Consider the following 54,472-nt stretch of genomic DNA (forward strand, 5'->3'; position numbering starts at 1 on the left):
CTGGCGGGACTGGCGCCGGTCGCGCGCGACTCCGGGATGCGCAGCCCGCCCCGCAGGATCGCCGGCGGCCGACCGGTGATCCGCTCGCTGCTCTACCTCGCCGGCCTGCAGGCCTCGCGCCGGGACCCTGCCTTCGCCGCCTTCCGCGCCCGCCTCGAGGCCGCCGGAAAGCGTCCCAAGCAGGCCATCATCGCCGTCGCACGCAAGCTCCTCACCGTCCTCAACGCCATGCTCCGCGACGCCAAGGACTACGCGACAGCCAACCCCTGAGGTTACAGTTGCCGGCTCAAGGCCGAGGCGGGCCTTCCGGGCGGGCCCGAACTCCCGCACCTTCAACTCACCCCGCCCGGTATCGGCCGCTTCAGCGCCCGGGCAGCGTCTGGCCGCCCCCCGGCCAGACGCTTCCTCACCCCCTGCGAGCCCCGTCGGTGCGTCTGCCCGCGGCCAGCCGCCGCCCTCCCGTCGCACTTACCCCGCCCCGGGCCTGACCCGGGGCCCCGCGCCACTGGAGCGCGACCACCCGAAAGCTCGGATTTTACAGAACTTTCCGCCGCCTTTGTCGCGAAGCCGGTCCGACTTGACCGAATGTTAGGCCTTTTGCCCGATCCCGATTTCCGCACCGCAACCGACGAAGCAGGGGCCGCAAGATGAGCCTGCACGCGCAGATCGACCGCACCGAGATGTCCGCCTCCGCACGGGGCTTCATGCTCTCGTACCTCGAGACGCTGACGCTGGTGGAACGCCTCCACCGCCTCCTCCTCGACGTCATCAAGGACGAGTTCGAACGCCTCGGCATCCTGGAGCTGAACGCCGTGCAGGCGCTGCTGCTGTTCAACATCGGCGACAACGAAGTCACGGCGGGGGAACTGAAGAGTCGCGGCTACTACCAGGGCTCCAACGTCAGCTACAACCTCAAGAAGCTGGTCGAGATGGGCTACATGCACCACCAGCGGTGCGAGATCGACCGCCGCTCCGTCCGCGTCCGCCTGACCGAGAACGGCCGCCGCATCCGCGACGTGGTCGCCCGCCTGTTCGCCAGCCACGCCGAGGGGCTGATGGAGCGGGGGGTGCTCGACCACGACGGGATCGACCTGATCTGCGGCTCGCTGAAACGGGTGGAGCGGTACTGGACCGACCAGATCCGGTACATCTATTGAGGGCGGTACGGGCGGGCGCCGGATCGCGTCGGCGGGTTTCACCAACCCTAGGGGGGGCCAGGGCTGCCGGCCCAGGCTCACAAGGACCGCATCAGCGGAGGTGCCCCTCCCAAACGGGCCGTCCGCCCGCGCATCGGCGGGATCCGCCCCGCCCGAGTGCCGGACCCCGCGGTCGCCTCGTCGCACGCCGACCCTGCCATCGTCCCGCAGGCGCCGAAGCAGCGTCGCCCGACCGAACCCGACTCCCGCCGTCGCCTACCCCCCGCCGTCTTCCGCCACGTCGGCCCGGCCGATCACCATCGACGCGATCTCGCGCAGCAGCTTGCGGCGCATGGCGGCCTCGTAATCATCATAGCCCAGCGCCATCTCGACGAAGGCGCCCGGTCCGCCGGTGACGTTGGCCTCGAAGTACCCCGCGAGCCGCCTTATGTCGTCCGACCGGTCGTCGCCGCCGCCGGGGATCGCGCCGACGACGAGGCCGTTCACCGTCACCCCTTCGGGCAGGAAACGCTCGCGGATGACCGACGGCCGGGTGCCGGTGTTCGACTCGCCATCCCCGGACAGGTCCAGCGTCCGCCTCAGACAGTCTCCCTGGTCGCCGAGCAGCCGGAACCCCGCGGCCATCGCCGCGCCGATCGCGGTCGACAGCTGCGCCGGTTGTCGCTCCGCCCCGCGGATGCGCGCGATGGCGGCGTCGAGCGCGCCGGCGTCGCCGATCTCGGCCCAAGGCAAGATCAGCGACTGGCTCTGCGGCCCTGACCATTCGAACACGGCCAGTCGCACCGGCTGCCCCGGCACGCTCAGCAAGGCCTCGCGCACCTCCTCGGCGCCGAGCGCGTTCGCCAGCCCCTCCACCTGCAGCCGGTATTCGCGCTCGTCGACCGAGCCCGACACGTCGAGGCCGAGGACCAGCGCCTGCCGGCACTCCGCCGCCGCCGGTCCCGCCAGCAGGACGAACAGCCAGGCCAGCGCCGCCCGGGCCAGGGCGACCCTCCTCCCGACCGACCTGATCCCGGCGCACTTCATCCCGGCCCGCCGCCCCGGCCGGCCGCGGGTCCGGCGTCGCCGATGGCGATCGCCGCCAACTCGCGCTCCAGCTTGCGGCGCATCGCGCGCTCGTAATCCCCGTAGCCGCGGGCGACCTGGATGAACGCGCCGGGCCCGCGGATGACCTCGCGCTGGAAGTAGGGGGCGACCGCCGCCTCGGCGCCGAACTCGGCGCCGATCACGACGAGGCCGTTCACCGTCACGCCCTCGAAGTCGAAGGCGTTGTAGGCATCGAGCGGCCCGAACCCCTCGTTGTTGATGCCGTCCCCGGCGACGTCGAGCGTGCGGAACAGGCAGCCCGGCGCCTGGTCCAGCATCACCGCCGCATGGCCCAGCGCCGCGCCGAGGGCCGTCGGCATGTCCGACCGCGACCGCGGCGAGGCGGCGATGATCTCCGCCACCGCCAGCAGGTCCTCCCGCGTCTCGATCAGCTGCCACCCGTCGGTCAGCGGCACCTGGTCCCACCGCCCGGACCATTCGAAGACGTAGAGGGCGACCGGATCGGCCGAGGCGAAGAACGCCGCCTCGATCTCGGGCGCGAGCAGGGCGGAGGCGAGGCCCCGCCGCTGCAGGCCATCCTCCTCGGCATCCACCGAGGAGGACACGTCGAGCGCCAGCGCCAGCGCCAGACGGCACGCCGCGGCCGGATCGGCCGCGACCATTCCGCTGGCGAAGGCGAGGGCGCGCAGGCTCACCAGTGTCCCGTGTTCTCCATCGACGCCCACGGCTCGGCCGGCGCCTTGGCGTCGCCTTCCTGCAGCAGCTCGATCGAGATGTTGTCGGGCGACCGGACGAAGGCCATGTGGCCGTCGCGCGGCGGGCGGTTGATCGTCACGCCGTTGTCCATCAGGTGCTGGCAGGTGGCATAGATGTCGTCCACCCGGTAGGCGAGGTGGCCGAAGTGCCGGCTGTCCGAGGGCAGCCCCTCGTCGCCGTCCCAGTTCCAGGTCAGTTCCACCGGGCATTCCTCCTGCCCCGGAGGCGCCATGAAGACGAGGGTGAAGCGCCCCTTGTCGTTGTCGATGCGGCGCTTCTCCTGCAGGCCGAGCAGCTCGTAGAACTTCATCGAGGCGTCGAGGTCCTTCACCCGGACCATGGTGTGCAGATAGCGCAGGGGCATGGGGTCGTCTCCTTCGTGCGTCAGGTCGGGCGGAAGCCTAGCACGCCGGCCCGCCGCGGCCACTCAGAAGGCGGAGCGCACCTCGACGCCGAGGCCGACGCTGCTGGTCTCGAACCGGCTGACGTTGCTGTCGGTCGCCGCGCCGTCCAGCGAGACGACGGGCACGAAGCCGGCCCAGGACCAGTCGACCAGCGCCGCCTCGATCCGGCCCGACAGCCGCCGGTCGTCCCGGCCGACGCGCACGAAGCCGACGACGCGCGGGTCGAAGATCGTGTAGTCGGGATAGTCGGTGACGGCGTAGGTCGCCGACAGCGTCACCAGCGCCGGCCCCACCTGCTGCGGCAGCCGGTGTCCGAGCCCGAAGCTCAGCGTGGTGGCTCGGGCGTTGGCGTTCTCCGACTCCAGCTGCTCGGCCCCCAGGGTGACCGAGGTCACGCCGCCGCTCCAGCCCTGCTGCCAGGTCGCCGTCAGGGCATCGAGGCGCTCGCGCGTGTCCAGTTCGGGCCGGTCGCGCCATTCGGTCCCCACCGACAGCCGCAGGATGCGCTCCTCGCCCAGCGGCCGCGCCCAGTCGGCGTCGAGGGCGAGGAAGTCGTAGCCGACGTCGCCGGCCGTCCAGGACCGTCCCAGCGTCGCCGAGAGGCCAAGCGCGCCGCCCCCGAGGGCGCGGTCGTGCGACAGGCCGATGGCGGCCCGGGCGGAGCCGAAGTCCTCGGCGTCCAGCGGCTCTTCCCACGGCAGCGCGCCGTCCTGAAGCGCCCGCTCGGACTCCTCGGACAGCCAGACGCGGCGGGTGGAGAGGTCCAGCCGCAGGAGGGTGCGCTGCGTCGGCGACTCCGACAGCCGGTAGGCGAGGGCGACCGATCCCGTGCCGACCCAGCCGGACAGCGCCTGCGCCCCCGCACTCAGCCCGCCCAGCACCTCGCCATCGACGACGTAGTCGGGCGTGGTGGATCCGTTGTTCACGTTGTCGGACGGCGCGACGCCGAACCGCAGCTCCACCGACAGGGGCGATTGCCGCCGCACGGAGGCGGCGTCCCGGATCGTCTGCGCCTCGGCTGCGGCATCCGGCGCGACCGTCAGCGCGCGCCGCAGCCAGATCTGCGACAGCAGGAACCGCTCCTCCCGCGCCGCGGCGAAGGCGGCGAGCCGGGCCGCCCGGTAGCGTGCCGCGCGCGGGAGGCGGCCGTCCCGGTAGAGCGCCGCCGCAGCCTGCCGCGCCGCCGCCTCGTCGCCGGAGGACAGCGCCGCCTCGGCGACGATGGTGAGGGCGTCCGGATCCGACGGATCCCGGGCGAGCAGGCCCTCGGCATAGCGCCGCGCGTCGCCCGCCGCGCCCGCCTCCAGCGCCGCGCGCGCGAGCCCGAGCAACTGCGCCGGGGTCACCTCCACCTGCGCGGCTGCGGTCCCGCCACAGAGGGCGAGACCGACAGCCGCGGCGCCGATCAGGCAGCCGGGGCGGGGCACCGCGCTCAGTTCGTCGCGCCGCGGTACAGGATGAAGCCGCCGGTCTCCTGTGCCGTCACGCCGTCGTACCGGGGATCGTCGGACTCCAGCACGACGATACCGACCAGCTCGCCCCCGTCGCCCGCCGTCGTGTCGCCGGCGAGGATGCCGTAGTAGGTGCCTTCCTCGTAGGTCTCGAGCGCGCCTGTCTCGCTCAATACGTTGCTCGACAGGGTGCCGCTGATCTCGCCCGCCTCGGTCAGTCCGCCGCCGCCGCCCGCCTCGATGTTGAACAGGACGTCCGGCAGGACCAGCTGGTCCTCGCCGCCGAGGGGGACCGTCCCGCCCACCTCGTCGAAGGCCACCCGGTTGAAGATCCGTCCCTGCACGGCGTCGTTCGTGTTGAAATCGTCGAAGTCGATGGCGACCTGCATGTCCGCCCGGGTGAACTCCAGCCCGCCGCGGGCGTCGAACACCCGCATCCCCGCGTAGTCGCCCGAGAACACCGCCTGGCCGCTGTCGGGCAGCACGACCGCGCCGTTGCGTTCGTACACGAAGCCACCGAAGCCGTAGTTGACGTAGCCGCCCGTCCGCACGATGGCGAAGGCGGTCCGCGCCTCGCCGTCGACCTGGTTGTCGCTGACGCCGTAGAGGGCGCGGTAGGGGACGATCTGGCCGATCGGCTCGCCGGTCAGCGTGTCCTCGGCCTGCACGTCCGCCTCGAAGACGGCGTAGCCGCCGAGCGAGCCGACCTCGGTGCCCCGCTGGTAGACGTTCGCCCCGTCGAAGCCGAGGCCGTCCACGACGAACGTGTCGCTGCCGGGCTGGTAGGCCACGGAATCGACGTAGCCACCGCCGGTGTCGCCCCCGGCCTCGCTTCGCGTCAGTCCGCCGTCGGGCTCGGGCTCGGTCGCCCCGGGCGGCAGCACCGTGCCGGTATCGAGGATGTCGTTCGGGGTCTCGGGATCGGTCGGGTCCGTCGGCTCGGTCGGCTCGGCGGGCTCCTCGTCGTCGAAGAACGGCTGCCCGTCGCCGCAGCCGGACAGGATCGCCAGGACCGACGCCGCGAGGAGAAATCTGTGCATGGGGTGCTGCCTCGATTTGTGCTTGGGCGCACCCTACCGGCCGCCGGGTCCGTCCTGTCAACGTCCCGGGCGCGCTCCCCCTTGGTTGCACCTCGGCCCTGTCGCGCACGCGCCACGGACCGTAGGCGTTTCCGCGCCGGATGCCGCAAGATATGGTAGGCTCCGACTCACGCGCCCCAAGGAGAGCCGCCATGCCCCTCAGCCCCGACCAGCAGGCCGAGATCGACTCCCTCCGCGCCCAGCCGCGCCAGACGCTGCGGGCAGTCAGCGAGGGGATGGAGGCGCATCTCTACAAGGCCGTCCCCGTCCTCGACCACGGCTTCGTCCGGGTGATCGACTACATGGGCGACGACGCCGCGATCTGCCAGGCGGCGCGTGTCAGCTACGGCCGCGGCACCAAGAGCGTGCAGAACGACGAGGGGCTGATCCGCTACCTCATGCGGCACTGGCACTCGACCCCGTTCGAGATGTGCGAGGTCAAGCTGCACGTGAAGCTGCCGGTCTTCGTCGCCCGCCAGTGGATCCGCCACCGCACCGCCAACGTGAACGAGTATTCCGCCCGCTACTCCATCCTCGACCGCGAGTTCTACATCCCCCAGCCGGACGCGCTGGCCGCCCAGTCCGTCATCAACAACCAGGGGAGGGGCGAGGCGCTGTCGGGGGAGGAGGCCGCGCGGGTGCTGGAGTGGCTGAAAGCCGACGCCGGCCGCGCCTACGACCACTACGAGGCGATGATCGGCGACACCGCCCCCGACGGCTCCGCCCAGGCCGGCCTCGCGCGGGAGCTCGCCCGGATGAACCTGCCGGCGAACATCTATACGCAATGGTACTGGAAGGTGGACCTGCACAACCTGTTCCATTTCCTCAGGCTGCGCGCCGACGCCCACGCCCAGTACGAGATCCGCGTCTACGCCGACGCCATCTGCGAGATGGTGAAGGACTGGGTGCCGGCGGCCTATGCGGCGTTCGAGGACTACCGGATGGGCGGGGTGACCCTGTCGGCGACGGGGGTGGCGTGTTTGCGGCGCATGCTGGCGGGGGAAGCGGTGACGCAGGAGACCAGCGGCATGAGCAAGGGGGAATGGCGGGAGTTCGAGGGGGTCTGGGGGTGAGCCGGCTAGGCGATCTTGTTGGTTCGCCTTTATTTCGGATGCCTTTTGCCAGGGGGCGATCTAGGTAGGGTGGGTGAAACCCACCGCCGCGCCCCGGTGGGTTTCACCCACCCTACAGGCCCGCGTAGGCGTCCCGCGCCACCTCCAGCTCCCACGCCTTCTGCTGGGTCATCAAGAACTCCGTCGTCGTTAGCCGGGCGGCCGCGAGGCGCAGGGCGGTGTCGCCGGTGATGCCACGGCGGCCGCGGACGATCCCGCTCACGCGCTTCGGCGGCACGCCAATGCGGCGGGCGGGGCCGGCTGGCATGACACATGAACCCCGCCCAGCGCGCCCCGTCCGGACCCCCTCGCGCCATCCCGATTGACCGCCGACATTGACACGCCCCGTCTGCGGCGTGTAGTGACATCGGTGTCATGACATCGGTGTCTCCCCTGCGGGCGGCGCGGTGGCAGGGCGGGGAGGAGGACCGATGGCGACGATCTACGATGTCGCGAAGGCCGCCGGCGTCTCGCCGAAGACGGTGTCCCGCGTGCTCAACGACGACGCGCCGGTGGGTCGCGACACCCGCAAGGCCGTCCAGGACGCGATGTCCCGCCTCGGCTACGTGCCCTCGAACGCCGCCCGGGTCATGCGGTCCAACAAGTCCGGCCTGATCGGTCTGATCACCGGCGCGATCTCGAACACGCCCGACCACGGCGACCCCAGGGGCCTGCCCGAACTCTACATCGTGCAGGGGGTGCAGGACGTCTTCGGCCGGGAGGCCAAGACGCTGATGATCTCGGACACCGGCGGACATTCCGACCGCGTGCCCTCGCTCGTCTCGACGTTCCGGCAGCACCGGGTCGAGGGGCTGATCTACGTCGCGGACTATCACCGGCAGACCCGCTTCGAGGTGCGTCCGGGCGATCCGCCCGTGGTGCTGGCCAACTGCTACGACACCGTCGGCACGCCCAGCATCCTGCCGGACGACCGCATCTGCCAGCACCGGCTCGTCGCGCGCCTGATCGCGGCGGGACACCGCCGCATCGGCTACCTGACGCTCGGCGCGTCCATGGACGCGACCCGCCTGCGGACCGAAGGCTACCGCGACGCGCACGCCGAGGCGGGCCTGCCGCTCGATCCGGCGATGATCCAGGAGGCCTACCGGGACGACCACGCGCCGATGACCGCCGCGCTCGGCCGGCTGCTGGCGCTGCCGGAGCCGCCCACCGTCATCTGCTGCGGCAACGACGAGATGGCCATGCGCCTCTACGGCCTGCTCCGGACCCGCGGGATCGAGGTGCCGCAGCGCATCTCGATCGCCGGTTTCGACAATTACCGCGCCATCGCGGAGACCCTGTTCCCGCCGCTGACGACGGTCGAGCTGCCCTATCGCGAGATGGGCCGCCAGGCCGCCCGGCGACTTCTGGACATCATCGCCGGGACCGCCCCGGCCGCCACCGACCCCGTCCGCGTGCCCGGGCCGGTCGTCTGGCGGTCCTCGGTGACCGGCGTGGCCGGGGCGGCCGGAACATGAACGACCCGATTCTTAACCCCAGGGAGGATTCCATGAAGACGATCAACAGGATCACGGCCGGAGCGTTCGTCGCCTACGCCGCCACGACAGGCGCCGCGATGGCGCAGACCGACGTCAGCATGTGGTACCACGGCGCCGGCAACGAGGTGGAAAGCAACATCCTCAACGGCATCATCGACGACTTCAACGCCTCGCAGGGCGACTGGAGCGTGACCGTCGAGAGCTTCCCCCAGCAGAGCTACAACGACAGCGTCGTCGCCGCGGCGCTCGCCGGCAACCTGCCGTGCATCCTCGACGTCGACGGGCCGATCATGCCGAACTGGGCCTGGTCGGGCTACATGCAGCCGCTCGACATCGACGAGAGCCTGGTCGAGGACTTCCTGCCCGGCACGCTCGGCATGTGGGACGACGAGCTCTACTCCGTGGGCCTATGGGACGCCGCCGTGGCGCTCTACACCCGCGAGTCCACGCTGGAGGATCTGGGCCTGCGCCGCCCGACCCTCGAGGAGCCGTGGACCGGCGAGGAGTTCATGGCCGCGCTCGAGGCGGCCAAGGCCAGCGGCGACTACGACTACGCCCTCGATCTGGGGATGAACGACCAGGGCGAGTGGTATCCCTACGCCTTCCTGCCGTTCCTGTGGTCCCACGGGGGCAGCCTCGTCGACCGCGACAGCTATACCACGGCCGAGGGCGCGCTGAACGGCGACGCGGCGCTCGCGTTCGGCGAATGGTGGGCCTCGCTCTTCGAGGAGGGCTACGCGCCCGGCACCTCGGAGGATCCGGCGGACCAGCAGACCGGCTTCATCGACGGCAGCTTCGCGTTCCAGTGGAACGGCAACTGGCGCGCGGTGGCGACGATGGCCGAGGTCGACGACGTGGTCTTCCTTCCGGCGCCCGACTTCGGGGCCGGCAACTACATCGGCGGCGGCTCCTGGCAGTTCGGCATCTCGGCCAGCTGCGAGCATCCCGAGGGCGCGAACGCCTTCATCGAGTTCGCGATCCAGGACGAGTATCTCGCGGCCTTCTCCGACGGCATCGGCCTGATCCCCTCCACGCCCTCCGCGGCGCAGATGACCGAGAACTACGCCGAGGGCGGTCCCCTCGCGAGCTTCTTCGACCTGTCCGCCGATCAGGCCCGGCTGCGTCCGGTGACCCCGGGCTACGTGGTGCAGTCCAAGGTCTTCACCAGCGCGCTGGCGGACATCGCCAACGGCGCCGACCCGGCCGACACGCTCGACGCCGCGGTCGACGAGATCGACAGCGACATCGAAGCCAACCAGGGCTACGGCCACGAGTGACGCCGGTCGCGGGTCCCCGGCCGCGCGCCGGGGACCCGCCCTCTCCGCGTCCGCGACGGACGCCTCACTGCTTCGGGACGGGCAAGACATGGCCACCAGGCTGACCCAATCCAACCGGGCCGGATGGCTCTTCGCGCTGCCGGGCTTCGGCCTGATCGCGGTGTTCATCATCCTGCCGTTCTTCTTCGCCTTCTGGCTGTCCCTGACGAACCAGCGGCTGATCTCGCCCAACCCGACCGAATTCGTGGGCCTGCAGAACTACGCCGACATGCTGAGCCTCGCCGTCGTCACCCTGGAGCCGGAGCGCGACGCGGACGGCGCCGTGATCCGGGACGAGACCGGCGCCCCCGAATATCCCCGCGTCCGGTCGATCACCCGGTCCGACGCGTTCCCGCAGTACGACGGCATGCGCGAGTGGTTCCGCTGGCAGTCCGGCGAGACGGCGCGGGTGGTCATCGCGTCCGACGTCGTGTTCTGGAAGGCGCTGACCAACACGCTGCTCTTCGTCCTCATCGTGGCCCCGACCCAGGCGGCGCTGGCCCTGGGGCTGGCCCTGCTGATCAACCAGCGGCTGAGGGGAATCAACGTCTTCCGCGCGATCTACTTCATGCCCGTGGTCGTCTCGATCGTCATCGTCTCGCTGCTGTGGCGGTTCATCTACGACGGGCAGGACGGTCTGCTGAACACGGTCCTCGGCTTCCTCACCTTCGGCGCGTTCGAGGGGCACGACTGGCTGGGTGATCCCGACACCGCGCTCGGATCCATCATGGCGATGTCGATCTGGCAGGCGGTCGGGTTCCACATGGTGATCTGGCTGGCCGGACTGCAGACCATCTCGCCCACGCTGTACGAGGCCGCCGCGATCGAGGGCTCGTCCAAGTGGCAGACCTTCCGGTACGTGACGTGGCCCGGCCTGCGCAACACCGCCGTCCTGATCCTGATCGTCATCACGATGCAGTCCTTCGCGCTGTTCGCCCAGATCGACGTGATGACGAACGGCGGCCCGCTGGATTCGACCCAGACCATGGTGTTCCAGGCGGTCGAGCGCGGCTACGGCAAGCAGGACATCTCGGGCGGGTCCACGATCTCGGTCGTCCTGTTCCTCCTGGTGCTGACGATCTCGCTCGTTCAGCGCTACCTGACGCGGGAGCGCTGAGATGGCCGCCATTTCCCCCGACAATCGCGGCCTGCGGCTCGCCGTGCGGTACCTCGTCCTCGTTCTCGTCGCGCTGATCTTCGTGCTGCCGCTGCTCTTCATGGTGATGTCGAGCTTCAAGCCCGACCAGCAGCTGCTGGCCGACACATCCTCGATCCGGGCGTTCCTGCCGGTCGGCGACGTCAGCCTCGGCAATTACGCCGAGGCGTTCCAGCGGGCCCCGGTCCGGCTGTTCGTCTTCAACTCGGTCCTCGTCACCGGTGTCACGGTCGTGCTGAGCCTGGCGATCTGCTCGCTCGCCGCGTTCTCGTTCGTGTTCCTGCAGTGGCGCGGGCGGGGGCTGGTCCTGTCGATCATCCTGGCCACGCTCATCGTGCCGTTCGAGACGATCGCCATTCCCCTGCTGCTGATCGTGAGCAAGCTGCCCTGGATCGGCCTCGACGGCGTGGAATGGACCTGGCTGAACACCTACCGGGTGCAGATCATCCCCTGGATCGCCGACGGACTGACGGTTTTTCTCTTCGTGCAGTATTTCAAGGATCTTCCCGGCGAGCTCGTCGAGGCGAGCCGGGTCGAGGGGGCGTCCTGGTTCCAGATCTACTGGCGCGTGATCCTGCCGCTCTCGGGGCCGGTGGTCGCCACGGCGGCGATCCTGAAGTTCCTCGTGATGTACAACCAGTACCTCTGGCCGCTCATCGTGGTCCAGCAGGAGCAGTACCGGCCGGTGATGGTGGGGCTGCAGTACTTCTTCCAGCTGAACGTCGCCTGGGGCGAGGTCATGGCGTACCTGACGATGATCACGGTCCCGGTGCTGGCCTTCTACCTCGTCCTGCAACGCGCATTCATCGCCTCCATCGCCTCGACCGGCGTGAAAGGATAAGCCGACATGACACTCGCTCTCGAACGGGACTGGATCTGGGATTCGTGGTACGCCCGCGACGGCGACCTGTGGCACTGCTATTTCCTCAAGGCCCCGAAGTCGCTCATCAATCCCGACCTGCGGCACTTCAACGTCACGCAGGGACATGCCACGTCCGGCGACCTCGTGACGTGGGACCACCACGGCACCTGCTTCGCGCCGTCGGGCGGGCCCGCCTGGGACGACTTCACGACCTGGACCGGCTCGGTCGTGCGGGGGGACGATGACCGCTGGCACCTGTTCTATACCGGCACCCGGAAGCAGGAGGAGGGGCTGTACCAGCGCATCGGTCACGCGGTCTCGGACGATCTCCACGAATGGACCCGCGTCGGCGACGGCCTCTGCCTCGATCTGGTCGGACCCAACGCCGGCGCGTACGAGGCCGACCTCATGCGCGGGTTCTGGCACGACCGGGCCATGCGCGACCCCTGGGTCATGCGCGACCCGGAGGGCGACGGCTGGCTGATGTACTTCACGGCGCGGGCGCCGGGCATCCCCGAGGCCAACGCCGGCGGCGCCATCGGTTTCGCGACCTCGCCCGACCTGATGACATGGAATCTGCAGCCGCCGGTCTTCGTCGGGGGCTTCGGGCAGCTCGAGGTGCCCCAGGTCCTGCAGATCGACGGACGCTGGTACTGCCTCTTCTGCACCTCGGCCGAGCACTTCTCCAGGGACGCCGCCGAGTCCCTGCAGACCGGGCCCCTGACGGGGACGCACTACCTGATCGGCGAGGGTCCGCGCGGGCCGTGGCGGGTTGCGCCCGGCTTCCTCGACGGCGCGCTTCCCTGCCGGCGGTACGCGGCGCGCCTGCTGCAGACGGACGACGGCCTGCGGATCATGGGGTTCGCCGACCATCCGGACGGCACCCACTTCGTCGGCGAGATCATGGACCCCGAACCGGTGACCGTCACCGCGGACGGCCTGCTTCAGGTCGTCGGCCAGCGCCACGCAGCGGAGTAGGCATCATGGCGAACGTGAACCTGAGCAACGTCACCAAGCGCTTCGGCGCCGTCGACGTGATCAAGGGCGTCGACATCGACATCGACGACGGGGAGTTCACCGTCTTCGTCGGCCCGTCGGGCTGCGGCAAGTCCACCCTCCTGCGGATGGTCGCGGGGCTCGAGGACATCACGTCGGGAGAGCTGCGGATCGGCGGCAGGGTGGTGAACGACCTGCAACCCAAGGAGCGGGGCGTCGGAATGGTCTTCCAGTCCTACGCGATCTTCCCGCACATGACGGTCCGCGAGAACATCGGGTTCGGCCTGACGATCGCCCGGGCGGGCAAGGCGGAGAAGAATGCCAAGGTCGAGGAGGCGGCGCGGATCCTGCAGATGGAAAACCTGCTCGACCGCCGTCCCTCGCAGCTGTCCGGCGGCCAGCGCCAGCGCGTCGCCATCGGTCGGGCCATCGTGCGCAATCCGTCGGTCTTCCTCTTCGACGAGCCGCTGTCGAACCTCGACGCGGCGCTGCGGATGGATATGCGGATGGAGATCGGCAAGCTGCACAAGCAGCTCGGCGCGACGATGATCTACGTGACCCACGACCAGGTCGAGGCGATGACCCTCGCCGACAAGATCGTGGTGCTGAAGGAAGGGCGCGTGATGCAGGTCGGCGCGCCGATGGATCTGTACCACAGGCCCGCGAACCTGTTCGTGGCCGGGTTCCTGGGCGCGCCGTCGATGAACTTTCTCGACGTCGAGGTGATCGACGTGAACGGCGACGAGGCGCGCGTGGGCAACGCCGCGCTGGACCCGATCGTGGTCCGGACCGCGGGACGCGCCATCGCCAAGGGCTCGAAGGCGGTCCTCGGCGTGCGGCCGCAGTACCTCGCCCCGGTGGAGCCGGGTGCGGGGATGCTGCACGGAAAGGTGCGCATCGCGGAGCGGCTGGGGTCCGAGACGGTCGTGGACCTCGCCCTGCGCGACGGCACGCCGCTGATCGCGGCGTTCGGCGAGGACAAGGTGTTCGAGGACGGCCAGCCCGTCGACCTGCGGTTCGACGGCGCGTCGGCGCATCTCTTCCCGCGGGAGGCCTGATCCGGTAGCCCGGGTCCGGTTCGCCGCTGGCGACCGCGGAGGCGAGCGCGACTCCATCGCGGGACGATGCGTCCCGCGCCGCGCCTGCCTGCGCGGGAGCGCCATGCGCCAGCGTTGCCGGCCGGGCCATCTTCCGGGAAAATGGTGCTGCGAGAGAGGATTGAACTCTCGACCTCTCCCTTACCAAGGGAGTGCTCTACCACTGAGCTACCGCAGCGCCGATGCCGGGCCTTTTACAATCTCCGCCCCCGAGCGCAAGCCGTTTTCGGCGTCGTCCCGCGGGCCTCCGGGTCGGGTCGCTGGACGCTGCGGGCGCCGCGGGATAAGACCCCGGAGAGATGAGCGGACGCGACGGAGAGACGCCGAAGGCGCAGGGGCGCGAGGCGCGGCTGAAGGCCGCGCTCAAGGCCAACATCGCGCGCCGCAAGGCGCAGGCGCGGGCCCGCGAGGGCGCGGACGACGACGACGCCGACGGCGGGCAGGCGCCGGAGACGGGCAGGAAGGACTAGGGCATGGATTCCATCGTGGTCACGGGCGGTGCGCCGCTGAAGGGAGAGATCCCGATCGCCGGGGCCAAGAACGCCTGCCTCACGCTGATGCCGGCGACGCTGCTGTCGGACGAACCGCTGACGCTGACCAACGCGCCGCGCCTGAGCGACATCGCGACGATGTCGACCCTGCTGCGCTCGCTCGGCGCCGAGGTGTCGGCGCTCGCCGGTGGCAAGGTCATCGCGATGTCCAGCCACGCGCTGACCTCGACCCGCGCCGACTACGACATCGTGCGCAAGATGCGCGCCTCGAACCTCGTCCTCGGCCCGCTGCTGGCGCGCGCCGGCGAGGCGGTGGTCTCGCTGCCCGGCGGCTGCGCCATCGGGGCGCGGCCGATGGACATCCATGTCAGCGCGCTCGAGGCGCTGGGCGCCGAGATCGAGCTGCGCGACGGCTACCTGCACGCCAGGGCGAAAGGCGGGCTCAAGGGGGGGCGGGTCGCGCTGAAGTTCCCCTCGGTCGGCGCGACCGAGAACGTGCTGATGGCGGCGACGCTGGCGAAGGGCACGACGCTGATCGAGAACGCGGCGCGCGAGCCCGAGATCGTGGATCTTGCCACCTGCCTGCGCAGCATGGGCGCGCAGATCGACGGCGACGGCACCAGCCGGATCGAGGTGCAGGGCGTGGACCGCCTGCACGGCGCGACGCACCCGGTCGTCACCGACCGGATCGAGCTCGGCACCTACATGCTCGCCCCCGTGATCGCGGGCGGCGAGGTGGAGTGCCTTGGCGGCCGGCTCGACCTCGTCGCCGCCTTCGCCGAGAAGCTGGACGCCGCCGGCGTGAGCGTCGAGGAGACGGGCCGCGGCCTCAGGGTCGCGCGCCGCAACGGCCGTCCTGCGGCGGTGGACGTGACGACCGAGCCTTTCCCCGGCTTTCCCACCGACCTGCAGGCGCAGATGATGGCGATGCTCTGCACCGCCGAGGGGACCAGCGTGCTGGAGGAGCGGATATTCGAGAACCGCTTCATGCACGCGCCGGAACTGACGCGCATGGGCGCGAACATCGAGGTGCAGGGCGGACATGCGACGGTGCGGGGCGTCACCCGGCTGAAGGGGGCGCCGGTGATGGCGACGGATCTGCGCGCCAGCGTGTCGCTGATCCTCGCGGGGCTCGCCGCCGAGGGCGAGACGGTGGTAAACCGGGTCTACCACCTCGACCGCGGCTACGAGCATGTCGAGGACAAGCTGTCGGCCGTGGGCGCGCGGATCGAGCGGGTGGCCGGCCGATGACCGAGGATGCCCGCTTCGAGGATGCCGGCGACCGGCCGCTGCGGCTGAAGGCGCTCGACGCCGAGGATCTCACGGTGATCGCGGCGCTGGTGCAGGACGCGGTGCTGGTCGCGTCCGACATGGTCTGGCAGCCGGGCAAACGGCGCTTCGCGGTGCTGCTCAACCGCTTCCGCTGGGAGGATGCCGAGCGCGCGTCCCGCCGCGGCGGCGGGTGGGAGCGGGTGCGTTCGGTCCTGGCGGTCGAGGACGTGACCGCGGTCCGCTCGACCGGCGTGCCGCGGGGCGACGCGGACACCGTCCTTTCGGTCCTGTCGATCGGCTTCGCGCCGGGCGAGGACGGGCAGGGGACGCTGACCCTGGCGCTCGCCGGGGACGGCGAGGTGGCGATGGACGTCGAGGCGCTGGAGGTGGTGCTGCGCGACGTGACGCGCCCCTACCGCGCCCCGTCGGGCCGGGCACCCAGCCACGACGATGCCTGACATCGCCCGCCTCGGGCCGGAGGACGTGGACGCCTACCGGGCGCTGTTCCTGCGCGGGCTGGACCTGTTTCCCGACGCCTTCCTGCTGACCCGCGGCGAGGCCGAGGCATGGCCCGTCGAGGCGACGCGCGAGCGGCTGGCGGCGGGCTGGATGTTCGGCGCGCGGGACGGCGGCGCGCTGACCGGCGTGATCGGCGGACGGCGGCTGACGCCGGGGCGGCGGGCGCACCGGATGGAGGTGGGGCCGATGCTGGTGATGCCCGAGGCGCAGGGCACCGGCACTGCCGCCGCGCTGGTCGACGCCCTGACGGCGGAGGCGCGGGCGGTGGACGTCCTGCAGCTGGAGCTGGAGGTCGCTTCGGACAATTCGCGCGCCATCGCCTTCTACCGCAAGGTCGGGTTCGAGGAGACGGGCCGCATCGTCCGGTCGGTCCGGACCGAGAGCGGCGGATTCCTCGACGACCTGTCGATGATGCGGAGGCTGGGGTGAAGGTCCGCCCGCTCACCCCCGCCGACGCCGTCGCCTTCCGCTATGTCCGCCTCGAGGCGCTGGAGCGGCACCCGGGCGCCTACGGCTCCACCCTCGCCGACTGGCAGGGGCTGCCGCTGTCGGCCTATGTCCGGCGCATCGAGGACGGGGTGATCTTCGGCCTCTGGACCGACCGGGGGCTGGAGGGGCTGCTGGCCTACGACCGGGACAAGGGCGGCAACGCCCGTCACCGGGCGAGCCTGCACGCGGTCTATGTCCGTGACACGTTGCGCGGGCAGGGCGCGGGCGAGGCGCTGCTCGACGCCGCGGTGGAACGGGCCACCGCCGACGGCGTCCGGCAGCTGGAGCTGACGGTGGCCGAGGACAACGACGGCGCGATCGCCTTCTACGCCCGGCACGGGTTCGAGGAATATGCGCGGCTGCCGCGGGCGCTGTACGTGGACGGCGCGTTCGTGGACGAGATCGCGATGGTGCGGCGGCTGGACTGACGGGCCAGGACGCCGGACGACGCTCGCGCTGCGCGCATCGCCCCGCCCGCCGTCCCGGGGCGGGCGCTCCGGCCGGGAGCGGGGGCGGCGGTGGGAGGTCGGGATCGCTGCCGGGGAAGCGGTTCAGGGGCAGGTGTGCCCTGAACGCGCCTCGACCAGCGTGGTGCGATTCGCCGGAGCGTCAAGGATTCCCGGCTGCGCCGGCGCCTGCGGCGTCCTTGACCCTCCGCCGAATCGCGGCAGACGGCGTGGCGCGGGCGGGGCGCATTGCCGGGGGCCGGGGGGGCGGTTATCTCTGCCGGCCGAAGGAGCGCCGCCATGCCGACATTTCTCGACACGTCCGATCCCGGGTTCGAGGCCGCCTTCGCGCGCCTCCTGACGATGAAGCGTGAGGACAGCCCGGACGTGGACGCGGCGGTGGCGGAGATCATCGCCGACGTGCGCGCCCGGGGCGACGCGGCGCTGGTCGAGCTGACGGCGCGGTTCGACCGGATGGAGCTGACGCCGGACCGGCTGCGGATTGGCGAGGCCGAGATCGACGCGGCCGCGGCCGCCGTGCCGGCGGAGGAGCGTGCGGCGCTGGAGCTCGCCGCGGAGCGGATCCGCGACTATCACGCGCGGCAGATGCCGCAGGACGCGCGCTGGACCGACGCGGCCGGGGCCGAGCTCGGCTGGCGCTGGACGGCGGTCGCGGCGGCGGGGCTCTACGTGCCGGGCGGGCTCGCCTCGTACCCGTCCTCGGTGCTGATGAACGCGGTGCCGGCCAAGGTGGCGGGGGTGGAGCGGCTCGCCGTCGCGGTGCCGACGCCGGGGGGCGCGGTCAATCCGCTGGTGCTGCTGGCCTGTCGGCTGGCGGGCGTGGACGAGGTCTGGCGGGTCGGTGGGGCGCAGGCGATCGCGGCGCTGGCCTGGGGGACGGAGACGATCCCGCCGGTGGACAAGATCACCGGTCCCGGCAACGCCTACGTCGCGGCGGCCAAGCGGCGGGTCTTCGGCAAGGTCGGGATCGACATGATCGCGGGACCGTCGGAGATCCTCGTCATCGCCGACGACAGAGCCGATCCGGACTGGATCGCGCTCGACCTGCTCAGCCAGGCCGAGCACGACGAGAGCGCGCAGGCGATCGTGATCGCGACCGACCCTGCGACGGCGCGGGCGGTGGCGGAGGCGGTGGAGCGGCACCTGCCGGGCCTCGACCGGACCGCGATTGCCGGCGCCTCGTGGCGGGACTTCGGGGCGGTGATCGTGGCGCGCGACCTCGCCGAGGCGGCGGCCCTGTCGGACCGGATCGCGCCGGAGCATCTGGAACTCTGCGTCGCCGACCCCGAGGCGCTGCTGCCCGCCATCCGGCACGCCGGGGCGATCTTCCTCGGCCACTGGACCCCCGAGGCGATCGGCGACTACGTTGGAGGCCCGAACCACGTGCTGCCGACCGCCCGGTCGGCGCGGTTCTCCAGCGGGCTGTCGGTGATGGATTTCCTCAAGCGCACGACCCTGGCGAAGATGACCCCCGCCGCGCTCGCCGCGATCGGGCCGGCGGCGGAGCGGCTCGCGGCGTCCGAAGGGCTGCAGGCGCACGGGGCGTCGGTGACGGCGCGGCTGGGGCGGCTCAACGACGGCGGCGGGCGGTGATCCGGCCGCGCGCCTGCGGCGCATTCTCCCGGTCCCGGGGGGCGTTCCGCCCCTGTCCGCTGACGCGGACTCCCCCCGAGGATACTTGCGGCTCGTTGAGAGGGAGGGCCGGGTGAGCCGGATCGCCGCCATCCATCTCGACGATGCGAACCTGCCGCCGCCGACGCCGGAGATCGAGCAGGAGCGGCGGGTGGCGATCTTCGACCTTCTGGAGGAGAACAGGTTTCTCCTGCCCGGGCGGGACGGGCGGGCGGGGCCGGACGGGCCGTACGACCTGTCGCTGTCGATCCGCGAGCGGCGGCTGGTGGTGGAGGTGAAGACTGCAGAGGGGAATCCGGCGGCGGAGTTCCACCTGTCGCTGGGGCCGTTCCGCCAGGTGGTGAAGGACTATTTCCAGATCTGCGAGAGCTACTTCTCGGCCGTCCGCACCCTGCCGCCGAGCCAGATCGAGACCATCGACATGGCCCGGCGCGGCATCCACGACGAGGGGGCGCGGGTGCTGATCGAGCGGCTGGAGGGCAAGGCAGAGGTGGACGACGGGACCGCGCGGCGGCTGTTCACGCTGATCTGCGTCCTGCACTGGAGATAGGGCGGTGAACGCGTCGGGCAGGGCGGACGGGGTGCGGCCACTGCCGCAATCCGTGCTGTTCTGCTGCGACCACAACTCGGTCCGCTCGCCGATGGCGGAAGGGATCATGAAGAAGTTCTACGGCACCGAGGCCTACATCCAGTCCGCCGGCGTGAAGAACGACCTCGAGATCGACGGCTTCTCCATCGCCGTCTGCGCCGAGATCGGGGTGGAGCTGTCGCGCCACCGCACCCGCAGCTTCGACGAGATGGAGCAGTGGGGGGACGACCTGTCCTCCTTCGACCTCGTCGTCGCGCTGTCGCCGGCGAGCCAGCGGCGGGCGCTGGAACTGACGCGGTATTCCGCGCTGGACATCGAATACTGGCCGATCCTCGACCCGACGGGGATCGGCGAAGGGCGCGAGCAGCGGCTGGCGTCCTACCGCAAGACGCGGGACATGATCGTGGATCGCCTGACCGAGAGGTTCGGGCCGCCGACGGAGGGCAGGGATGACTGACGCGAGGGATGTGCTGGGGCGCTACTTCGAGGCGTTCAACGCAAAGGATACGAACGCCATGCTGGACTGCCTCACCGAGGACGTGGCGCACCACGTGAACGAGGGGCAGGTGCGGACCGGGCGCGACGCCTTCGCCGCGTTCTGCGAGCACATGGCGCGCTGCTACGACGAACGGCTGACCGAGCTGGTCCTGTTCGCGAGCGGGGACGGCACGCGGGGGGCGGCCGAGTTCATGGTGAATGGGACCTACCTGCAGACCGACCCCGGCCTGCCAGAGGCGCGGGGGCAGGGCTACCGCCTGCCGGGCGGATCGTTCTTCGCGCTGCGGGACGGGCGGATCGCACGGGTGACGACCTACTACAACCTCGCCGACTGGACGCGGCAGGTCTCTTGACGCTGCGCGTCGAGACGCTGACCGGGCCGGGGCTGGAGGCGGCGCTGGACGACGTGGCGCGGCTGAGGATCGCGGTGTTCCGCGACTGGCCCTACCTCTACGACGGCGACCCGGGGTACGAGCGGCGCTACCTCGCCGCCTACCGGGACAGCCCGGGCGCGGTCGTCGCCGGGGCGTTCGACGGGGACCGCCTGGTCGGCGCGGCGACGGGCACGCCGATGGAGGACCACGCGGCGGAGTTCGGCGCCGCGCTCGCCGCGACCGGGATCCCGCTGACGGACATCTTCTACTGTGCCGAGAGCGTGCTGCTGCCGGACTATCGGGGGCAGGGCGCCGGACACGCCTTCTTCGACGCGCGCGAGGCTCATGCGCGGGCGCTGGGGCGGCGCTGGGCCGCCTTCTGCGCGGTGGTCCGGCCGGAGGATCATCCGGCGCGCCCGGCCGGGTACCGTCCGCTCGATGGGTTCTGGCGTCGGCGGGGCTATGCGCCGATAGAGGGTGCGATCGCGGGGTATCGCTGGCGCGACCTCGGCGCGCCGGGAGAGACGGCGAAGCGGATGCAGTTCTGGATGAGGGAGCTCTGACCATGCGGATCGCGGCCACGGCCTACCATTGCGAGCGACTGTCCGGCTGGGTGGCGCACGAGACGAAGATGGACGATCTGCTGCGGGCTGCAGCGGCGGACCTCGTCGTGCTGCCGGAATACGCGGCGATGGAGGCGGCGCTGATGGCGGGGCCGGCGACGCTGTCCGAGATCGGGTGGCGCGACCTCGCGGCCGAGCGGGCCGGGGCGTGGGTGGACCAGGCGGTACATGTGGCCGCCTTGCACGGCTGCTGGCTGCTGGCCGGGTCTGGGCCCGTGGAGACGGACCGGGGCGTCGTGAACCGGGCGTGGCTGGTGGGACCCGAAGGGCAGGTGGCGCATCAGGACAAGCTGATCCTCACCCCCTACGAGCGCGAGGTGATGGACATGGTGCCGGGCGAGGATCTGCGCCTGTTCGAGACGCCGCTCGGCCGTGTCGGCGTGCTGATCTGCTACGACTCGGAATTTCCGCTGCTGGCGCGGGCGCTGGTGGAGGCGGGAGCGGACGCGATCCTGGTGCCGTCCTGCACCGACCTGCCCCAGGGCCAGACGCGGGTCCGCGTCTCGGCACGGGCGCGGGCGGTGGAGGGGCAGTGCCTCGTCGTGCAGTCGCCGCTGGTGGGCCGGGTGGAGGGGTGCGAGTTGCTGGAGGTCTCGACCGGCCGGGCAGCCCTTTTCGTGCCGCCCGACCTCGGTCAGCCCGCCGACGGGATCCTCGCGCAGGGAAAGACCGACGTGCCCGGCGCGGTGGTGGCCGAGGTGGACCTTGCCGCCATCGCGCGGGTCAGGACCGAGGGGCAGGTCGGCAACGCCGCTCACTGGCCGGAGCAGGCGCGCATCCTGCGCGTCGAGCGGGTCGTTCCCGGCTGACCCATGCAAGAAGGGGCCGCCCGAAGGCGGCCCCGAAGTCTCGGAGAGAAAGCGGGCCGGTCAGCCGGCCTCTTGCATGTTCTCCAGCTCGTCTTCCGTGTAGTCGACGTAGATCCGGATGTCCGAACCGTCGTCCGACTGCAGGATCGTCAGCTCTTCGAACGGCAGGGCGACGTCCTTCTCGCCGATGCCGAGGAAGCCGCCGACCTCGACGATGATCGCCTCGATGGCACCGTCCTGCGACAGGGTGATGTCGCCGATGTCGCCGATCCGCTCGTCGTTCACGCCGAAGATGCCGCGGTCGAGAAGGGTGTCGGCCTGGATGGTCGAGAAGTCGGCCTGCATGTAGCCCTCGCGCTCGACCATCGGGCCACCGGGGGCCGCGGAGCCGGTCGCTTCGGCCGTTTCCTGACCGGCCTCTTCGGCCATCAGCTCGGCCTCGTCACCGGCCTCGGCGACTTCCTGACCAGCGTCTTCGGCCATGGCTTCGGCTTCGTCACCGGCTTCGGCGACTTCCTGGCCGGCCTCTTCGGTCGCCTGCTCCACGTCCTGCGCGGCGGCGTCGGCGACCTGCTCGGCCTCGTCCGCAGCCTGGTCGGCCTCGGTCGCGGCCGCGTCGGCAGCGGCGACGGCCTCGTCGGTGGCGTCACCTTCCTGCATGTCCTCGTCCGACATGTCCGAGGCCATCTGGGTCTCGTCACCCTCTTCCGTCGCCTGCGCGTCGCCGGCGGCGGCCTGCTGGAAGGTCACGGTGGCGTCGCCCGACTGGACGTACTCCACGCTCGGCTCGCCGCTGGAGGCGAACTGGACGTTCGGCTCGGCGCTCTCGACACGCACGCTCGGCTGCTGCCGCTCGATGCTGACGTTCGCCTGCTGGTCGTCGGCGTCCAGGTAGTTCACGACCGGCTCGTTCTCGGTCTGGGTGACGTTGGCGTCGGCGACCTCGCGGGCCTCGTCCGACGCTTCACCCATCTGGTAGCTCTCGCCGGTGGTGCGGTTGGCGACGTCGAAGCCGCCTTCCTCGCCGTCCTCGACCGCCTGAAGCTCCAGATCGACGCGCGGCTGGGCCTGCGTCACCGTGATCGTCGGCGGCGCCTGGCGGACGTCCACCTGCGGCCGGACGTTCGCGACGTCGACGCTGGGGTCGGGCATCGTGATGATGATCTCGGGCGCGGGCTGCTCGATCCGGATGGTCGGCTGCGGCATGTCGACGGTGATGTTCGCCGCCGCCTGCCGGACCACGATCTCGGCCTGGTTCTCGCGCACGGTCACCTCGGGGGAGGCCGCGCTCACGTCCACTTCGGCGTTGCCGCCCTGGACGTCGACGTTCGGCGGCGTCTGCTCGAGGTAGACGGTGCCGGCGATGGTGGCCTGGTCCTGCAGCGTGACGGTCGCCGTCTCGCTGTCGACCGCGGTCGCCTCGGCCATGTCGGTCTCTTCGCCGGTCGTCTCGACCTCGAGCTCGGCGTCGGCCGACTGGGTCTCGGTCGTGGTGGTCTCGGCGTCGGTCTGGGTGCCCTGCTCCAGCTGCGCGAAGTAGATCTCGCACTGCTCGACGTTGCCGTCGTCAACGGCCGCCTCGACGTCCTCGACGTTGAGCTCGATGCCCTCGAGGCGCCCCTCTTCGATGGCCTGGGCGAGCTGGTTGCAGACTTCGCTCTCGCTGTCCTGCGCGAAGGCGACACCGGCCATCGGCACGGTGAGGGCCGTGGACACCAGCAAATTGCGGATGGTAACGTTCATTTCAGACGTCTCCCTGAAAGTTGAGTAGGCTGACACTTGCCCAACGACAGGGACGCAGCAGCGTTCCCAGATATTTCGCGGAACATGCTGCGGCACGGCCGGTCCCCTGCCTCGGCACGGGGCCGGCCGTCGTTTACATGCTTGAAATCGGGACCGGACGGGGCCATATGCCGTCCCCATCCGCAGATCGTGCGGAACTGGATCATTCTGGAGATCACATGGCCAAGGAAGAACTGCTCGAATTTCCCGGCGTCGTGAAGGAGCTCCTGCCGAACGCGACATTCCGGGTCGAGCTGGAGAACGGCCACGAGATCATCGCGCACACGGCGGGCAAACTTCGCAAGAACCGCATCCGCGTGCTCGCGGGCGACAGGGTGCAGGTCGAGATGACGCCCTACGATCTGACCAAGGGTCGGATCAACTACCGCTTCAGGTGACACCGGCTTCGGCCGGAGTCCCGCGCCTCGTCCTCGGCTCGGCCAGTCCGCGCCGGCGAGAGTTGCTGGCGCAGCTGGGCGTGGTGCCGGACGAGGTGCGCCCCCCCGACATCGACGAGACGCCCGGCGCCGGAGAGGTGCCGCGGGACTACGTCCGCCGCATCGCGCGCGAGAAATCGGCGGCCGTGGTGGCGGGCGAGGGCGACATCGTCCTGTGCGCCGACACCACCGTGGCGCTCGGCCGCCGCATCCTCGGCAAGCCGGCGGACCAGGGCGAGGCGCGGACCTTCCTGTCGGCGCTCTCCGGTCGCCGCCACCGCGTCATCACCGCCGTCGCCGTGCGCCGCGGGGAGCGCGTCTGGGAGCGTGCGGTCGAGACCCGCGTGCAGATGAAGCGACTGTCGGAGGCCGAGATCGCCGGCTACCTCGCCACCGGCGACTGGCAGGGCAAGGCCGGAGCCTACGGCATCCAGGGTCCTGCCGGCGCGCTGATCCCGTGGATATCGGGCTCGTTCACCGCCGTCGTCGGGCTTCCGCTGGCCGAGACGGCGCACCTGCTGACCGCCGCGGGCTACCTTCTCTGGAGCCCGGAGAGGAGAGAGCCATGAAGGGCCGCCGCATCGTCCTCGACCACGTCGCCGGCCGCGAGGCCGCCGCGCTGATGGTCGACGGCCAGCTCGACGACCTGCTGGTCGACGACGACGCCGCGCCGCGCGTCGGCGCGATCTTCCGTGGCATCTGCGACCGGCCGGTGAAGGGGCAGGGGGGCATGTTCCTGCGCCTGCCCGGCGGCGACAGCGCCTATCTCCGCGGCGCCAAGGGCCTGTCGCCGGGCCAGCCGCTGCTCGTGCAGGTCACCGGCATCGCCGAGCCCGGCAAGGCCGTGCCGGTCACCCAGCGCCTCCTGTTCAAGAGCCGCTACGCCATCGTCACCCCCGGCGCCCCCGGCATCAACGTCAGCCGCCGCATCGCGGACGACGACGCCCGCGACCGGCTCCACGGCCTCGGCCACGAGGGGATGGACGGCTCGGACATGGGCCTGATCCTGCGCTCCGCCGCGGAAGCTGCCGAGGCGGGGGAGGTCGCCGAGGACATCGCCGCCATGCGCGCCCTCGCCGAGGCGGTGGAGGGCGACGCGGACGGTCGCGAGCCCGAGGCGCTGACCGAGGGCGACGCGCCGCACGCGCTGGCCTGGCGCGAGTGGGACGCAGGCGACGTGGTGACCGAGCCCGGCGGCTTCGCCCGCGAGGGCGTGCTGGACGAGCTGGATCGCCTGGGCGGCGGCGAGGTGGCGCTGGGCGAGGGGTCGATGGTGGTCGAGGCGACCCGCGCCCTCGTCGCGGTGGACGTGAACACCGGCGCCGACGGCTCGCCCGCCGCCGCGCTGAAGGTGAACCTCGCCGCTGCCCGGATGCTGCCGCGGGCGCTGCGCCTGCGCGGCCTCGGCGGGCAGGTGGTCGTGGACTTCGCGCCGGTGTCCAAGGCGCACCGCAAGCAGGTGGAGCAATCCCTGCGGGCCTCGTTCCGCAACGACCCGATCGAGACGTCCCTCGTCGGCTGGACCGCGATGGGACTCTTCGAGCTGAGCCGCAAGCGCGAGCGCCCGGCGCTCGCCCCGATCCTGGAGGCGCTCTGATGGCCTGTCCCATCTGCGGCCAGCCGGCCGAACCGAAATTCCGCCCCTTCTGCTCCAAGCGCTGCGCCGACGTCGACCTCGCCCGCTGGCTCGGCGGCCGCTACCGCATCCCGACCGACGAGCCGCCGACGGGCGGCCAGACCGACCTTCCGGGCGACGAGGACGACCCCCCGCGCCATTGATCCGGCACCGCCGTCGCGGCAGGCGGAAATCCCGCTGGACACCCCCCTCCGCCTGTCGTAGGAGGCCCGCACCCGACGGCCGGCACACCGGCCCGTCCCCGGCGCCCGGGTAGCTCAGGGGTAGAGCAGTGGATTGAAAATCCTCGTGTCGGTGGTTCGATTCCGCCCCCGGGCACCATCGCTTCCATACCAAGCGAGTCATGCATGCTGCGGCTGGTCTGGTCGGGGGGTGTCGGACTACCCCCATCGAGCCGAAAAAGCGCTTCGATATCACCGGCCAACTCGACGTCTCGTCCTTGCGGATCGTTCGGCGGATAGATGACAACCTCATCGACAAGGTCGCGGATCGCGCACATGACTTCGCGCGCATATGCGTAGTTGTCTTCAGTCGTGGCTGAAAGAAGGTTCGCGACTGCCGAACGATACCTCTCGAGGGCATCTTCAGGATCGAACTTTGTCGGCTCGGGCGCTTGGCTCAGCTTGATCTTGAGAGTGCGCTCCTCCCCGTCAAGGTTGAGAAGTCGGTCTCGGATAACACTTGCCTCCACCCCCGATTCGAGGAGATCAAGCAACTTCCGCCGATTCTCCGCAATTTGCCTCAGTCGCCGCTCGATGTTCGGCTTCGTAGTCTCGATCGAGATGAGGCGTTTCTGAAGGTCAGATTTGAAGGCCGCAAGCGCCGGATCAACGCACTGCGGGTCGAGAAGGCGATCGCGGATCGCGAACAAAACAGCGTTGTCGAGCAGAGATCGGCTGATGAGGCGACGATTCGAACACGTCGAGCGTTCCCGCCGGGCACTACAGCCAAACTTTACGTACTTCCCGCCTCCCATCGAAATATATGACGAGCCGCACTCTCCACACTTCATCAATCCAGAAAGCAGATAGTCAGTTCTCGTCCTCTGCTTTCCGTTAATCCGATTTGGCATTCGGCCCTGTACTTGCTCCCAGAGCGAATCGCTAATAATTCTAAGGTTAGGAACTTCGTGGAATAGCTTTTCGTTTCCAACCTGCGGTCGGATTATCTTCCGGCCTGTTTCCGGATTTCGAATTTTTTCCGTTTTCCCCCATACTCGTCTACCGATATAGAGTGTATTTCTTAGAATGCCCACTCCTCGTTGACGGCTGCCATTAATCGTGCTCGCGTTCCACACGCCTCCACGAGCACCCGGGATACCCTCGGCGTTAAGCACTCCCGCAATTTGCCGGGGCGAATGTCCACCAGCATACATTTCGAAAATTCGGCGCACAACGTCAGCTTCTTCGGGATCGATGGCCAAAACCCCAATCTCGGAAGTTGTTTGATAGCCATAGGAGATCCCTCCGGCCGATCGTCCGGCCCGAATTCTAGCGGCCAGGCCACGCTTCGTTTTCTGCGAAAGGTCGCGAAGGAATTGGGCACTCATCGTACCCTTGAAGCCGATATCCATGTCGCTCACGAAGCCACCCTTGGACAAGCTATAGATGACGACCCCGAGGTATTCCACTAGCTCGTGAAACTTCGCAAGATCGCCAATGTTCCTGCTAAGCCGATCTACATCTTCAACGACGATACAATCGAAATCTCTATTTCGGGCGTCTTCCCGCATCGTTGCGAAATCGTCTCGGCCGAAGGTTGTGTAACCTGACACCGCGACGTCTGCGTATGATCGAACAAACGTCCATCCTTTACTATCACCGAACCGTTTTGCTTCGAATATTTGATCTGCTGTGGACCGTTCGTTTTGCTTGTCGGTGGAATGCCGACCATATGCCACATACTTCATGGTTCTCCTCGATCATTGTTGGATTTGGTTTCGGCTATTCCGAATTTCCGCAAATTGATTGGCAGCCAGTCTCTGGGCGAGAACAACAGACACGTTCCGCACCTTGGCGGCGGCGCCGGGGAACTCCGCGGATGCGTTGCTTCCATCGTAGGTGTACCGTTCTTGCGGTGCGCCGCGCCTGCTGATTCTAACTCGGACCATCTCGCCTCCCTTGCTATTGCAGGTGGCGATGCCGCCTCCTCTTCAGCCGAATTTCGACCCGAGTCATGAGGATTTCAAGGCGCTAACTGCGCTACGATCGGATGTCACGATTTGTGTCATTCGCATCTTGTCACATCTGATTGTCGTGAAATCCCGTTTTATTGGGGCGATTGATTCTTCACGTCCTGCCTGATCGAAAAAGGCACAGTGAAATAAATTTTCCCGCCACGTTCTGTGACAGCTCGTTACAAGCCGATACGACATCGAGATCGGTCCGCAGGTCGCCGGATCCTGAAGTATCACTCGCCGCCCTCTTGGCCATCGCCCCCTTGGCCACCATGTTCGAGATCATGCGCTTCCACGCCAGCGGGCCTGCTCTGCCTTCCATGCTCCTTTCGGCGACCGACGCTGGACGGACGGTCTTCGTCTGCGGCGCAGGCGTATCGCTGGCGAGGGCGGGTTTGCCGACTTTTCAAGGCCTGTTGGCTGGCGTTCTTGAGACCCTGCGTCCTGCGCCGGACGGTCCCGCGGGGCGCCTACTAGAGGCCGAGGCGGATATCCGAGCGGCCGATCCGCCAATCTTGATGCCCCCGGGGTTCGGCGGCTTGGCGACAGCTGACCGGGTCTTCGGCGAGTTAGAGTCCGAGTTCCGCGTCGAAACGATCGAGCGTGCCGTGGCGGAGCGCCTGAAGGCGCCGGAGGGGGTGGACCTCTCGGCTCATCGCACGGTGCTGCAGCTTGCCTCCGGTGGCGGAGGCGGGCCAAGAATCGTGACGACGAACTTCGATCGGCTCTTCGAGGCGGCGATGCCTGAGACCAAGGTCCATCTCCCGCCCGGCCTGCCAACGAGCATCGATGGGATCGTGAAGCTGCATGGTTCGATTGACGCATTGGGAATGGCGGCCGATGGCGTAGTTCTTTCGACTGCCAGCTTTGGCGCGGCCTATCTCGCTGACGGCTGGGCTGCACGATTCATGCGGGAACTCTTGGAGCGGCATACGGTCGTCTTTCTTGGATACTCGGCTGATGACCCGCCGATGCAGTACCTGCTAGAAGGTCTGCGGCGAGCTGGCGCGCCGACCGGGAGGGCTTATGCGTTCCATCCAGGAGACGATGGGGGGCGCTGGGCGGCGAAAGGAGTGACAGCACTGCCTTACGACGTGTCATCTGGACACGCGCTGCTCTGGGACACGCTGGAGGCTTGGGCTGACCGTGTCGCCGATCCGGCCGCGTGGCGGACCGGAGTCGCGAAACGAGCTCGCAAAGGCCCGCGTCAACTTACACCACACGAGCGCGGGCAAGTCGCGGACCTTCTTTCATCGCGGGAGGGTGCCCTCGCTTTCGTTGAGGCTTCGCCGCCCGCCGATTGGGTCTGCGTACTAGACCCGTTGGTTCGCTTTGGCTCTCCAGGCTACGAGGCGCCGGACCCGTACAGTTCTGAAGCGGCAAAGGTCGATCCGCAGCGCCTCTACGGGTTGGATGACGATCCGGATTCAGAGCTCGATCACACACAGGATTGGCCACAGCGTGAGGTGCCGTCCAACGCTTGGAACGCGTTCGCTTGGATTGAGACGGACCACTCTGAAGTCCTTCAGGAGCTGACCGTTCCTTCGCAGTCGAGACTGGGGAGACAGGAAGCTCTCATGCCCCCCCGCATCTTGGCAATCGAGGCATGGCTCGCGAAAGTTTCCGGCGAGCCTGCTTCTCTCTGGTGGTGGGCTCGGCAGGGTGCACCAAGGGGTCGCTTCCGCTGGATGATGCGTAGCGAACTGCGCCGCGGCGTGGGGCCCTGTGACGCGCCCTTGGCTTGGGAGATGCTTTACGAGCATTGGGATGCTGACCGAACTCCGACACGGTTCGACGAGCCGTCGCATGCCGTGTACGAGTTCAAGGAATCGATAGCTGGAACGGGTTGGACGAGCGCCGCAGTCAGCCGCTTCGAAGACATGGCTCGACCCCGTCTCAGGGTCCGGCCCGACTTCTCAGTCGCCCCGCCGCCGAAGGAAGCTGGTGTATTGCGGCGCAAGATGTTTTCGACCCAGATCGACTATCGAGATGACTTTTGGCGAATCGATTGTCCCGACGAATGGGTCCAATCGGTGGCGGAGGCGCTCGGCCGAAACCTCGCCCGCCTCGGAACCCTCGTGTCCGAGCGACGTGGACTATTCGCTCTGTCGAATCTGCCGCCTTTCGTTCGACCTGACGATGATAGTTCCACCTACGAGTACGTTCACGATCTCGGCGCTGCGGTCTTTGGCTACTGTGCAATGCTTGACCGGCTGCGCACGATCGACCGCGCTGCCTTCGACCGTCACATTTCGGCTTGGCCCGAAGGACCTTTCCTCGCCCGTCTGCGGCTGTGGCTCGCGTTGAACATCGAGCGGTCTGACGGCGCAGCTGCGGCGGCAATTATGACGGACCTGCCGGACGACCTTTTCTGGTATTCGCGGATGCAGCGCGACCTTCTCCATGCTATCCGCGACCGCTGGGACGACTTGCCAGAGGCGGCCCGAGAGCGGCTCACTGAGCGCCTGCGGGACGGCCCAAGCGACGAGACCTTGCATTGGGTAGTTCCTGACGAGCGACCTGAGGTGCGTGCGTGGTTGCGCCTGCAGGCCGTGGGCTGGCTGACACGCGAGGGGGTGAACCTGCCTCTCGATTGGCGCGCCTGCCAAGTGGCATGGCGCCGCGATGCCCCCCGGTGGTCGGAGGATAGCATTGTGCGAGCGATTGACCCGCTCGTCTCGCGCGGTGGCGCGGTCGCGACCGACACCGAGTACGCCATGCTGGTTGGGATCCCGGTCGAGCAGGTCGTGTCGGTCGCTCTAGAACACAGCGGACGGACTGACGATTTTCTTGTTGAAACTGATCCATTCTCTGGGCTGGCACGCGCCGATCTGGAACGTTCCTGCGACGCGATTCGCCGGTCGACCGCCGACGCTGAAGATCGGGGAAAAGCTCTGCACAAACTTCTTGTCGCGGCCGTGGAAGTCAAGCATCCGGTCGACCCAATCCTCGACCTGCTCCGGGTCTGCCCGAACGAGATTCTCTGCCACGAGCCGTGGGCGATTGGGCATTGGGCCATGTCGATGTCGAAAGATGCCGCAAACGTCTTGGCCATGAATCCACTATTGGACCGCTTCGTTCGGTTGCTCGCCGACATTCCTTGTTCGAGCGATCCCGACCCCGATTGGGCCTTTCTCGCAATCAATTCGCCCGCCGGACAGGTGGCAGTAGCGATGATGCACGACCCTCGCCTGCCTGACGCAGCAGGCGGTGCAATTCCTGTTGACTGGCAAGCGCGGGTCGAGGAGATGCTGCGCCTCCCACATCCGCATGGCGAGTATGTCCGGACGATCCTCGGCGGGCATGCACGATATCTTCACGCCCATGCGCCCGGCTGGGTAGAAACTTCCCTCTTGCTCGGTCTCGACGGCGCCCGCGGGGATGCCCTCCTCGCTGGTTTCCTGTGGGATAGCCAAGAATTCTCTTCGGCGCTTTTCGGCAAAGTGCGCTCGATACTACTTGCCGCCGCTCTGAAGGCACAGGAAGGCCGCGCAGCTAACTGGATTGCCGGACAACTTATCCTTGCATGGCGGCGAAGTGACGGATCGCTGGAGGATGAAACGTTCCGAGACACCTTGAGGCGCGGCGGGGAGGCGATACGCCTCGCGACCATCCGCGAAGCTGGGCGACTCCTGAGCGATGACCTGGACCTAGACCGTCTTTTCCGTACGATTTGGCCTCGGCAAGCCGCCTTGCAGACCGACATGGCGGTACTGGCGCTCGTCGATCTCGCCCTTACTGGACGATCGCAGGAGGCCATTGAACTTCACCTAAGGCGGCTGGCGAGGTGGCCGCAGATGCATCTCCTTCGGAACTTGGACGATGCGGCGAGCATGCGGCCCAGAGAGACCTTGGCGATCTTGGATCGAATTATACCAGACGTGCCAACCGATCCAATTCATGGTGCGGCCGCTCTGCTGGCCAAGATAGTCGCCGCTGATCCTGCTCTCGATACCGACGTGCGACTTCTTCGATTGAAGCAGATGGTCGAATGACACCAAACTGCACGGGCCTGACATGCTCTACCTTGGCCCCGCGGAGTCGCCTTCGCGCCACGGTGCCGATTTCCCGTGTCCGGCCGCAATGGGGACTTAACGCCCACCGCACCTCGCGTTAGCTGTCGTTGCCCACCTCACTGAGCCTTCGGTCAAGGTCGGCCCACGGATCGTTCGAAGTCCGCAAGCCGCCAGTACCGATCTAGGCGGATCGTCGCAACGCTGATCAACCAGCATATCTCCTCCTACGCTTCTTCGGGGTCTCGAACTCTCTGATGTCGATAGGGATCAACTGTTTAAACTTGGTGGGGAAGCGAGTGCATCCCGCCCCGGGCACCACATAATCAGCTAAGTATTCGCGTCAGCGATCTGAGGCGGCGTCGTTTTCTTTCCACCTCGGGGCAACACGGGGGCCACAAGCTGTCGGTCCGGGGTGTAACCGTCGCATTACCCGGGAAGCGGTCAATGCGCCGACTCCCTCTCTTCGATCCGCACCAGCCCCTCGACCGTCCGCGCCACCCACCGCAGGTCCGGCAGGGCGTGGCCCGGCATCCGGGCGATCCGGCCAACGAGGTCGAGATGCGCCTCGGCTGACGCGGGACAGGAGCGGCGCCGAAAGGCCGCTCAGGCCGCTGGCGCAGAGGATCCAGCTGACGCAGCTGAGGTCGGCGCGGGTGTTGAGATGGGGGCAGACGACGCGGGACGCCGTGGACGGCTCCAGCAGCGGCAGGAGCGCGCTATGGGCGGAGGTGAAGTGGCACGGCAGCCCTGCGTTTCCTGAAGAAACTGCTGCGCCGCCACGGCCGGGCGCAAGCCGTCGTGAACGACAGGCTCAGGACCTACGGCGCTGCCCTTCGGCAACTCGACCTGCAGGACAGGCAGCAGTCGGATGGTCGCCGGATCAACAACAGGGCGGAGAATTCAAACCTGCCACTCCGACCACGGGAGAGGGCGATGCTCCGGTTCCGGCGGATGCGACGTCACTCTGCTGCGCTCCCTGTTCTTTCCATTTCTGGACGCTTTCTGGAGGAACCGGAGCACGTCTTCGGTCGACAAGTCGTGGCCTCCTCGGCTTCGATCGGCCGACATCGCCGCCTCCCACTTTGCCCGCATCCTTATCCTGCTGATCCTGCTGCTGATGGCGCGCAAGGGGGCTGCGGAGAGCGACGCGACACTGGCGAGCGGGCGTCTTGCCGGACGGGCGGACATTCGAGGCGTCAGGGACGACGAGCCGTCCGCAGACACTGCGAAGGGGCCGCGTGGCGGCCCCTTGCGTGGTGCGCCGGACGGGTGCGCCGCCGGCCGTCAGGTGTGGCGGATCTCGGTGCCCAGCACCTTGAGGCACTCGCGCATGAAGGCCGCGAGCGCGGTCCAGCCCTTGGCCGAGACCATGTTGCCGTCGACGTAGGCCTCCTTGGGGTCGGCGTCGTAGTAGGTGCCGCCCACGGCCACCACCTCGGGCGCGCAGGCGCCGAGGCCGGCGACGGTGCGGCCCTTCAGGACGCCCGGCACCGCCATCAGGATCTGCACGCCGTGGCAGATGGTGAAGATCGGCTTGCCGGTGTCGTGGAAGTGCTTGACCATCTTCTGGATGCGCGGGTCGGTCCGGATGTATTCCGGCCCCCGGCCGCCGGCGGCGTAGACGGCGTCGTAGCTCTCCAGCTCGGCCTCGGCCTCGGAGAAGGTCTTGTTGATCTCGGCGTTGTGGCCCGGCTTCTCGGTGTAGGTCTGGTGGCCCTCGAAGTCGTGCAGCGAGGTGGCGATCACCTCGCCGGCCTTCTTGTCGGGGCAGACGACGTGGACCGTGTGGCCGACGGCCTCCATCCCCTGCTGGTAGACGTAGATTTCGTATTCCTCGGTGAATTCACCGCAGAGCATGAGGATCTTCTTGCCCGGCATCATGGCCTCCTGGAGTCGGGCTGGTCCGCCGGCCGCCACGGGGGGCGGCCGGCAGGGTTCATCGGATCAGAACGGGGAATCGGGGAAGTAGAACTGGTCCGCGTTGTCGGGGGTGATGAGCGGCGCGTCCAGCAGGAACGAGCCGCGCATCGGCGCCTGCCCGGCGAACTGGGCGGCGGTCATGTACATCGCCGAGGCGATCATCGACGGCGGGTAGGGGGTGGAGATCGGGGTGCGCTCGTCGCCCGCCATCACCATTTCGATCACCTGCTTCATGCCGTTGCCGCCGAGGGCGTACTGCACGTCCGTCCGGCCGGCCATGTCCACCGCCTCGAGCACGCCGAGCAGCATGTCGTCGTCGTTCGCCCACACCGCGTCGATGTTGGGGTACTTGCCGAGGTAGTCCTGCATCAGGGTGAAGGCCTCGTCCTGGTTCCAGTTGGCATACTGGATGTCGAGGATCTCGATGTCGGACTGCTCGATGACCTCGGTGAAGCCCTGGATCCGCTCGTCGTCGATCACGGTCGGGATGCCGCGCAGGACCACGATCTGGCCCTCGCCGCCCAGCTGCTCCACCAGCCATTCGGCGGTGTTCGCGCCCACGGCGATGTTGTCGCCGGCGACGTAGAGGTCCTGGATCGAATCGTCGGACAGGCCGCGGTCGACGACGGTGATGAAGGTGCCGTTGGCGGCGACCGTCTCGACCGGCGCGGTCAGCTCTTCCGAGGTGAAGGGCAGGATCACCAGCGCGTCGAGCTCGTTCGTGGCCGACAGGTCCTCGAGCGCCGAGACCTGCGCGGTCGCCGACGAGGCGGTCGAGACGATCACGTCGACGTTCGGGAACGCCGCCTCGATCTGCGCTTCGGCCTGCTCGGCGTGGTAGACGACGCCGCCGGTCCAGCCGTGGGTGGCGGCCGGGATCGACACCGCGATGGTGAACTCCCGGTCCTGGGCGGTGGCCGCGGTGCCGAGGGCCCCCGCCACCAGGGCGGCGGACAGGGCGGTCGTGCCTAGTCTATCGAGTTTCATTCGTTCCTCCTCCGTTGGGTAGAATGCGCCGTGTTCAGCGGGCGCTGGTGAAGCGGTGAGCCAGCATGGCGATGATGATGATCGCCCCCTGGACCGCGGCCACGAGGTACTCGGACACCATGTCCGACAGGACCATGACGTTGGCGATGACCTCGAGAATGAGCGCGCCGGCGACGGTGCCCCAGATGTGGGCCTTGCCGCCGCGCAGAAGGGTGCCGCCGATGACGACGGCGGTGATGACCTGCAACTCCCACAGCTGGCCGGTCGTGGGCGTCGCGGCGCCGAGCCGCGGCACGTAGCAGATCGCGGCGACCGCGACGCAGAAACCCTGGATCACGAACGCCATCGTCCGCACCCGTCCGACATGCACGCCCGAGAACCGCGCCACGTCGGCGTTCGAGCCGACGGCGGTGACCCGGCGGCCGTACTTCGTCCGGTACAGGACGAAGGCGCCGATCAGGGCGACGACGATGGTGATGACGACGGGGTAGGGGATGCCGAACAGGCTGCCGAAATAGACCGGCCGGTAGGCGCCGCGCAGGCTGTTGTCGATCGACAGCGAACCGCCGTCCGTCATCCAGGTGATGAAGGCGCGGAAGATGCCCATCGTGCCGAGCGTGACGATGAAGGGTTCGATCTTGCCGACGGTTATGATCACCCCGTTCAGCAGCCCGCAGAGCGAGCCGACGATCAGCGCGACCACCGCGCCCGCCGGGATCGCCCAGACGCCGAGGGCCGGTGCCATCGCGTTCATCGACATGATCATGATGCCGACGACAAAGGCGAGCATCGAGCCGATCGACAGGTCGAGGCCGCCGGTCGCGATGACGAAGGTCGCGCCGACGCCGATGATCGCGATGAAGGCGGTGCGCGTGATGACGTTCAGCAGGTTGTTCGCGGCCATGAAGTTGGAGTTGATGAGCGCACCGATGACCACGATCACCGCCAGCGCGATGAACGGCGCGAGGTCGGCCCAGCGGAGGCGGAAGCCCTCTCCCTCCGGGGCGGCCATTGTGGTGTCGGCGCTGCTCATCGCTGTGTCCTCCCTTCGCCGCCCCGCCCGCTGCTCGCGGCGGCGTAGACGACGTTCTGCTCGGTGATGTCCTCGCCCGTCAGCTCGGCGACGAAGCGGCCGGAGCGCATCACCAGGACACGGTCCGACAGGCCGACGAGTTCGGGCAGTTCCGACGAGAACACGATGCACGCCTTCCCGGAACGCACGAGATCGTCGATGAAGTGGTAGATCTGGCTCTTGTTGCCGATGTCGATGCCGCGGGTCGGCTCGTCGATGATGACGACCGCGGGGTCGGCCTGCATGACCTTGGCCAGCAGCAGCTTCTGCTGGTTGCCGCCCGACAGCTGCCCCGCCTCGACCGACAGGCTGCGGACGCGGATGTCGTACTCGTCGACCGCGGTCTTCAGCGCCCCGGTCTCCTTGCGACGGTTGAGGCGGATGCCTGGATTGATCAGGTTCAGCGCCTGCAGCACCAGGTTCGGTCCCAGCCCCTCGTTCAGGAGCAGGCCCTTCCCCTTGCGGTCCTCGGTCAGGTAGACGAGCCCCGCCGCCATCATCGCGCCGACGTCCAGCCGCGGGATCGTACGGCCGTTCAGCGTGACGGACCCCGCCTGAGACGGCCTGAGGCCGAGGAGGCCCTCGATCAGTTCGGTCCGGCCGGCGCCGATCATGCCGCCGATGCCCAGCACCTCTCCCGGCCGCACCTCGAAGGAGCCTTCGACGCGGCCGTGATCCACCGACAGGTCGGTGACGGTCAAGACCGGCTCGGCCGTCGCGGGCGGGCGCTTGGCCGGGTAGAGGTCCGACAGCTCGCGGCCGACCATCAGCTCGGCCATCTGCCGCTGGTCCAGCTCCGCCGCGTCCCAGGTGCCGATCATCCGGCCGTCGCGCAGCACGGTGACGCGGTCGGCCAGCGCCTCCACCTCGTCGAGGCGGTGCGAGATGTAGAGAATGGACACGCCCTGGTCGCGCAGCGAGCGGGCGATGCCGAGAAGGGCGTCGACCTCGTCGTTGGCGAGCATCGCCGTCGGCTCGTCGAGGATCACCACCTTGCGGTCGTCGAGCAGGGCGCGGGCGATCTGCACCAGCTGGCGCTGCGCCAGGGGCAGGTCGCCGACCCGCGTGGTCGGGCGGGCGGTGCTGCCGACCCGCGCCAACACCTCGGCCGTGCGCCGGTTCATCGCCCGGTCGTCGACGGCCAGTCCGCGCGTCAGCTCGCGCCCGAGGAACAGGTTCTGCGCCACCGTCAGGTCGGCGGCGAGAAGGATCTCCTGGTGGACGAGGATGATGCCCGCTTCCTCGGCCCGCACCGCGTCGGCGAAGGCGACGGGCTCCCCGCCCATCGCCATCCCGCCACCGGTGGGCGCGGCGTGGCCGGACAGCAGCTTCATCAACGTGGACTTGCCGGCGCCGTTCTCGCCGATGATCGCGTGGATCTCGCCCCGCCGGATGTCGAGGCTGACATCGCTGAGCACGGTGATCGAGCCGTAGGCCTTGGACAGGCCCTCGGCACGCAGCACCGGCGGCTCGGGCGTCAGGGTGGCGCCGGCCATGTCGGTCCGTGCGAGCATCATTCGAACGCCGCCGCGAGGCGGTCTCTCGACCGCTCGATATGGTCGCGCATCGCCTCGAAGGCCGCGTCCGCGTCCCGCGCCCGCAGCGCGGCGAGCAGGCGCTCGTGCTCTTCCAGCGCCTCCTGGGTGACGCGGCTGTGGAACATCAGACGGAAGATGTGCAGGTGGATGTGCTGGTCGTTCAGCGCCTGGCGGACGATCTCGTTGTCGGCGGCCTTCAGGATCTCGTCGTGCAGGTGCGCGTCCGCGCGGGCAAAGCGGGAATAGCGGCTGTTGCGGTCGACCGGCTGCTCCCCCTTCTCCATGTCGGCGGCGGCCGCCTCGATCCGGGCCATCGCCTCCTCGGTCATCCTGAGGCACGCCTGCCGCGCGCTTTCGGGTTCGACCATCAGGCGGAACTTGTAGAGGTCGTCGAACTCCTTGTGCGTCAGCTGGGCCGAGGCGGAGTAGCCGATGAGGTGCGCCTTGCGGACCAGACCCTCGCGCTCCAGCCGGGCGAGGGCTTCGCGGACGGGCGTCTGCGAGACGTTCAGCTCGCGCGCCATGCCGTCGATCGGGATGCGGGCGCCCGGCGGAATCTGCAGCGACATGATGCGGTCGTAGATCCGCTCGTGGACGCTTTCGGCGATGCTCGAGGGTCGCAGCACCGCACCTTTCAGGTCGCGATCGGCTGTCAACGCCATGCCTGTCCCCCCCCTAGCCCGAGCATTCTTGACAGGGCGGAGGTTAACACCGATAGGATATCGAATGATCCGGTCAGCGCGACGCCCTCGGGCGGATCGCGGCGACCCTCGGTCGGCGGGCCCTGGTCGTGACGGACGAGCGGCTGGCGGGCGACACGACCTTTCGGTCGATGGTCTCGCAGCTCGAGGCGGCGGGCCTGTCGGTGCGTACCGACGGTTCGACCCAGCCGGACGTGCCGGTCGACACCGCGGTCGCCAGCGCCGAGGCGGCCCGCGACTTCGCCCCGGACCTCGTCATCGGCGTCGGCGGCGGCTCCTGCCTCGACATGGCGAAGTGCGTGGCGATCCTGCTGACCCACGGCGGCCGGCCGCAGGACTATTACGGCGAGTTCGCCGTGCCCGGGCCGGTCCTGCCGCTGATCGCGGTGCCGACGACGGCGGGGACGGGGTCCGAGGTCACGCCGGTCGCGGTCCTGTCGGATTCCGAGCGGCAGCTGAAGGTCGGCATCTCCTCGCCCCACATCATCCCGACCGTCTCGATCTGCGACCCCGACCTTACCGCGACGTGTCCGCCCGGCCTGACCGCGATCGCCGGCGCCGACGCCCTGACCCACGCCATCGAGGCCTTCACGGCGATCCGCCGCACGCCGGCGCCCGGGATCGCGCAGGAGCGGGTCTTCGTCGGCAAGAACGCGACCTCGGACCACTTCGCCCTCAGCGCCATCGGCCTGCTGTGGGAGGGGCTGGAGCGGGCCTGCACGGACGGCGGCGACGCCGAGGCGCGGGCGAAGGTGATGCTGGGCGCCACGATGGCCGGCCTCGCCTTCGGCGTCGCGGGCACCGCCGCGGCCCATGCGATCCAGTATCCCGTCGGCGCGCTGATCCATACCGCCCACGGGGCCGGGGTCGCCTGCCTGATGCCCTACGTGATGGCCTGGAACGCGCCGGCGATCGGACCGGAGCTGGACGAGATCGCCCGCGCGATCGGTCTGCGGCGCGGCGACGAGGTGATCCCGGCTGTCGCGGCCCTGTTCGGCCGGATCGGCATCCCCAGCACGCTGCGCGACCTCGGCCTGGCCGAGGAGAAACTCGACTGGGTGGCCGAACAGTCCTGCGGCATCGCCCGGCTGATCCAGAACAACCCGCGCCCGCTGCCGGCGGACGACATGCGCCGGCTGGTCGGCGCGGCCTGGCACGGCGAACTCGCCGTTCTCGAACCGAACTGAGGGACCAAGAATGACGCTCGACATCGCCTTCAAGGGCTACGCCGATCCGACCTTTCACGCCGAGGGCCTTTATATCGGCGGCCAGTGGATGCCGGGGCAGGGGATCCCCGTGACCGACCCCTCAACCGGCAGCACGCTCGCCGAGGTGCCCGACGCAACGACCCACGACGCGATGCGGGCGGTGGACGCTGCCGAGGCCGCCGCGGCCGGCTGGCGCCGCACGCCGCCGCGCCAGCGGTCCGAGATCCTGCGCCGCTGGTTCACCCTGATGACCGAGCACGCCGAGGAGCTGGCGCTGCTCATCTCCCTGGAGAACGGCAAGGCCCTGGCCGACGCCCGCGGCGAGGTGACCTACGCCGCCGAGTTCTTCCGCTGGTACGCCGAGGAGGCGACCCGCATCGGCGGCGAGTTCCGGCACACGCCGTCGGGCGCCCACAACATCCTCGTCGATCAACGAACCGATCGGGATCGCCGTCCTCATCACGCCCTGGAACTTCCCGGCCGCGATGGCGACCCGCAAGATCGGCCCGGCGCTCGCCGCCGGCTGCACCGTGATCCTCAAGCCCGCGTCCGAGACCCCGCTCACCGCCTACGCGATGGCCCGCCTCGGGGCGGAAGCTGGCGTGCCGCCGGGCGTCGTGAACGTGCTGACGACCACGCAGCCAGGTCCAGTCACCTCCGCCATGCTGGCCGATCCGCGGGTGCGCAAGCTGTCCTTCACCGGCTCGACCGGGGTGGGGCGGACGCTGCTGGCCGAAGCGGCCAAGACGGTCGTCAGCTGCTCGATGGAGCTGGGCGGCAACGCGCCGTTCGTGGTGTTCGACGACGCGGACCTGTCGGCCGCGCTGGACGGCGCGATGGTCGCCAAGATGCGCAACGGCGGCGAGGCCTGCACGGCGGCGAACCGCTTTTACGTGCAGTCCGGCATCCACGACGCCTTCGTGCAGGGGCTGACGGAGCGGATGGCGGCGCTGAAGCTGGGCAAGGGGTACGATCCCGAAACGCAATGCGGTCCGATGATCACGACGAAGGCGGTGCAGAAGATCGACCGCCTGGTGACCGAGGCGAAGGAGCGCGGCGCCCGCGCCACCACCGGCGGCGCGCCGATGGAGGGCCACGGCTACTACTATCCCCCGACCGTGCTGGAGAACGTGCCGACCGACGCGTCCCTCGCCCACGAGGAGATCTTCGGCCCCGTCGCCGCGATCTACCGCTTCGAGACCGAGGAGGAGGCGATCCGCCTCGCCAACGACACTGAATACGGGCTTGCGGCCTACGTCTATTCGCAGGACATCATGCGGGCGATGCGCGTGGGGCGGGGGATCGAGACGGGCATGGTCGGGATCAACCGGGGCCTGATGTCCGACCCGGCCGCGCCCTTCGGCGGCGCCAAGCAGAGCGGGCTGGGGCGCGAGGGCGGCGTGACGGGCATCCTGGAATTCATGGAGCCGAAGTACTTCGCCGTGGAGTTCTGACGGCGAGGGGAGGGAACGGATGGCGGGGCAGGACCTCTACCGCAACCGGGACTTCATCCCGGACTTCGACGCGATCATGGCGGAGACCGAGGCGCGCAGCCGCGCCCTCGCCGCCAAGGCGCGGATGGAGCGGGACGTCAGCTACGGGCCGACGCCGCGGCAGGCCTTCGACCTCGTCTTTCCGGACGATCCCGCGCCCGGCGCGCCGCTGCACATCTTTCTCCACGGCGGATACTGGCGTGCGGGAACCAAGGAAGCCCATACCCTCGTCGCCGCGCCGGTGCTCGCCGCGGGGGGCGTCGCGGCGCTGGTCGGCTACGATCTGATGCCGGGGACGCGGCTGGCCGATATCGTGGGGCAGGTGCGCGCCGCGGTCCGGCACCTCGTCCGGCTCGCGCCGGAGATCGGGGCCGATCCGACGCGCGTCACCGTCAGCGGCCATTCGGCGGGCGCGCACCTCGCCTCTCTCCTCGCGGCGGAGGCGCCGGGCGATGCCGGGCCGCCGGACCTGCCGGCCCTGCGGGGGCTGCTCCTCGTCAGCGGGATCTACGACCTGTCCGGCATCCCCGGCTCGTTCCTGAAGGACGAGGCGAAGATGCGCCCCGACGAAGCGGCGGACTGGTCCCCCCTCGAGGCCCGGCACGTCTTCGGCCCGCGCCGGATCATCACGCGCGGCGAGGGCGAGACGGCGCCGTTCCAGGATCAGGCCGTGGCTTTGAGCGGCCTGCTGACACGGGACGGGCAGCACGCGGAGCTGCGGACCGAGCCGGGTGCCAACCACCTGACGATCGTCTTCGATCTCGCGGACCCGGAGGCGTCCCTGGGCAGACGGCTTTCCGACCTCGTCGCCTCAAGCTAGGTCGCCGTATCGTCCGTCAGCGCCGCCACGGCAGCGGCGCGCTCCGCGAGGTCGTGAGCGGTGGCGGGACCTTCATGCCGCCAAAGAGTCAGGCGCGCTGGCCGCCGCGTTCAGCGAGCCGCTCGCTCTCGCCGGACCGGATGCTCGGCGGCTGCGAATGCCTCCACGCCGCCGCTCGCGACGGCCGGTCCCGGCACGGCCGTCCGAAGGACTTCCCGCCGATGGAGCTGCCGCCGCGGATGCCGCTGCACACCGCCCTCGCGGCGGCGTATGGGTGGACGATCGGCACACCGCTCCTAGAACGACGGGCGGACGCGGGGGACGGGAAGGCAGATGGACGACACCAATTACACAGGCATGGTCCGGCGACTCTCGCCGGACCTGTGGCGCCGCCTGTCCGAGGCGCATTCCGGCTCGATCGACCTTTCCCCACGAGAAGTCATGACGCGCGCCGGTCAACGGCTTCACCGCTCGGCGCTGCTTCTGGACGGCATCATCGCCCGCGAAGTGACCGACAGGGGGGGCAACCGGCAGATCGTGTCGATCCAGGTGCCCGGCGACTTCGTCGACCTGCACGGACTGCCGCTGAAGCAGCTCGACCACGACGTCGTCGCGATGGGCCCGGCCAGGGTCGCGCTGTTCGAGCATGACGACCTCGAGCGGCTGATGGGAGACGACGCCGAATACGCCCGCGCCCTGTGGTCGCTGACGATGATCGACGCCTCGATAAGCCGACACTGGACCTTCCGCATGGGCCAGCTCCGGGCGCTGGCGGGCATGGCGAACTTCCTGTGCGAGATGCAGATCCGGCTGCAGCTGTGCGGCCGCGCCGACGGGAGCACACCCTTCGCGCTGCCGTGGACGCAGGGCGAGCTGGGGCAGATCTGCGGCATGTCGGTGGTGCACGTGAACCGCGTCCTGCGCGACCTGCGCGAGGCCGGGATCGCGACCGTCCGGAACGGGGAGGCGACGATGCACGACCGCGCGCGGGCGGAACGGATCGGCCTGTTCGACGCCGGCTACCTGTACCTGCCGTGGAACCCGGACGAAAGCTAGGCGGGGAGCCTCCCTCGGGCCGGCCCCGGGGCCGGATGACCTGAGCGTGATGCCGCGCAATGTCGGGCCGCGATCCCTTGGCGCGATCCCCTCTTATGTCGCGGACCTTAAGGCGAAGGGGGGATCCTGTCACTCCGCGGAGCAGGTTGCGATTTGACAATACCGGATTCGATGCGAGCGATTGCTTGTGCCCGGAGGCGCGGCCGACATAAGCTGACATCAACAGCGGGCGGACCGGACCGCCCCGCACCCAACAGGGAGGATCACCGCACATGGCCACGATCATCGTCAACGGAACGGCCCACGAGGTCGACGCCGAGGAGGACACGCCGCTGCTGTGGGTCCTGCGCGAGCAGCTGGGCCTGACCGGCACCAAGTACGGCTGCGGCATCGCCGCCTGCGGCGCCTGCACCATCCACGTCGCCGGCCAGCCGGTCCGCTCCTGCCAGATGCAGCTGCGCGACCTGATCGAGGGCGACGAGATCACCACGATCGAGGGCCTGTCCGAGGATCGCTCGCATCCGATCCAGCAGGCCTGGATCGAGCTGGACGTGCCGCAATGCGGCTACTGCCAGTCGGGCCAGATCATGGCCGCGGCCGCCTTCCTGCGCGACTTCCCCGAGCCGACGGACGAGGACATCAAGGCCTCGATGACGAACCTGTGCCGCTGCGGCACGTACAATCGCATCAAGGCCGGCATCAAGCGCGCCGCCGAGCTGTCGTGAGGGGACGGACATGACCGAACGTTTCAATCTCTCCCGCCGCGGCTTCCTGATCTCGGCCGCGGCCTCCACCGGCGGCCTTGCCATCGGCTTTCCGCTGGGCGCCTCGGCGCAGCAGCTGAACGAGCTGGCCTCGCCCGAGCTGAACGCCTGGGTCGTGGTGCAGCCCGACGACACGGTGATCGTGCGCGTCGCCAAGATCGAGATGGGGCAGGGCACGCTGACCGGCCTCGTCCAGCTGGTGGCCGAGGAGCTCGACGCCGACTGGGACAAGGTCACCTGGTCCTACCCGACGCCCGGCGAGAACGTCGCGCGCGAGCGGGTCTGGGGCAGCTTCGGCACCTTCGGCAGCCAGGGCATCCGCACCAGCCAGGAGATGGTCCGCACCGGCGGCGCCGCCGCCAAGGCGATGCTGATCCAGGCCGCCGCCAACCGCTGGGGCGTGGACGCGTCCGAGGTGACGGCGTCCAAGGGCGTCCTCACCGGCCCCGGCGGCGACACGCTGACCTACGGCGCCGTCGCCGAGGAGGCCGCCGGCCTCGAGGTGCCGGCGGAGGTGACGCTCAAGGACCCGTCCGAGTGGACGATCGCGGGCCAGTCGCTGCTGCGCCTCGACACCGCGGACAAGACCGACGGCAGCCGCATCTTCTCCATCGACTACACGATGGACGGGATGCTGAACGCGGCGATCAAGATCGCCCCGGTGCAGGGCGCCACGGTCGCCGGCATCGACGCCGCCGCGGTCGAGGGCATGCCCGGCGTCCAGCGCGTGCTGCAGGTGGACGAGACGACTGTCGCGGTCGTCGCCGACACCTGGTGGCGCGCCCGCACCGCCATCGAGGCCCTGCCGATCGAGTGGAACATCCCCGAGGATGTCGGCTCCTTCGGCATGGAGGACCTCGAAGCGATGCTGACCGAGGGCCTCACCGCGGACGACGCCTTCGTCGGCAACGAGGCGGGCGACGTCGAGGCGGCCTTCGCGGACGCCGCGCAGGTGGTCGAGGCGGATTACTCCTACCCGTGGCAGCACCACGTCACGATGGAGCCGATGAACGCCACGGCCCTCGTCACCGACGACAGCTGCACCGTCTGGACCTCCACCCAGAACGCCGAGAGCGATCTGGCGGCAGCGTCCGAGACCTCGGGCCTCGAGATCCCGCAATGCGAAATCCACCGCATGAACCTCGGCGGCGGCTTCGGCCGGCGCGGCGCGTCCTCGACCGACTACACCACCATCGCGGTGAAGATCGCGATGGAGATGAAGGGCACGCCGGTCAAGGTGATCTGGTCGCGCGAGGAGGACATGCTCCACGGCACCTACCACCCCGCCACCAAGGCGCGGTTCCGGGGCGCGCTCGATGAGGACGGCAACCTGACCGGCATGCACATGCGCATCTCGGGCCAGTCGATCTTCGCCGGCCTGATGCCCTTCGCGCTCGAGGACGGAATGGACCCGCTGCAGTTCCAGGGGCTGCAGGCCGAGAGCACCGAGGGCGCGTTCGGTTACGACGTGCCGAACCTGCTGATCGACCACGCGATGCGCAACCCGCCGCTGCGGCCGGGCTTCTGGCGCGGGGTGAACAACAACCAGAACTCGTTCTACCTCGAGAGCTTCGTGGACGAGCTGGCGCACGCCGCCGGTCGCGATCCGCTGGAGTTCCGGCGCGGCATGATGGCGAACCACCCCAAGCACCTCGCGGTGCTGAACGCGGTGGCCGAGGGCATCGGCTGGGAGGCCGGCGCGCCCGAGGGCCGGGCCTACGGCATCTGCCAGCACATGGGCTACGGCAGTTACGTGGCGGCGGCGGCCGAGGTGTCGGTCGACGGCGACCGCGTCACGATCCACCGCATCGTCGCGGCGACCGACCCGGGCCACGTGGTGAACCCCCAGCAGGTCGAGGCGCAGATCGAGGGCTCGTTCGCGATGGGCCTGTCGGCGTCGATGATGTCGCAGATCACGATGGAGAACGGCCGCGTCCAGGAAGAGAACTTCGACACCTACCCGATCATCTCGATGTGGGAGATGCCGGAGGTGGAGAAGATCCTCGTCCCATCGGGCGGGTTCTGGGGCGGCGTCGGCGAGCCGACGATCTTCGTCGCGACGCCTGCGGTGCTGAACGCCGTCTTCGCCCTGACCGGCACCCGCGTGCGCGAGCTGCCGATCTACAAGTCGGGCCTCTCGCTCGGCTGACGATCCTCGCAGCGGGCGGTCCCCCGGCCGCCCGCTCGCCCCCCTCGCGACGGGACAGGAGGTCCCATGCGCCCTATCCTGACATCGCTGATCCTCTTGTCCGCCGGCGCCGCCGCCGCGCAGGAGCTGGAGGCGCCCCCCGGTGCGCTGTCCTGCACCGGCTGCCACGGCCCCATCTCGGACGTGCAGATCGCCGGCATGGACGAGAGCGCCCTCGCGGCCGCCCTGACCGACTATCGCGCGGGCACCCGCGAGGGGACGGTGATGAACCGCCTCGCCGCCGGCCTGACGGACGCCGAGATCGCAGCCATCGCCGCCTGGTTCGCTGCGCAGGAGGTCCCGCAATGACCACCCGCCGCACCGTTCTCGCCGGCCTCGCCGCGCTGCCGCTGGCCACTCGCGTCCGCGCCCAGGACCGGGGCCGCGTCGTGGTCGTCGGCGGCGGCTTCGGCGGCGCCACCGCCGCCCGCTTCCTCGCCCGCGCCGGGCACAACGTGACCCTGGTGGAGCGCGATCCCGCCTTCGTCACCTGTCCCTTCTCCAACACCGTCCTCGCCGGCCTGAACCCGCTGGAGGCGATCACCTTCGACTGGTCGGGCCTGCGCGCCGATGGGGTGACGCTGGTGCAGGACGAGGCGACGGGCGTCGACGACGGCTCGCTGGCGCTCGCCTCGGGCGACCCGCTCCCGTTCGACCGCCTCATCCTCTCGCCCGGCATCGACCTGCGCTACGGCGCGCTGCCCGGCTACGACGAGGCGGCGGCGCAGATCATGCCCCATGCCTGGAAGGCGGGGGCGCAGACCGCGCTGCTGCGCGCGCAGCTCGAGGCGATGGAGGACGGCGGCACCGTGGTCATCACCGCGCCCGCCAACCCCTACCGCTGCCCGCCCGGCCCCTACGAGCGCGCCTCGCTGATCGCCGACTACCTGACGCGCGAGAAGCCGGCCTCGAAGATCCTGATCCTCGACGCCAAGGAGGCCTTCTCCAAGCAGCCGCTGTTCGAGGAGGCGTGGGCGACGCTTTATCCCGGCATGATCGAGTGGGTGCCGCCGTCGATGGGCGGCAACGTGGCGGAGGTCGATCCCGGCACGATGACCGTCGCCACCGACTTCATGTCCTACACCCCCGCCGTCGCAAACGTCATCCCGCCGCAGCGCGCCGCCGCCATCGCGCAGGACGCCGGCGTCGCGGACGAGACCGGCTGGTGCCCGGTCTCGGGCCTGACCTTCGAGAGCGACCTGCGCCCGAACATCCACGTCATCGGCGACGCCTGCTTCCCGGGCGCCATGCCGAAATCCGCCTTCTCCGCGAACGCGCAGGCCAAGGTGACGGCGCAGGCGATCGACGCCATCTTCCGCGGCGCGGACCCTGTCTCGCCCAAGCTGATGAACACCTGCTACAGCCTCGCCGGGCCCGACTACGGCTTCACCGTCGCGGGCGTCTACGGCGAGGCGGACGGCAAGCTGTTCGAGCTGGAGGAGGCCGGCGGGATCAGTCCGGTCGGCGCGCCCCCGGAGGTCCGCTCGGCCGAGGCGGACTATGCAAGGTCCTGGTATGCCACGATCACGCATGAGTCGGTCGGCTAGCCTCGCGCTCGCGCTCTGGGCGGGCGCAGCGTCGGGGCAGGGCCTGCCCGAGCCGCTGACCGACGTGCCCGGAGACCCCGCCGCCGGGCGCGAGGTCGTGGTGACGCGCGAGCGGGGCCTCTGCATCCTCTGCCACGCCGGTCCGTTCCCCGAGGTGCCCTTCACCGGCGACCTCGCGCCCGACCTGACCGGCGTCGGCGCCCGACTGACGGTGCCCGAGCTGCGGCAGCGCATGGTGGACAGCCGCGTCGTGAACCCCGCCACGATCATGCCGCCCTACCATGCGACCGACGGCCTCGCCCGGGTGGGCGAGCGGTGGCAGGGGACTACCATTCTGACCGCGCAGGAGGTCGAGGACGTCGTCGCCTACCTCGCGACGCTGACGGAGGACGGGACATGAGCGATAACCTGACACGGCGCCACGCCCTGGCGCTGACGCTCGCCGCGCCGCTGGTTCTGCGCCTGTCGCCCGCCGGCGCCACGCCCGAGACGATGCGCCTGGCAATCGAGGAGTTCACCCGCGGCGCCCCGGTCGAGCAGGCGGCCGAGGGCGCGATCGAGCTGAAGATCCCGCTCCTGGTCGAGAACGGCAATTCGGTGCCCCTCTCGGTCCGCGTCACCAGCCCGATGACCCCGGAGGACCACGTCGAGGAGGTCGCGATCTTCAACGAGGTGAACCCGCTGCCCGACACGGTGCGCTTCCGCTTCACCCCCCGATCCGGCACCGCCCGCGCCGACACGCGCATCCGCCTCAACGGCACGCAGCGCGTCCATGCCGTCGCCCGCCTGTCGGACGGCCGGCATATCGAGACCTACGTCCACGTCACCGTCACCGCCCCAGCCTGCCGGGAGGTCTGAACAGATGGCCGCGCTCCTCAACGTGCCCGAGACCGCCGCCCCCGGCGAAATCGTCGAGATCAAGGTGCTGATCCAGCATCCGATGGAGACGGGCTTCCGCACCGCCCAGGGCGGCGGCCTGGTGCCCCGCAACATCATCCACACGGTGAGCTGCCACTACATGGGCGAGGAGGTCTTCTCGGCCGAGCTGTTCCCCGCCGTCGCCGCCAACCCCTACCTCGCCTTCACGCTGGTCGCCGAGGAAAGCGGGGAGGTCGAGGTGCGCTGGACCGACGAGGCGGGCGAGGAATTCTCGCAGAGCGCGCCGATCACCGTCGGATGAGGGCGGCGCTGGCCCTGTTGCTGCTGGCGCCGCCGGCGGCCGCGCAGGACGACCGCCGCACCGGCTACGACGACATGACGCCCGAGTTGCAGGCGATGCAGGACGATCCCGTCGGCAATCCCGGCCTGTTCTGGGTGCTCGATGGCGAGGCGATGTACTCCGCCGCCCCGGACACGGGGGCGGAGAGCTGCGCCGGCTGCCACGGCGACGGAGAGACCGCGATGTCCGGTGTCGCCGCCCGCTACCCGGCCTGGGACGAGGCGCTGGACCGGCCCGTCGACCTCGCCGGGCGGATCGATCTGTGCCGCGTCCGCCATCAGGGGCTGCCGCCGCTGGAGCGGGAGAGCGACGCGCTCCTGTCGCTCACCGCCTACGTCACCAACCAGTCCCGCGGCCTGCCGATCGCGCCCGACCCGGACCCGCGCCTCGATGGGTGGCGCGAGCAGGGCGAGGACCTCTTCACCACCCGCATGGGGCAGCTGAACCTCTCCTGCGCCCAGTGCCACGACGATCTTGCCGGCGGTCACCTCGCCGCCGCGCTGATCCCGCAGGGGCATCCGACGGGCTACCCGCTCTACCGGCTGGAATGGGAGACGATGGGCTCGCTCGACCGGCGCTTCGGCAACTGCATGTTCGGCGTCCGGGCCGAGCCGTTCGGGGCCGGGTCGGCGGAGTACGTGGCGCTGGAACTCTATCTCAAGGCCCGCGCCGCCGGACTCGCCATCGAGGCGCCGGCGATCCGGCCCTAGCCGCAGCTAATGGCGCGGACCGGCTTTCGAACTTGTGCCGTGCCCGGCCCGGCGCGCTAGTCTCGCCTCGGGACGAAGCGGGAGGCGCGCATGGCGGTCGTGGTGCAGGAGGTCGAGAGGGCAGAGGCGGAGGTGATCCGCCGCCTCGCCGCCGCGGGCGTCGCGACGGTGCACGAGGCCCAAGGGCGGACCGGCCTCATGTCCTCGCGGATGCGGCCGATCCAAGCGGACGCCGCCATCGCCGGCAGCGCGGTGACGATCCTCGCGCCGCCCGGCGACAACTGGATGATCCACGTCGCGATCGAGCAGCTGCGCGAGGGCGACATCCTCGTCCTCGCGACGACCGCCCCCTGCGACATGGGCTATTTCGGCGACCTCCTCGCCACGTCCGCGATGGCACGGGGCTGCCGCGCGCTGGTGATCGACGCGGGGGTGCGCGACACGCGGGACCTGCGGGCAGTGGGCTTCCTCGTCTGGTCGACCGCCGTCTCGGCACAGGGGACGGTGAAGGAGACCGTCGGCTCGGTGAACGTGCCCGTCGTCTGCGCCGGGGCGCAGGTGAACCCGGGCGACGTGATCGTCGCCGACGACGACGGCGTCTGCGTGGTGCCGCGGGCGCGGGCGGCAGACGTCGCGGAGAAGGCCGAGGCGCGGGTGGCTGCGGAAGAGGCGAAGCGCAAGCGCCTCGCGGCGGGGGAGCTGGGCCTCGACATCTACGACATGCGCCCGCGGCTCGCCGAGAAGGGGCTGAAATATGAGTGACCCCGAGAGGGACGGAATTCCGTGCCTCTGGATGCGGGGCGGCACCTCGAAGGGCGCATACTTCCTCGCAGGCGACCTGCCGTCCGAACCGGCGGCCCGGGACGCGCTGCTGCTGCGCATCATGGGCTCCCCGGATGCACGGCAGATCGACGGGATCGGCGGGGCGGATCCGCTGACCTCAAAGGTGGCGGTACTGTCGCCGTCCAAACGGGAGGATGCGGACGTCGATTACCTGTTCCTGCAGGTGTTCGTGGACGAGGCGCGGGTCTCGGACCGGCAGGGCTGCGGCAACATCCTTGCCGGGGTCGGACCGGCGGCGATCGAGCGGGGGCTGGTGGCGGTGGCGGGCGACGAGACGCCGGTGCGGATCCACATGGTGAATACGGGCGAGGTGGCGGAGGCGCGGATCGCGACGCCGGGTGGGCGGGTGAGCTATGCCGGCGCCGCCGCCATCGACGGCGTACCCGGCACCCACGCCCCGGTGCCGCTGATGTTCACCGGCCTCGCCGGATCGATGTGCGGCGCGCTGCTGCCCACCGGCAACGCGGTCGACACCGTCGGCGGCGTCCGCGCCACGCTCATCGACAACGGCATGCCCTGCGTCGTGATGCGCGCGTCCGACTTCGGCATCGAGGGGACCGAGAGCCGCGAGACGCTGGAGGCGAGGGACGATCTGCGTGCCCGGCTGGAGGCGATCCGGCTGGAGGCCGGCCCGCTGATGGGACTCGGCGACGTGGCGGAGGCATCGGTGCCGAAGATGTTCCTCGTCTCGCCGCCGCTGGCGGGCGGCGTCGTGGCGACCCGCTCGTGGATCCCGCACCGCGTCCACGCCACCGTCGGCGTCTTCGCCGCCGTCAGCGTCGCGACCGCCTGCACCCTGCCGGGATCGCCCGCAAGCGAGGTGGCGCACCTGCCCGACGGCGACGCCTTCGTCGTGGAGCACCCGACCGGCGCGGCGGAGGTGGTGCTGGAGCGGGACCCGAACGGCGCCGTCGTCCGCGCCGGAACATTGAGAACAGCCCGAAAGCTGTTCGACGGCCGCGTCTTTCCCGCGCCGGCACGCTAGTTCCGGTCGTCCTCGTCCCACTCGTCCCACGGCGCTTTCGCCATCCAGACCGATGCGCGGACGAGGAGGGCGACGGCGACCACCACCCCGATCCAGAGGACGACGCCGAACGTCACGACCCGCCCTCGGCCAGATCCAGCGTCATCCCGTCCGTCCCCACATGCACCGGCCCGGCGAAGTGCCGCGTCGCCTCGCGCCGCCAGTCGGCCTCGGTGAAATCGGGATCGTCGCACGGCACCAGGTGATGCAGCGCCAGCGCCTGCACACCGGCCGCCGCGGCGATGCGCCCCGCCTCCTCGGCGGGGGTGTGAGAGCGCAGCAGGTGCCGCTTCAGCCGGTCGTCGCCGTTGCCGACGCGGGCGCACAGGGCGTCGATCCCGGCCGTCAGCATCGCCTCGTGCACCAGCAGGTCGGCGCCCCGGGCGAAGTCCTCCATCCCCGCCATCGGTGCGGTATCGCCCGAGAAGACGACGGACCCGTCCGGCCCGTCGAACCGCAGCGCCAAGCTGTCCTCCACCGGCGGATGGACATTGCGCATCGCGCGGAGCGTCAGCGGGCCGAGGGTGAAGCCGTCCTCTCCCAGCACCCGCAGGTCGGCCATCGGCGCGAAGGGCGGGCGGCCCTCGTCCCGCTCGCGCAGCGGGATGTCGTACGCCATCGAGGCGAGAAAGCCCTGCCAGTAGTCCGCCAGCCCCGCCGGCCCCCAGATCGGCACCGGACGCGTCAGTCCGGCCGTCCACGCGGTGTGCAGGAGCGGGCCGAGCTCCAGGCAATGGTCCGAATGCAGGTGCGTCACGACGATCGCGTCGAGGCCGGTCAGCGGCACGCCCGCGTCGCAGACGCCCCGCGTCGCCCCGAGGCCGGCGTCGACCAGCACCGTGAGGCCGGCCATCCGCACCAGGCTCGACGTCGGCATCCGCGTGCCGGGGCGGATCGCCGGGCCGCCCTTGGTGCCGAGGAGCGTGACGCAGCTCACGCCTGCGCCGGGTCGCCGAACCGCGCCAGCGAACGCGCCTTCGCCTTTTCGGCCTCGAGCTCGCGGTCCTTCGGCCGGGCGGTCGTCACCAGCCCGTCGATCAGGGTCCGAGCCGCCGCGGCCACCTCGTCCACCGCCCGGTCGAAGGCGGCCCGGTTGGCGGCGGACGGCTGGGTGTAGCCGCTCAGCTTGCGGACGAACTGCAGCGCCGCATCGCGGACCTCGTCGTCGGTTGCGGGCGGCTCGAAGTTGAAGAGCGGCTTGATGTTGCGGCACATGGGCGCAGGCTCCGTCCATCGGGAACGATGCCCCGCAGGATGCGCCCCGGCCGGCCCGGGCGCAATCTCCGCCGCCGGCCGGGCGGCAGAGCGGCGGCCCACCGCCCTCTCACCGAGCCGGAAATATCCCGGGGGTGAATGCGCCGCCAGGCGCAGAGGGGGCAGCGCCCCCTTGCCCGGCCGCCGCGCGGCGCACCGCTCCGCGCTTTCGCCGCCGCCCGCGTCGCGCTAGACCGGGGGCAGGGGCGGACGCCCAAGGGGGAGGGACGAGAGATGAGCGCGATCCTGGACCAGCGGAGGCCGACGATCCGCCTGCACCCGTCGGACGACGTTCTCGTGGCACTGCACGACCTGCCGGAGGGCGCCGACCTCGGCGACGGCGTGACGGCGGCCGAGCGCATCCCGTCGGGCCACAAGGTCGCCACCCGCGCCGTCGCCGCGGGCCGGCCGGTGCGCAAGTACGGGCAGATCATCGGCGCCGCGACCGCCGACATCGCGGCCGGCGCGCACGTCCATGTCCACAATCTCGGCATGGGCGCGCACAAGCAGGATTACGGCTACGGCGCGGACATGGTCCCGCTGCCGCCGCCCGAGGCGCCGGCCACCTTCATGGGCTTCCGCCGCCCCTCCGGCCGCGTGGGCACCCGCAACTACATCGGCATCCTCACCTCGGTGAACTGCTCGGGCTCCGTCGCCCGGTTCATCGCCGACGAGGCGGTGAAGCGCGGCCTTCTGGACGCCTTCCCGAACGTCGACGGCATCGTGCCGATCGTCCACGGCACCGGCTGCGGCATGGCCGGCAAGGGCGAGGGCTACGAGACGCTCTTCCGCACGCTCTCCGGCTACGGCCACAACCCCAACTTCGGTGCGATCCTGATGGTCGGGCTCGGGTGCGAGGTGATGCAGATCGGCGACCTGATCGACCGCAAGGCGCTGAAGGACAGCACCCGCTTTCGCTACATGACGATTCAGCAGACGGGCGGCACCCGCGCGACCATCGACAAGGGCCTGTCCATCATCCGCGAGCTCGCCGCCGAGGCGGACAAGGCGGTGCGCGAGGAGGCGCCGGCCGCCGGCCTCGTCCTCGGCCTGCAATGCGGCGGCTCGGACGGCTATTCCGGCATCACCGCGAACCCCGCCCTCGGCGCCGCCTCGGACCTGCTCGTGCGGCACGGCGGCATCTCGATCCTGTCCGAGACGTCCGAGATCTACGGCGCCGAGCACCTCCTGACCCGCCGTGCGGTGGACGAGCCGACCGGGCGGAAGATCGTCGACCTCATCGAGTGGTGGGAGGATTACACCGCCCGCAACTTCGGCGAGATGGACAACAACCCCAGCCCCGGCAACAAGCGCGGCGGCCTGACCACGATCCTGGAGAAGAGCCTCGGCGCGGTCGCCAAGGGCGGCGCCGCGCCGCTGTCGGGCGTCTACAGGTACGCCGAGCCGATCGACCGGCCCGGCTTCGTCTTCATGGACAGCCCCGGTTACGACCCGTGTTCCGTCACCGGCCAGATCGCCTCCGGCGCCAACCTCGTCGCCTTCACCACCGGCCGCGGCAGCGTCTCGGGCTACCAGCCGACGCCGTGCATCAAGCTCGCCACCAACCCCGACCTCTGGCGCCGGATGGAGCCGGACATGGACGTCGACTGCGGGGCGATCCTCGAAGGGGTCGGCATCGAGGAGAAGGGCCGCGAGATCTTCGACCTCATGCTGCGCGTCGCGTCGGGCGAGCGCACCAAGAGCGAGGCGCAGGGGTTCGGCGCGGTGGAGTTCGTGCCGTGGCAGATCGGCGCGGTAATGTGAGCGGCGCAGGGACGGAGAACCGGTGAAGGACACGCTCGCCGCCCCCGCGAGCGGACTCTCCGCGGCGCCGGTGCAGCTCGACCTCTCCGGCGTCTCGGTCCGCCTCGGCGGGCGGCCGGTGCTGAGCGGGCTGGACCTGTCGTTGGCGTCGGCCCGGCTGGGCGTCGTGGGGCGCAACGGCTCGGGCAAGTCGACGCTGTCGCGCCTGCTCGCCGGGCTGATCCGGCCGGACGGGGGCACGGTGCGGGTGAACGGTCGCGACCTCTTCGCGGACCGGCGGGCGGCCCTGGCCGAGGTGGGAATCCTGTTCCAGAACCCGGACCATCAGGTCATCTTCCCCACCGTGATCGAGGAGATCGCCTTTGGCCTGACGCAGCAGGGCCGCCCCCGCGCCGAGGCCGAGGAGGTGGCGAGGCGGACGCTGGCGGCGTTCGGCGTGGCTCACTGGGACGGCGCCTATGTCGAGACGCTGTCGCAGGGGCAGCGGCACCTCCTCTGCCTGATGGCCGTCGCGGCGATGCGCCCGCGCCTGATGATCCTCGACGAGCCCTTCGCGGGCCTCGACATCCCCACCCGCGCCCAGCTGCGCCGGGCCCTGGGCCGGCACGAGGGTGCGCTGGTC

At 69.8% G+C, this 54,472-nt stretch carries 55 protein-coding genes, 2 tRNA genes and 4 pseudogenes (1 of these 61 cut by a window edge); 45 read left to right on the forward strand and 16 right to left on the reverse strand.

Going from position 1 to position 54,472, the window contains the following annotated elements; genetic code table 11:
* Both A37W_RS20530 and A37W_RS0100010 read left to right on the forward strand, forming a co-directional pair.
* A partial coding sequence (locus tag A37W_RS20530) for a transposase (RefSeq protein ID WP_018300961.1) occupies nucleotides 1-270 on the forward strand: 270 nt, incomplete at its 5' end.
* 377 nt (nucleotides 271-647) lie between these two features.
* Nucleotides 648-1,157 carry a MarR family winged helix-turn-helix transcriptional regulator gene (locus A37W_RS0100010; protein WP_018300962.1) on the forward strand — a complete coding sequence of 170 codons (510 nt, stop codon included), beginning with the start codon at nucleotides 648-650 and terminating at the stop codon, nucleotides 1,155-1,157.
* Nucleotides 1,158-1,412: 255 nt separating this feature from the next.
* Here the strand turns inward: A37W_RS0100010 and A37W_RS0100015 are convergent, their stop codons facing one another.
* From A37W_RS0100015 to A37W_RS0100035, 5 genes are all read right to left on the reverse strand, one after another.
* Nucleotides 1,413-2,183, reverse strand: a complete 771-nt coding sequence (locus A37W_RS0100015) for a DUF1194 domain-containing protein (RefSeq protein ID WP_018300963.1) — start codon at nucleotides 2,181-2,183, stop codon at nucleotides 1,413-1,415.
* Nucleotides 2,180-2,899, reverse strand: a complete 720-nt coding sequence (locus tag A37W_RS0100020; protein ID WP_018300964.1) for a DUF1194 domain-containing protein — start codon at nucleotides 2,897-2,899, stop codon at nucleotides 2,180-2,182. Before A37W_RS0100020 ends, A37W_RS0100015 begins: the two co-directional genes overlap by 4 nt.
* Entirely contained in the window at nucleotides 2,896-3,324 is a 429-nt protein-coding gene (locus A37W_RS0100025; RefSeq protein WP_018300965.1) for a VOC family protein, read from the reverse strand. The genes A37W_RS0100020 and A37W_RS0100025 overlap by 4 nt, the downstream gene beginning before the upstream one ends.
* A gap of 63 nt (nucleotides 3,325-3,387) precedes the next feature.
* Nucleotides 3,388-4,791, reverse strand: coding sequence for a porin family protein (locus A37W_RS0100030; RefSeq protein ID WP_047772228.1), 1,404 nt, complete (start codon nucleotides 4,789-4,791; stop codon nucleotides 3,388-3,390).
* A 5-nt stretch (nucleotides 4,792-4,796) separates the two neighbouring features.
* Nucleotides 4,797-5,855, reverse strand: coding sequence for a hypothetical protein (locus tag A37W_RS0100035; protein ID WP_018300967.1), 1,059 nt, complete (start codon nucleotides 5,853-5,855; stop codon nucleotides 4,797-4,799).
* Between the two features lie 191 nt (nucleotides 5,856-6,046).
* Here A37W_RS0100035 and thyX point away from each other — a divergent pair, with 191 nt between their 5' ends.
* The gene (gene thyX, locus A37W_RS0100040) at nucleotides 6,047-6,967 is read left to right on the forward strand and encodes an FAD-dependent thymidylate synthase (RefSeq protein ID WP_018300968.1); all 921 of its coding nucleotides are present in this window, start codon (nucleotides 6,047-6,049) and stop codon (nucleotides 6,965-6,967) included.
* A 112-nt stretch (nucleotides 6,968-7,079) separates the two neighbouring features.
* On the opposite strand, the gene A37W_RS24090 is transcribed toward thyX, so the two are convergent.
* A complete protein-coding gene (locus A37W_RS24090; RefSeq protein ID WP_188754169.1) occupies nucleotides 7,080-7,229 on the reverse strand; it encodes a helix-turn-helix transcriptional regulator in 150 nt (49 codons plus the stop codon).
* 208 nt (nucleotides 7,230-7,437) lie between these two features.
* Here A37W_RS24090 and A37W_RS0100050 point away from each other — a divergent pair, with 208 nt between their 5' ends.
* The 6 genes from A37W_RS0100050 to A37W_RS0100075 all read left to right on the forward strand — a co-directional run bounded on the left by A37W_RS0100050 (nucleotide 7,438) and on the right by A37W_RS0100075 (nucleotide 13,893).
* Nucleotides 7,438-8,484 carry a LacI family DNA-binding transcriptional regulator gene (locus tag A37W_RS0100050; protein WP_018300970.1) on the forward strand — a complete coding sequence of 349 codons (1,047 nt, stop codon included), beginning with the start codon at nucleotides 7,438-7,440 and terminating at the stop codon, nucleotides 8,482-8,484.
* 32 nt (nucleotides 8,485-8,516) lie between these two features.
* Nucleotides 8,517-9,782: an ABC transporter substrate-binding protein gene (locus tag A37W_RS0100055; protein ID WP_018300971.1), complete on the forward strand. Its 1,266-nt coding sequence runs from the start codon at nucleotides 8,517-8,519 to the stop codon at nucleotides 9,780-9,782.
* Nucleotides 9,783-9,870: 88 nt separating this feature from the next.
* Nucleotides 9,871-10,938, forward strand: a complete 1,068-nt coding sequence (locus A37W_RS0100060) for a carbohydrate ABC transporter permease (protein ID WP_018300972.1) — start codon at nucleotides 9,871-9,873, stop codon at nucleotides 10,936-10,938.
* Between the two features lies 1 nt (nucleotide 10,939).
* Complete coding sequence (locus A37W_RS0100065; protein WP_018300973.1) at nucleotides 10,940-11,818, forward strand: carbohydrate ABC transporter permease; 879 nt, start codon at nucleotides 10,940-10,942, stop codon at nucleotides 11,816-11,818.
* Between the two features lie 6 nt (nucleotides 11,819-11,824).
* Nucleotides 11,825-12,817: a glycoside hydrolase family protein gene (locus tag A37W_RS0100070; RefSeq protein ID WP_018300974.1), complete on the forward strand. Its 993-nt coding sequence runs from the start codon at nucleotides 11,825-11,827 to the stop codon at nucleotides 12,815-12,817.
* Between the two features lie 5 nt (nucleotides 12,818-12,822).
* On the forward strand, nucleotides 12,823-13,893 hold the full coding sequence (locus tag A37W_RS0100075) for an ABC transporter ATP-binding protein (protein WP_018300975.1): 1,071 nt from the start codon (nucleotides 12,823-12,825) through the stop codon (nucleotides 13,891-13,893).
* Between the two features lie 142 nt (nucleotides 13,894-14,035).
* On the opposite strand, the gene A37W_RS0100080 is transcribed toward A37W_RS0100075, so the two are convergent.
* Nucleotides 14,036-14,110: transfer RNA gene (locus A37W_RS0100080), tRNA-Thr, on the reverse strand.
* Between the two features lie 121 nt (nucleotides 14,111-14,231).
* Here A37W_RS0100080 and A37W_RS23970 point away from each other — a divergent pair.
* The 11 genes from A37W_RS23970 to A37W_RS20550 all read left to right on the forward strand — a co-directional run bounded on the left by A37W_RS23970 (nucleotide 14,232) and on the right by A37W_RS20550 (nucleotide 21,695).
* Entirely contained in the window at nucleotides 14,232-14,402 is a 171-nt protein-coding gene (locus A37W_RS23970; RefSeq protein ID WP_018300976.1) for a hypothetical protein, read from the forward strand.
* A 3-nt stretch (nucleotides 14,403-14,405) separates the two neighbouring features.
* The gene (murA, locus tag A37W_RS0100090) at nucleotides 14,406-15,674 is read left to right on the forward strand and encodes a UDP-N-acetylglucosamine 1-carboxyvinyltransferase (RefSeq protein WP_018300977.1); all 1,269 of its coding nucleotides are present in this window, start codon (nucleotides 14,406-14,408) and stop codon (nucleotides 15,672-15,674) included.
* Nucleotides 15,671-16,153, forward strand: a complete 483-nt coding sequence (locus A37W_RS0100095; RefSeq protein ID WP_018300978.1) for a DUF2948 family protein — start codon at nucleotides 15,671-15,673, stop codon at nucleotides 16,151-16,153. Before murA ends, A37W_RS0100095 begins: the two co-directional genes overlap by 4 nt.
* The gene (locus tag A37W_RS20540; RefSeq protein ID WP_018300979.1) at nucleotides 16,146-16,643 is read left to right on the forward strand and encodes a GNAT family N-acetyltransferase; all 498 of its coding nucleotides are present in this window, start codon (nucleotides 16,146-16,148) and stop codon (nucleotides 16,641-16,643) included. Before A37W_RS0100095 ends, A37W_RS20540 begins: the two co-directional genes overlap by 8 nt.
* Nucleotides 16,640-17,131: a GNAT family N-acetyltransferase gene (locus A37W_RS20545; RefSeq protein WP_018300980.1), complete on the forward strand. Its 492-nt coding sequence runs from the start codon at nucleotides 16,640-16,642 to the stop codon at nucleotides 17,129-17,131. Before A37W_RS20540 ends, A37W_RS20545 begins: the two co-directional genes overlap by 4 nt.
* Nucleotides 17,132-17,449: 318 nt before the next feature.
* Nucleotides 17,450-18,763 carry a histidinol dehydrogenase gene (gene hisD / locus A37W_RS0100110; protein ID WP_018300981.1) on the forward strand — a complete coding sequence of 438 codons (1,314 nt, stop codon included), beginning with the start codon at nucleotides 17,450-17,452 and terminating at the stop codon, nucleotides 18,761-18,763.
* Between the two features lie 112 nt (nucleotides 18,764-18,875).
* Nucleotides 18,876-19,352: a UPF0262 family protein gene (locus A37W_RS0100115; RefSeq protein WP_018300982.1), complete on the forward strand. Its 477-nt coding sequence runs from the start codon at nucleotides 18,876-18,878 to the stop codon at nucleotides 19,350-19,352.
* A 31-nt stretch (nucleotides 19,353-19,383) separates the two neighbouring features.
* On the forward strand, nucleotides 19,384-19,848 hold the full coding sequence (locus A37W_RS0100120) for an arsenate-mycothiol transferase ArsC (protein WP_026198200.1): 465 nt from the start codon (nucleotides 19,384-19,386) through the stop codon (nucleotides 19,846-19,848).
* Nucleotides 19,841-20,242 carry a ketosteroid isomerase-related protein gene (locus A37W_RS0100125; protein ID WP_040753178.1) on the forward strand — a complete coding sequence of 134 codons (402 nt, stop codon included), beginning with the start codon at nucleotides 19,841-19,843 and terminating at the stop codon, nucleotides 20,240-20,242. Before A37W_RS0100120 ends, A37W_RS0100125 begins: the two co-directional genes overlap by 8 nt.
* Nucleotides 20,239-20,826, forward strand: a complete 588-nt coding sequence (locus A37W_RS0100130) for a GNAT family N-acetyltransferase (RefSeq protein ID WP_018300985.1) — start codon at nucleotides 20,239-20,241, stop codon at nucleotides 20,824-20,826. The genes A37W_RS0100125 and A37W_RS0100130 overlap by 4 nt, the downstream gene beginning before the upstream one ends.
* A 2-nt stretch (nucleotides 20,827-20,828) precedes the next feature.
* Nucleotides 20,829-21,695, forward strand: a complete 867-nt coding sequence (locus A37W_RS20550; RefSeq protein ID WP_018300986.1) for a carbon-nitrogen hydrolase family protein — start codon at nucleotides 20,829-20,831, stop codon at nucleotides 21,693-21,695.
* Nucleotides 21,696-21,755: 60 nt separating this feature from the next.
* Here the strand turns inward: A37W_RS20550 and A37W_RS22590 are convergent, their stop codons facing one another.
* Nucleotides 21,756-23,438, reverse strand: a complete 1,683-nt coding sequence (locus A37W_RS22590) for a PRC-barrel domain-containing protein (protein WP_018300987.1) — start codon at nucleotides 23,436-23,438, stop codon at nucleotides 21,756-21,758.
* A 218-nt stretch (nucleotides 23,439-23,656) separates the two neighbouring features.
* On the opposite strand from A37W_RS22590, the gene infA reads away from it, so the two are divergent.
* The 5 genes from infA to A37W_RS0100165 all read left to right on the forward strand — a co-directional run bounded on the left by infA (nucleotide 23,657) and on the right by A37W_RS0100165 (nucleotide 25,871).
* Entirely contained in the window at nucleotides 23,657-23,875 is a 219-nt protein-coding gene (gene infA, locus A37W_RS0100145; protein ID WP_018300988.1) for a translation initiation factor IF-1, read from the forward strand.
* On the forward strand, nucleotides 23,872-24,483 hold the full coding sequence (locus A37W_RS0100150) for a Maf family protein (protein WP_026198201.1): 612 nt from the start codon (nucleotides 23,872-23,874) through the stop codon (nucleotides 24,481-24,483). The genes infA and A37W_RS0100150 overlap by 4 nt, the downstream gene beginning before the upstream one ends.
* Complete coding sequence (locus A37W_RS0100155) at nucleotides 24,480-25,511, forward strand: ribonuclease E/G (RefSeq protein WP_018300990.1); 1,032 nt, start codon at nucleotides 24,480-24,482, stop codon at nucleotides 25,509-25,511. Before A37W_RS0100150 ends, A37W_RS0100155 begins: the two co-directional genes overlap by 4 nt.
* Complete coding sequence (locus tag A37W_RS0100160) at nucleotides 25,511-25,693, forward strand: DNA gyrase inhibitor YacG (RefSeq protein ID WP_018300991.1); 183 nt, start codon at nucleotides 25,511-25,513, stop codon at nucleotides 25,691-25,693. The genes A37W_RS0100155 and A37W_RS0100160 overlap by 1 nt, the downstream gene beginning before the upstream one ends.
* Nucleotides 25,694-25,796: 103 nt before the next feature.
* Nucleotides 25,797-25,871, forward strand: a tRNA-Phe gene (locus A37W_RS0100165).
* A 550-nt stretch (nucleotides 25,872-26,421) separates the two neighbouring features.
* On the opposite strand, the pseudogene A37W_RS24620 reads toward A37W_RS0100165, so the two are convergent.
* Nucleotides 26,422-27,459 (reverse strand): annotated as a pseudogene (locus tag A37W_RS24620) (recombinase family protein); the annotation flags it as partial.
* 539 nt (nucleotides 27,460-27,998) lie between these two features.
* Here A37W_RS24620 and A37W_RS23090 point away from each other — a divergent pair.
* The 3 genes and pseudogenes from A37W_RS23090 to A37W_RS24490 form a co-directional block, all read left to right on the forward strand.
* Complete coding sequence (locus A37W_RS23090; RefSeq protein WP_156169275.1) at nucleotides 27,999-31,721, forward strand: SIR2 family protein; 3,723 nt, start codon at nucleotides 27,999-28,001, stop codon at nucleotides 31,719-31,721.
* Nucleotides 31,722-32,186: 465 nt separating this feature from the next.
* A complete protein-coding gene (locus A37W_RS24485) occupies nucleotides 32,187-32,315 on the forward strand; it encodes a hypothetical protein (protein ID WP_268237569.1) in 129 nt (42 codons plus the stop codon).
* A gap of 168 nt (nucleotides 32,316-32,483) precedes the next feature.
* Nucleotides 32,484-32,699, forward strand: a pseudogene (locus tag A37W_RS24490) (DDE-type integrase/transposase/recombinase); the annotation flags it as partial.
* Between the two features lie 327 nt (nucleotides 32,700-33,026).
* Here the strand turns inward: A37W_RS24490 and A37W_RS0100185 are convergent.
* From A37W_RS0100185 to A37W_RS0100205, 5 genes are all read right to left on the reverse strand, one after another.
* Nucleotides 33,027-33,620 carry a DJ-1/PfpI family protein gene (locus A37W_RS0100185; RefSeq protein WP_026198202.1) on the reverse strand — a complete coding sequence of 198 codons (594 nt, stop codon included), beginning with the start codon at nucleotides 33,618-33,620 and terminating at the stop codon, nucleotides 33,027-33,029.
* 66 nt (nucleotides 33,621-33,686) lie between these two features.
* Nucleotides 33,687-34,649, reverse strand: coding sequence for a substrate-binding domain-containing protein (locus tag A37W_RS0100190; protein ID WP_018300996.1), 963 nt, complete (start codon nucleotides 34,647-34,649; stop codon nucleotides 33,687-33,689).
* A 34-nt stretch (nucleotides 34,650-34,683) separates the two neighbouring features.
* Nucleotides 34,684-35,682 (reverse strand): ABC transporter permease, encoded by a 999-nt coding sequence (locus tag A37W_RS0100195; protein ID WP_018300997.1) that lies wholly within the window; start codon nucleotides 35,680-35,682, stop codon nucleotides 34,684-34,686.
* Complete coding sequence (locus tag A37W_RS0100200) at nucleotides 35,679-37,217, reverse strand: sugar ABC transporter ATP-binding protein (protein WP_026198203.1); 1,539 nt, start codon at nucleotides 37,215-37,217, stop codon at nucleotides 35,679-35,681. Before A37W_RS0100200 ends, A37W_RS0100195 begins: the two co-directional genes overlap by 4 nt.
* Nucleotides 37,218-37,234: 17 nt before the next feature.
* Nucleotides 37,235-37,885: a GntR family transcriptional regulator gene (locus A37W_RS0100205; RefSeq protein ID WP_211206620.1), complete on the reverse strand. Its 651-nt coding sequence runs from the start codon at nucleotides 37,883-37,885 to the stop codon at nucleotides 37,235-37,237.
* A gap of 119 nt (nucleotides 37,886-38,004) precedes the next feature.
* Here A37W_RS0100205 and A37W_RS20560 point away from each other — a divergent pair.
* From A37W_RS20560 to A37W_RS0100275, 15 genes and pseudogenes are all read left to right on the forward strand, one after another.
* Nucleotides 38,005-39,147: pseudogene (locus tag A37W_RS20560) on the forward strand (iron-containing alcohol dehydrogenase); the annotation flags it as partial.
* Between the two features lie 88 nt (nucleotides 39,148-39,235).
* Nucleotides 39,236-39,514: pseudogene (locus tag A37W_RS24185) on the forward strand (aldehyde dehydrogenase family protein); the annotation flags it as partial.
* A 112-nt stretch (nucleotides 39,515-39,626) separates the two neighbouring features.
* Nucleotides 39,627-40,622, forward strand: coding sequence for an NAD-dependent succinate-semialdehyde dehydrogenase (locus A37W_RS20565; RefSeq protein ID WP_229666011.1), 996 nt, complete (start codon nucleotides 39,627-39,629; stop codon nucleotides 40,620-40,622).
* A 19-nt stretch (nucleotides 40,623-40,641) separates the two neighbouring features.
* On the forward strand, nucleotides 40,642-41,481 hold the full coding sequence (locus A37W_RS0100220; protein WP_018301003.1) for an alpha/beta hydrolase: 840 nt from the start codon (nucleotides 40,642-40,644) through the stop codon (nucleotides 41,479-41,481).
* Between the two features lie 333 nt (nucleotides 41,482-41,814).
* Entirely contained in the window at nucleotides 41,815-42,537 is a 723-nt protein-coding gene (locus tag A37W_RS0100225) for a Crp/Fnr family transcriptional regulator (RefSeq protein ID WP_018301004.1), read from the forward strand.
* Nucleotides 42,538-42,809: 272 nt separating this feature from the next.
* Nucleotides 42,810-43,262, forward strand: a complete 453-nt coding sequence (locus A37W_RS0100230) for a (2Fe-2S)-binding protein (RefSeq protein WP_018301005.1) — start codon at nucleotides 42,810-42,812, stop codon at nucleotides 43,260-43,262.
* A gap of 10 nt (nucleotides 43,263-43,272) precedes the next feature.
* Complete coding sequence (locus tag A37W_RS0100235) at nucleotides 43,273-45,450, forward strand: xanthine dehydrogenase family protein molybdopterin-binding subunit (protein WP_018301006.1); 2,178 nt, start codon at nucleotides 43,273-43,275, stop codon at nucleotides 45,448-45,450.
* A gap of 66 nt (nucleotides 45,451-45,516) precedes the next feature.
* Nucleotides 45,517-45,798, forward strand: a complete 282-nt coding sequence (locus tag A37W_RS0100240; protein ID WP_018301007.1) for a c-type cytochrome — start codon at nucleotides 45,517-45,519, stop codon at nucleotides 45,796-45,798.
* Nucleotides 45,795-47,036 carry an NAD(P)/FAD-dependent oxidoreductase gene (locus A37W_RS0100245; protein ID WP_018301008.1) on the forward strand — a complete coding sequence of 414 codons (1,242 nt, stop codon included), beginning with the start codon at nucleotides 45,795-45,797 and terminating at the stop codon, nucleotides 47,034-47,036. Before A37W_RS0100240 ends, A37W_RS0100245 begins: the two co-directional genes overlap by 4 nt.
* On the forward strand, nucleotides 47,020-47,436 hold the full coding sequence (gene soxX, locus A37W_RS0100250) for a sulfur oxidation c-type cytochrome SoxX (protein ID WP_018301009.1): 417 nt from the start codon (nucleotides 47,020-47,022) through the stop codon (nucleotides 47,434-47,436). The genes A37W_RS0100245 and soxX overlap by 17 nt, the downstream gene beginning before the upstream one ends.
* Entirely contained in the window at nucleotides 47,433-47,894 is a 462-nt protein-coding gene (locus A37W_RS0100255) for a thiosulfate oxidation carrier protein SoxY (protein WP_018301010.1), read from the forward strand. Before soxX ends, A37W_RS0100255 begins: the two co-directional genes overlap by 4 nt.
* Before the next feature lie 4 nt (nucleotides 47,895-47,898).
* On the forward strand, nucleotides 47,899-48,216 hold the full coding sequence (gene soxZ, locus A37W_RS0100260) for a thiosulfate oxidation carrier complex protein SoxZ (RefSeq protein WP_018301011.1): 318 nt from the start codon (nucleotides 47,899-47,901) through the stop codon (nucleotides 48,214-48,216).
* Complete coding sequence (gene soxA / locus A37W_RS0100265) at nucleotides 48,213-48,965, forward strand: sulfur oxidation c-type cytochrome SoxA (RefSeq protein ID WP_018301012.1); 753 nt, start codon at nucleotides 48,213-48,215, stop codon at nucleotides 48,963-48,965. Before soxZ ends, soxA begins: the two co-directional genes overlap by 4 nt.
* A 90-nt stretch (nucleotides 48,966-49,055) precedes the next feature.
* Complete coding sequence (locus A37W_RS0100270) at nucleotides 49,056-49,727, forward strand: 4-carboxy-4-hydroxy-2-oxoadipate aldolase/oxaloacetate decarboxylase (RefSeq protein WP_018301013.1); 672 nt, start codon at nucleotides 49,056-49,058, stop codon at nucleotides 49,725-49,727.
* Complete coding sequence (locus A37W_RS0100275; protein WP_040753180.1) at nucleotides 49,720-50,793, forward strand: 4-oxalomesaconate tautomerase; 1,074 nt, start codon at nucleotides 49,720-49,722, stop codon at nucleotides 50,791-50,793. The genes A37W_RS0100270 and A37W_RS0100275 overlap by 8 nt, the downstream gene beginning before the upstream one ends.
* A gap of 112 nt (nucleotides 50,794-50,905) precedes the next feature.
* Here the strand turns inward: A37W_RS0100275 and A37W_RS0100285 are convergent, their stop codons facing one another.
* Together A37W_RS0100285 and A37W_RS0100290 are read right to left on the reverse strand one after the other, a co-directional pair.
* Entirely contained in the window at nucleotides 50,906-51,769 is an 864-nt protein-coding gene (locus A37W_RS0100285; protein WP_018301016.1) for an MBL fold metallo-hydrolase, read from the reverse strand.
* Nucleotides 51,766-52,047: a DUF2277 domain-containing protein gene (locus A37W_RS0100290; RefSeq protein ID WP_018301017.1), complete on the reverse strand. Its 282-nt coding sequence runs from the start codon at nucleotides 52,045-52,047 to the stop codon at nucleotides 51,766-51,768. The genes A37W_RS0100285 and A37W_RS0100290 overlap by 4 nt, the downstream gene beginning before the upstream one ends.
* Before the next feature lie 273 nt (nucleotides 52,048-52,320).
* On the opposite strand from A37W_RS0100290, the gene A37W_RS0100295 reads away from it, so the two are divergent.
* Together A37W_RS0100295 and A37W_RS0100300 are read left to right on the forward strand one after the other, a co-directional pair.
* On the forward strand, nucleotides 52,321-53,850 hold the full coding sequence (locus tag A37W_RS0100295; protein ID WP_018301018.1) for a UxaA family hydrolase: 1,530 nt from the start codon (nucleotides 52,321-52,323) through the stop codon (nucleotides 53,848-53,850).
* Between the two features lie 22 nt (nucleotides 53,851-53,872).
* Nucleotides 53,873-54,472 carry the 5' portion of an energy-coupling factor ABC transporter ATP-binding protein gene (locus A37W_RS0100300; RefSeq protein ID WP_018301019.1) on the forward strand. It continues 165 nt past the right edge of the window, so 600 of the gene's 765 nt are visible here — the first part of the coding sequence; it begins with the start codon at nucleotides 53,873-53,875; its stop codon lies off the right edge, out of view.

Source organism: Wenxinia marina DSM 24838 (assembly GCF_000379485.1).
GTDB lineage: Bacteria > Pseudomonadota > Alphaproteobacteria > Rhodobacterales > Rhodobacteraceae > Wenxinia > Wenxinia marina.

Excerpts from the sequence above, each read along its gene's own strand:
- A37W_RS23090 (WP_156169275.1), top strand. The coding sequence starts at position 27,999 with ATGTTCGAGATCATGCGCTTCCACGCCAGCGGGCCTGCTCTGCCTTCC.
- A37W_RS0100060 (WP_018300972.1), top strand. The coding sequence starts at position 9,871 with ATGGCCACCAGGCTGACCCAATCCAACCGGGCCGGATGGCTCTTCGCG.
- A37W_RS0100065 (WP_018300973.1), top strand. The coding sequence starts at position 10,940 with ATGGCCGCCATTTCCCCCGACAATCGCGGCCTGCGGCTCGCCGTGCGG.
- soxA (WP_018301012.1), top strand. The coding sequence starts at position 48,213 with ATGAGGGCGGCGCTGGCCCTGTTGCTGCTGGCGCCGCCGGCGGCCGCG.
- A37W_RS0100275 (WP_040753180.1), top strand. The coding sequence starts at position 49,720 with ATGAGTGACCCCGAGAGGGACGGAATTCCGTGCCTCTGGATGCGGGGC.
- A37W_RS0100010 (WP_018300962.1), top strand. The coding sequence starts at position 648 with ATGAGCCTGCACGCGCAGATCGACCGCACCGAGATGTCCGCCTCCGCA.
- A37W_RS0100240 (WP_018301007.1), top strand. The coding sequence starts at position 45,517 with ATGCGCCCTATCCTGACATCGCTGATCCTCTTGTCCGCCGGCGCCGCC.
- A37W_RS0100075 (WP_018300975.1), top strand. The coding sequence starts at position 12,823 with ATGGCGAACGTGAACCTGAGCAACGTCACCAAGCGCTTCGGCGCCGTC.
- A37W_RS0100200 (WP_026198203.1), bottom strand. The coding sequence starts at position 37,217 with ATGGCCGGCGCCACCCTGACGCCCGAGCCGCCGGTGCTGCGTGCCGAG.
- A37W_RS0100270 (WP_018301013.1), top strand. The coding sequence starts at position 49,056 with ATGGCGGTCGTGGTGCAGGAGGTCGAGAGGGCAGAGGCGGAGGTGATC.
- A37W_RS0100160 (WP_018300991.1), top strand. The coding sequence starts at position 25,511 with ATGGCCTGTCCCATCTGCGGCCAGCCGGCCGAACCGAAATTCCGCCCC.
- soxX (WP_018301009.1), top strand. The coding sequence starts at position 47,020 with ATGAGTCGGTCGGCTAGCCTCGCGCTCGCGCTCTGGGCGGGCGCAGCG.
- A37W_RS0100220 (WP_018301003.1), top strand. The coding sequence starts at position 40,642 with ATGGCGGGGCAGGACCTCTACCGCAACCGGGACTTCATCCCGGACTTC.
- A37W_RS0100195 (WP_018300997.1), bottom strand. The coding sequence starts at position 35,682 with ATGAGCAGCGCCGACACCACAATGGCCGCCCCGGAGGGAGAGGGCTTC.
- A37W_RS24485 (WP_268237569.1), top strand. The coding sequence starts at position 32,187 with ATGCGCCGACTCCCTCTCTTCGATCCGCACCAGCCCCTCGACCGTCCG.
- A37W_RS0100070 (WP_018300974.1), top strand. The coding sequence starts at position 11,825 with ATGACACTCGCTCTCGAACGGGACTGGATCTGGGATTCGTGGTACGCC.
- A37W_RS0100155 (WP_018300990.1), top strand. The coding sequence starts at position 24,480 with ATGAAGGGCCGCCGCATCGTCCTCGACCACGTCGCCGGCCGCGAGGCC.
- A37W_RS0100185 (WP_026198202.1), bottom strand. The coding sequence starts at position 33,620 with ATGCCGGGCAAGAAGATCCTCATGCTCTGCGGTGAATTCACCGAGGAA.
- A37W_RS0100295 (WP_018301018.1), top strand. The coding sequence starts at position 52,321 with ATGAGCGCGATCCTGGACCAGCGGAGGCCGACGATCCGCCTGCACCCG.
- A37W_RS0100290 (WP_018301017.1), bottom strand. The coding sequence starts at position 52,047 with ATGTGCCGCAACATCAAGCCGCTCTTCAACTTCGAGCCGCCCGCAACC.
- A37W_RS0100225 (WP_018301004.1), top strand. The coding sequence starts at position 41,815 with ATGGACGACACCAATTACACAGGCATGGTCCGGCGACTCTCGCCGGAC.
- A37W_RS0100050 (WP_018300970.1), top strand. The coding sequence starts at position 7,438 with ATGGCGACGATCTACGATGTCGCGAAGGCCGCCGGCGTCTCGCCGAAG.
- A37W_RS0100015 (WP_018300963.1), bottom strand. The coding sequence starts at position 2,183 with ATGAAGTGCGCCGGGATCAGGTCGGTCGGGAGGAGGGTCGCCCTGGCC.
- A37W_RS0100245 (WP_018301008.1), top strand. The coding sequence starts at position 45,795 with ATGACCACCCGCCGCACCGTTCTCGCCGGCCTCGCCGCGCTGCCGCTG.
- thyX (WP_018300968.1), top strand. The coding sequence starts at position 6,047 with ATGCCCCTCAGCCCCGACCAGCAGGCCGAGATCGACTCCCTCCGCGCC.
- A37W_RS0100230 (WP_018301005.1), top strand. The coding sequence starts at position 42,810 with ATGGCCACGATCATCGTCAACGGAACGGCCCACGAGGTCGACGCCGAG.
- A37W_RS0100095 (WP_018300978.1), top strand. The coding sequence starts at position 15,671 with ATGACCGAGGATGCCCGCTTCGAGGATGCCGGCGACCGGCCGCTGCGG.
- A37W_RS0100055 (WP_018300971.1), top strand. The coding sequence starts at position 8,517 with ATGAAGACGATCAACAGGATCACGGCCGGAGCGTTCGTCGCCTACGCC.
- infA (WP_018300988.1), top strand. The coding sequence starts at position 23,657 with ATGGCCAAGGAAGAACTGCTCGAATTTCCCGGCGTCGTGAAGGAGCTC.
- A37W_RS23970 (WP_018300976.1), top strand. The coding sequence starts at position 14,232 with ATGAGCGGACGCGACGGAGAGACGCCGAAGGCGCAGGGGCGCGAGGCG.
- soxZ (WP_018301011.1), top strand. The coding sequence starts at position 47,899 with ATGGCCGCGCTCCTCAACGTGCCCGAGACCGCCGCCCCCGGCGAAATC.
- A37W_RS20540 (WP_018300979.1), top strand. The coding sequence starts at position 16,146 with ATGCCTGACATCGCCCGCCTCGGGCCGGAGGACGTGGACGCCTACCGG.
- A37W_RS0100190 (WP_018300996.1), bottom strand. The coding sequence starts at position 34,649 with ATGAAACTCGATAGACTAGGCACGACCGCCCTGTCCGCCGCCCTGGTG.
- A37W_RS0100235 (WP_018301006.1), top strand. The coding sequence starts at position 43,273 with ATGACCGAACGTTTCAATCTCTCCCGCCGCGGCTTCCTGATCTCGGCC.
- A37W_RS22590 (WP_018300987.1), bottom strand. The coding sequence starts at position 23,438 with ATGAACGTTACCATCCGCAATTTGCTGGTGTCCACGGCCCTCACCGTG.
- A37W_RS20550 (WP_018300986.1), top strand. The coding sequence starts at position 20,829 with ATGCGGATCGCGGCCACGGCCTACCATTGCGAGCGACTGTCCGGCTGG.
- hisD (WP_018300981.1), top strand. The coding sequence starts at position 17,450 with ATGCCGACATTTCTCGACACGTCCGATCCCGGGTTCGAGGCCGCCTTC.
- A37W_RS0100035 (WP_018300967.1), bottom strand. The coding sequence starts at position 5,855 with ATGCACAGATTTCTCCTCGCGGCGTCGGTCCTGGCGATCCTGTCCGGC.
- A37W_RS0100255 (WP_018301010.1), top strand. The coding sequence starts at position 47,433 with ATGAGCGATAACCTGACACGGCGCCACGCCCTGGCGCTGACGCTCGCC.
- murA (WP_018300977.1), top strand. The coding sequence starts at position 14,406 with ATGGATTCCATCGTGGTCACGGGCGGTGCGCCGCTGAAGGGAGAGATC.
- A37W_RS0100025 (WP_018300965.1), bottom strand. The coding sequence starts at position 3,324 with ATGCCCCTGCGCTATCTGCACACCATGGTCCGGGTGAAGGACCTCGAC.
- A37W_RS0100125 (WP_040753178.1), top strand. The coding sequence starts at position 19,841 with ATGACTGACGCGAGGGATGTGCTGGGGCGCTACTTCGAGGCGTTCAAC.